This window comes from Amycolatopsis sp. NPDC049868, from assembly GCF_044461365.1.
Taxonomy (GTDB): Bacteria; Actinomycetota; Actinomycetes; order Mycobacteriales; family Pseudonocardiaceae; genus Amycolatopsis.
This window is the reverse complement of the sequence record NZ_JBITKV010000005.1, coordinates 57,672-113,870: the sequence shown is the minus strand read 5'-3', so window position 1 is coordinate 113,870 and position 56,199 is coordinate 57,672. Positions and strand designations below refer to the sequence as shown.

Annotated in this window: 49 protein-coding genes (2 of these 49 running past the window's edge); 21 read left to right on the top strand and 28 right to left on the bottom strand. The window is 68.3% G+C overall.

The genetic code is table 11. From position 1 onward, the window contains the following. Window positions 1-505, bottom strand: partial view of an ABC transporter permease gene (locus ACIBTM_RS22380; protein ID WP_395879006.1) — the 5' portion only. Its footprint begins 239 nt before the window's first position; the window shows 505 of its 744 coding nt (coding positions 1-505); the start codon lies at window positions 503-505; its stop codon lies off the left edge, out of view. Further along, complete coding sequence (locus tag ACIBTM_RS22375) at window positions 502-1,434, bottom strand: ATP-binding cassette domain-containing protein (RefSeq protein WP_395879005.1); 933 nt, start codon at window positions 1,432-1,434, stop codon at window positions 502-504. The genes ACIBTM_RS22380 and ACIBTM_RS22375 overlap by 4 nt, the downstream gene beginning before the upstream one ends. A gap of 137 nt (window positions 1,435-1,571) precedes the next feature. On the opposite strand from ACIBTM_RS22375, the gene ACIBTM_RS22370 reads away from it, so the two are divergent. Beyond that, the gene (locus ACIBTM_RS22370) at window positions 1,572-2,786 is read left to right on the top strand and encodes a cytochrome P450 (protein ID WP_395879004.1); all 1,215 of its coding nucleotides are present in this window, start codon (window positions 1,572-1,574) and stop codon (window positions 2,784-2,786) included. Window positions 2,787-2,826: 40 nt separating this feature from the next. On the opposite strand, the gene ACIBTM_RS22365 is transcribed toward ACIBTM_RS22370, so the two are convergent. Both ACIBTM_RS22365 and ACIBTM_RS22360 read right to left on the bottom strand, forming a co-directional pair. Beyond that, on the bottom strand, window positions 2,827-3,582 hold the full coding sequence (locus ACIBTM_RS22365) for an EamA family transporter (protein ID WP_395879003.1): 756 nt from the start codon (window positions 3,580-3,582) through the stop codon (window positions 2,827-2,829). Then, window positions 3,528-3,731, bottom strand: a complete 204-nt coding sequence (locus tag ACIBTM_RS22360) for a hypothetical protein (RefSeq protein ID WP_395879002.1) — start codon at window positions 3,729-3,731, stop codon at window positions 3,528-3,530. Before ACIBTM_RS22360 ends, ACIBTM_RS22365 begins: the two co-directional genes overlap by 55 nt. A 93-nt stretch (window positions 3,732-3,824) precedes the next feature. Between ACIBTM_RS22360 and ACIBTM_RS22355 the strand changes: the two genes are divergently transcribed. After that, window positions 3,825-4,331 carry a MarR family winged helix-turn-helix transcriptional regulator gene (locus ACIBTM_RS22355; protein ID WP_395879001.1) on the top strand — a complete coding sequence of 169 codons (507 nt, stop codon included), beginning with the start codon at window positions 3,825-3,827 and terminating at the stop codon, window positions 4,329-4,331. A 100-nt stretch (window positions 4,332-4,431) separates the two neighbouring features. Here ACIBTM_RS22355 and ACIBTM_RS22350 read toward each other — a convergent pair whose 3' ends face one another. Both ACIBTM_RS22350 and ACIBTM_RS22345 read right to left on the bottom strand, forming a co-directional pair. Further along, a complete protein-coding gene (locus ACIBTM_RS22350) occupies window positions 4,432-6,963 on the bottom strand; it encodes a phosphocholine-specific phospholipase C (RefSeq protein ID WP_395879000.1) in 2,532 nt (843 codons plus the stop codon). 277 nt (window positions 6,964-7,240) lie between these two features. Next, entirely contained in the window at window positions 7,241-7,654 is a 414-nt protein-coding gene (locus tag ACIBTM_RS22345) for a hypothetical protein (RefSeq protein WP_395878999.1), read from the bottom strand. 185 nt (window positions 7,655-7,839) lie between these two features. Between ACIBTM_RS22345 and ACIBTM_RS22340 the strand changes: the two genes are divergently transcribed. The 3 genes from ACIBTM_RS22340 (at window position 7,840) to ACIBTM_RS22330 (ending at window position 10,636) form a co-directional block, all read left to right on the top strand. After that, a complete protein-coding gene (locus ACIBTM_RS22340; protein ID WP_395878998.1) occupies window positions 7,840-8,553 on the top strand; it encodes a Crp/Fnr family transcriptional regulator in 714 nt (237 codons plus the stop codon). Between the two features lie 77 nt (window positions 8,554-8,630). Next, a complete protein-coding gene (locus ACIBTM_RS22335) occupies window positions 8,631-8,834 on the top strand; it encodes a hypothetical protein (protein ID WP_395878997.1) in 204 nt (67 codons plus the stop codon). Next, window positions 8,834-10,636, top strand: coding sequence for an aKG-HExxH-type peptide beta-hydroxylase (locus ACIBTM_RS22330; RefSeq protein ID WP_395878996.1), 1,803 nt, complete (start codon window positions 8,834-8,836; stop codon window positions 10,634-10,636). The genes ACIBTM_RS22335 and ACIBTM_RS22330 overlap by 1 nt, the downstream gene beginning before the upstream one ends. A 1-nt stretch (window position 10,637) precedes the next feature. Here ACIBTM_RS22330 and fxsT read toward each other — a convergent pair whose 3' ends face one another. From fxsT to ACIBTM_RS22305, 5 genes are all read right to left on the bottom strand, one after another. Next, window positions 10,638-15,023: an FxSxx-COOH system tetratricopeptide repeat protein gene (gene fxsT, locus ACIBTM_RS22325; protein ID WP_395878995.1), complete on the bottom strand. Its 4,386-nt coding sequence runs from the start codon at window positions 15,021-15,023 to the stop codon at window positions 10,638-10,640. 1 nt (window position 15,024) lies between these two features. Further along, complete coding sequence (locus ACIBTM_RS22320; RefSeq protein WP_395878994.1) at window positions 15,025-16,107, bottom strand: AAA family ATPase; 1,083 nt, start codon at window positions 16,105-16,107, stop codon at window positions 15,025-15,027. A 13-nt stretch (window positions 16,108-16,120) separates the two neighbouring features. Then, window positions 16,121-17,914: a hypothetical protein gene (locus tag ACIBTM_RS22315; protein WP_395878993.1), complete on the bottom strand. Its 1,794-nt coding sequence runs from the start codon at window positions 17,912-17,914 to the stop codon at window positions 16,121-16,123. Window positions 17,915-18,081: 167 nt separating this feature from the next. After that, window positions 18,082-18,798: a S1 family peptidase gene (locus ACIBTM_RS22310; protein ID WP_395878992.1), complete on the bottom strand. Its 717-nt coding sequence runs from the start codon at window positions 18,796-18,798 to the stop codon at window positions 18,082-18,084. A gap of 174 nt (window positions 18,799-18,972) precedes the next feature. Then, complete coding sequence (locus ACIBTM_RS22305) at window positions 18,973-20,007, bottom strand: PucR family transcriptional regulator (RefSeq protein ID WP_395878991.1); 1,035 nt, start codon at window positions 20,005-20,007, stop codon at window positions 18,973-18,975. 96 nt (window positions 20,008-20,103) lie between these two features. Between ACIBTM_RS22305 and ACIBTM_RS22300 the strand changes: the two genes are divergently transcribed. The 5 genes from ACIBTM_RS22300 to ACIBTM_RS22280 all read left to right on the top strand — a co-directional run bounded on the left by ACIBTM_RS22300 (window position 20,104) and on the right by ACIBTM_RS22280 (window position 27,064). Further along, complete coding sequence (locus tag ACIBTM_RS22300; protein WP_395878990.1) at window positions 20,104-21,006, top strand: alpha/beta hydrolase; 903 nt, start codon at window positions 20,104-20,106, stop codon at window positions 21,004-21,006. Next, window positions 21,003-22,745 (top strand): ABC transporter ATP-binding protein, encoded by a 1,743-nt coding sequence (locus ACIBTM_RS22295; protein ID WP_395878989.1) that lies wholly within the window; start codon window positions 21,003-21,005, stop codon window positions 22,743-22,745. The genes ACIBTM_RS22300 and ACIBTM_RS22295 overlap by 4 nt, the downstream gene beginning before the upstream one ends. Then, window positions 22,742-24,442 (top strand): ABC transporter ATP-binding protein, encoded by a 1,701-nt coding sequence (locus tag ACIBTM_RS22290; protein ID WP_395878988.1) that lies wholly within the window; start codon window positions 22,742-22,744, stop codon window positions 24,440-24,442. Before ACIBTM_RS22295 ends, ACIBTM_RS22290 begins: the two co-directional genes overlap by 4 nt. A gap of 31 nt (window positions 24,443-24,473) precedes the next feature. Continuing rightward, complete coding sequence (locus tag ACIBTM_RS22285) at window positions 24,474-25,670, top strand: GNAT family N-acetyltransferase (RefSeq protein ID WP_395878987.1); 1,197 nt, start codon at window positions 24,474-24,476, stop codon at window positions 25,668-25,670. A gap of 188 nt (window positions 25,671-25,858) precedes the next feature. Next, window positions 25,859-27,064 (top strand): acyl-CoA dehydrogenase family protein, encoded by a 1,206-nt coding sequence (locus ACIBTM_RS22280; protein ID WP_395878986.1) that lies wholly within the window; start codon window positions 25,859-25,861, stop codon window positions 27,062-27,064. Between the two features lie 55 nt (window positions 27,065-27,119). On the opposite strand, the gene ACIBTM_RS22275 is transcribed toward ACIBTM_RS22280, so the two are convergent. From ACIBTM_RS22275 to ACIBTM_RS22260, 4 genes are all read right to left on the bottom strand, one after another. Then, window positions 27,120-28,085 carry a sporulation protein gene (locus ACIBTM_RS22275; protein WP_395878985.1) on the bottom strand — a complete coding sequence of 322 codons (966 nt, stop codon included), beginning with the start codon at window positions 28,083-28,085 and terminating at the stop codon, window positions 27,120-27,122. A 120-nt stretch (window positions 28,086-28,205) separates the two neighbouring features. Continuing rightward, window positions 28,206-29,546, bottom strand: a complete 1,341-nt coding sequence (locus ACIBTM_RS22270) for an erythromycin esterase family protein (protein ID WP_395878984.1) — start codon at window positions 29,544-29,546, stop codon at window positions 28,206-28,208. 191 nt (window positions 29,547-29,737) lie between these two features. Continuing rightward, window positions 29,738-30,580: a carbohydrate-binding protein gene (locus ACIBTM_RS22265; RefSeq protein ID WP_395878983.1), complete on the bottom strand. Its 843-nt coding sequence runs from the start codon at window positions 30,578-30,580 to the stop codon at window positions 29,738-29,740. Window positions 30,581-30,658: 78 nt separating this feature from the next. Next, window positions 30,659-31,564: an AraC family transcriptional regulator gene (locus tag ACIBTM_RS22260; RefSeq protein ID WP_395878982.1), complete on the bottom strand. Its 906-nt coding sequence runs from the start codon at window positions 31,562-31,564 to the stop codon at window positions 30,659-30,661. Between the two features lie 134 nt (window positions 31,565-31,698). Between ACIBTM_RS22260 and ACIBTM_RS22255 the strand changes: the two genes are divergently transcribed. From ACIBTM_RS22255 to ACIBTM_RS22225, 7 genes are all read left to right on the top strand, one after another. Then, window positions 31,699-32,877 carry a glycosyltransferase 87 family protein gene (locus tag ACIBTM_RS22255; protein ID WP_395878981.1) on the top strand — a complete coding sequence of 393 codons (1,179 nt, stop codon included), beginning with the start codon at window positions 31,699-31,701 and terminating at the stop codon, window positions 32,875-32,877. Between the two features lie 83 nt (window positions 32,878-32,960). Next, the gene (locus ACIBTM_RS22250; protein ID WP_395878980.1) at window positions 32,961-33,353 is read left to right on the top strand and encodes a GntR family transcriptional regulator; all 393 of its coding nucleotides are present in this window, start codon (window positions 32,961-32,963) and stop codon (window positions 33,351-33,353) included. Continuing rightward, window positions 33,350-34,237: an ABC transporter ATP-binding protein gene (locus ACIBTM_RS22245; protein ID WP_395878979.1), complete on the top strand. Its 888-nt coding sequence runs from the start codon at window positions 33,350-33,352 to the stop codon at window positions 34,235-34,237. The genes ACIBTM_RS22250 and ACIBTM_RS22245 overlap by 4 nt, the downstream gene beginning before the upstream one ends. Next, complete coding sequence (locus ACIBTM_RS22240) at window positions 34,234-35,280, top strand: ABC transporter permease (RefSeq protein WP_395878978.1); 1,047 nt, start codon at window positions 34,234-34,236, stop codon at window positions 35,278-35,280. The genes ACIBTM_RS22245 and ACIBTM_RS22240 overlap by 4 nt, the downstream gene beginning before the upstream one ends. Window positions 35,281-35,291: 11 nt before the next feature. After that, window positions 35,292-36,041 carry an SDR family NAD(P)-dependent oxidoreductase gene (locus ACIBTM_RS22235; RefSeq protein WP_395878977.1) on the top strand — a complete coding sequence of 250 codons (750 nt, stop codon included), beginning with the start codon at window positions 35,292-35,294 and terminating at the stop codon, window positions 36,039-36,041. Further along, entirely contained in the window at window positions 36,038-36,397 is a 360-nt protein-coding gene (locus ACIBTM_RS22230) for a hypothetical protein (RefSeq protein WP_395878976.1), read from the top strand. The genes ACIBTM_RS22235 and ACIBTM_RS22230 overlap by 4 nt, the downstream gene beginning before the upstream one ends. 111 nt (window positions 36,398-36,508) lie before the next feature. Then, window positions 36,509-37,765 carry a DUF222 domain-containing protein gene (locus ACIBTM_RS22225; protein WP_395878975.1) on the top strand — a complete coding sequence of 419 codons (1,257 nt, stop codon included), beginning with the start codon at window positions 36,509-36,511 and terminating at the stop codon, window positions 37,763-37,765. Between the two features lie 84 nt (window positions 37,766-37,849). On the opposite strand, the gene ACIBTM_RS22220 is transcribed toward ACIBTM_RS22225, so the two are convergent. The 3 genes from ACIBTM_RS22220 to ACIBTM_RS22210 all read right to left on the bottom strand — a co-directional run bounded on the left by ACIBTM_RS22220 (window position 37,850) and on the right by ACIBTM_RS22210 (window position 40,398). Further along, a complete protein-coding gene (locus ACIBTM_RS22220; RefSeq protein WP_395878974.1) occupies window positions 37,850-39,046 on the bottom strand; it encodes an FAD-dependent monooxygenase in 1,197 nt (398 codons plus the stop codon). Between the two features lie 18 nt (window positions 39,047-39,064). Further along, on the bottom strand, window positions 39,065-39,634 hold the full coding sequence (locus ACIBTM_RS22215; RefSeq protein WP_395878973.1) for a TetR/AcrR family transcriptional regulator: 570 nt from the start codon (window positions 39,632-39,634) through the stop codon (window positions 39,065-39,067). 65 nt (window positions 39,635-39,699) lie between these two features. Beyond that, window positions 39,700-40,398 (bottom strand): type 1 glutamine amidotransferase domain-containing protein, encoded by a 699-nt coding sequence (locus ACIBTM_RS22210; RefSeq protein WP_395878972.1) that lies wholly within the window; start codon window positions 40,396-40,398, stop codon window positions 39,700-39,702. 120 nt (window positions 40,399-40,518) lie between these two features. On the opposite strand from ACIBTM_RS22210, the gene ACIBTM_RS22205 reads away from it, so the two are divergent. Continuing rightward, window positions 40,519-41,421 (top strand): LysR family transcriptional regulator, encoded by a 903-nt coding sequence (locus ACIBTM_RS22205; protein ID WP_395878971.1) that lies wholly within the window; start codon window positions 40,519-40,521, stop codon window positions 41,419-41,421. Between the two features lie 85 nt (window positions 41,422-41,506). Beyond that, window positions 41,507-41,695, top strand: a complete 189-nt coding sequence (locus tag ACIBTM_RS22200) for a hypothetical protein (protein ID WP_395878970.1) — start codon at window positions 41,507-41,509, stop codon at window positions 41,693-41,695. Between the two features lie 9 nt (window positions 41,696-41,704). Here ACIBTM_RS22200 and ACIBTM_RS22195 read toward each other — a convergent pair whose 3' ends face one another. Then, on the bottom strand, window positions 41,705-42,661 hold the full coding sequence (locus ACIBTM_RS22195; protein WP_395878969.1) for a GlxA family transcriptional regulator: 957 nt from the start codon (window positions 42,659-42,661) through the stop codon (window positions 41,705-41,707). An 86-nt stretch (window positions 42,662-42,747) separates the two neighbouring features. Between ACIBTM_RS22195 and ACIBTM_RS22190 the strand changes: the two genes are divergently transcribed. Then, on the top strand, window positions 42,748-42,891 hold the full coding sequence (locus tag ACIBTM_RS22190) for a hypothetical protein (RefSeq protein WP_395878968.1): 144 nt from the start codon (window positions 42,748-42,750) through the stop codon (window positions 42,889-42,891). 293 nt (window positions 42,892-43,184) lie between these two features. Then, window positions 43,185-44,930 (top strand): BCCT family transporter, encoded by a 1,746-nt coding sequence (locus ACIBTM_RS22185; RefSeq protein WP_395878967.1) that lies wholly within the window; start codon window positions 43,185-43,187, stop codon window positions 44,928-44,930. A 64-nt stretch (window positions 44,931-44,994) separates the two neighbouring features. Here ACIBTM_RS22185 and ACIBTM_RS22180 read toward each other — a convergent pair whose 3' ends face one another. The 9 genes from ACIBTM_RS22180 to ACIBTM_RS22140 form a co-directional block, all read right to left on the bottom strand. Further along, window positions 44,995-45,360 carry a DoxX family protein gene (locus ACIBTM_RS22180; protein WP_395878966.1) on the bottom strand — a complete coding sequence of 122 codons (366 nt, stop codon included), beginning with the start codon at window positions 45,358-45,360 and terminating at the stop codon, window positions 44,995-44,997. Beyond that, the gene (locus ACIBTM_RS22175) at window positions 45,360-45,836 is read right to left on the bottom strand and encodes a carboxymuconolactone decarboxylase family protein (protein ID WP_395878965.1); all 477 of its coding nucleotides are present in this window, start codon (window positions 45,834-45,836) and stop codon (window positions 45,360-45,362) included. Before ACIBTM_RS22175 ends, ACIBTM_RS22180 begins: the two co-directional genes overlap by 1 nt. Before the next feature lie 28 nt (window positions 45,837-45,864). Then, window positions 45,865-46,728, bottom strand: a complete 864-nt coding sequence (locus ACIBTM_RS22170) for a sigma-70 family RNA polymerase sigma factor (RefSeq protein ID WP_395878964.1) — start codon at window positions 46,726-46,728, stop codon at window positions 45,865-45,867. A gap of 72 nt (window positions 46,729-46,800) precedes the next feature. Further along, window positions 46,801-48,684, bottom strand: coding sequence for an OmpL47-type beta-barrel domain-containing protein (locus ACIBTM_RS22165; protein WP_395878963.1), 1,884 nt, complete (start codon window positions 48,682-48,684; stop codon window positions 46,801-46,803). 69 nt (window positions 48,685-48,753) lie between these two features. Beyond that, entirely contained in the window at window positions 48,754-52,719 is a 3,966-nt protein-coding gene (locus tag ACIBTM_RS22160) for a ThuA domain-containing protein (protein ID WP_395878962.1), read from the bottom strand. 13 nt (window positions 52,720-52,732) lie between these two features. Further along, complete coding sequence (locus ACIBTM_RS22155; RefSeq protein WP_395878961.1) at window positions 52,733-53,755, bottom strand: multicopper oxidase domain-containing protein; 1,023 nt, start codon at window positions 53,753-53,755, stop codon at window positions 52,733-52,735. Between the two features lie 14 nt (window positions 53,756-53,769). After that, complete coding sequence (locus ACIBTM_RS22150; RefSeq protein ID WP_395878960.1) at window positions 53,770-54,654, bottom strand: sugar phosphate isomerase/epimerase family protein; 885 nt, start codon at window positions 54,652-54,654, stop codon at window positions 53,770-53,772. A 10-nt stretch (window positions 54,655-54,664) separates the two neighbouring features. Further along, complete coding sequence (locus ACIBTM_RS22145) at window positions 54,665-55,669, bottom strand: sugar phosphate isomerase/epimerase family protein (RefSeq protein ID WP_395878959.1); 1,005 nt, start codon at window positions 55,667-55,669, stop codon at window positions 54,665-54,667. Then, window positions 55,666-56,199, bottom strand: the 3' end of a protein-coding gene (locus tag ACIBTM_RS22140; RefSeq protein WP_395879396.1) for a ThuA domain-containing protein. The gene runs 2,559 nt beyond the window's last position; 534 of the gene's 3,093 nt are visible here — the last part of the coding sequence; its start codon lies beyond the right edge, outside the window — the gene reads right to left on this strand; it ends in the stop codon at window positions 55,666-55,668. Before ACIBTM_RS22140 ends, ACIBTM_RS22145 begins: the two co-directional genes overlap by 4 nt.

Below are 56,199 nucleotides of genomic sequence, written 5' to 3'. Positions count from 1 at the left end.
AGGCCATCCCCGCGGTTTCCGGGGATTTCGCCGCCAGTCCCAGCGCGACCGTGAGCCAGGCCGCCGCGAAACCGAGCAGGACGACGATGCCCGCCACGCCGAGCCAGTCGAGGAAACCGGCCGCCGGGGAGAAGCCGAGGAGGAAGGCCACGCCGGTGAGCGCCGCGATGGCGACCAGGTTGGTCAGCACGCTGGCGATGACGTGCCCGGTCAGCACCGCGCCGCGGGAGACGTCCATGACCTTGAACCGGTTGATGATGCCCTTGGTCATGTCGGAGTTCACCGCCGTCGCGGTGGCCCCGAGGCCGTAGCAGACGGCCAGCAGCATCAATCCCGGTGTCGCGTAGTCGATGTAGTCGACGCCGACGCTGAACGCGTCCCCGAAGACGTACACGAACATCAGCATCATCACCACCGGCATCAGGATCGCGTTGAACACCGAGGTCGGGTTGCGGACGAGGTGTTTGAAGTTGCGGCGCAACATCACCGTCGAGGGGGAATTCACTTGGCTGCCTCCGTGTCGTGGCCCGTCAGGGCGAGGAAAACGTCATCGAGATCAGGGGTGTGGACGGAGAACTCTTCGGCGGCGATCGAGTACTCGTCGAGCCGGTCCAGCAGCGAGCGCAGGGATTTCGTCCCGGCGTCGCTGGGGATCCGCAGGGCGAGCGCCTCGTCGTCGCGGGCGGCTCCGGGGAAGATCCGCGCCGCCGCGTCGAGTTCGGCGACGGTGGTGAAGCGGAGCCGGACGTGCGTGCCGGGCATCCGGCGCTTGAGCTCGGCGGGGGTGCCCTGTGCGACCAGGCGGCCCTGGTCGAGGACCGCGATCCGGTCGGCGAGCTGGTCGGCTTCCTCGAGGTACTGGGTGGTGAGGAAGACGGTCACGCCGCCGGCCACCAGCTCGCGGATGATCGACCACATCGTGCGACGGCTGCGCGGGTCCAGGCCCGTGGTCGGCTCGTCGAGGAAGATGATCCGCGGGTCGCCGACGAGCGTCATCGCCAGATCGAGCTTCCGGCGCATGCCCCCGGAGTAGGTCGACGCCGGTTTGCGCGCCGATTCCACCAGGTCGAAGCGTTCCAGCAGCTCGGACACGACGTTCTTGCCCGCGGTCCCGCGGCTCAGATCCACCATCAGCTGGAGGTTCTCCTGGCCGGTCAGCAGTTCGTCCACCGCCGCGAACTGGCCGGTGACGCCGATCGCGGCGCGCACCGCCTTGGCCTCGGTCACGAGATCGTGGCCCGCGACCTTCGCGGTCCCGCCGTCGGCCTTCATCAGGGTGGTCAGCAGGTTCACCGTCGTGGTCTTCCCGGCCCCGTTCGGGCCGAGCAGGGAGAAGATGGTGCCTGCCTGGACTTCGAGGTCTATGCCGTCGAGCACGACCTTGTCGCCGAAGGTCTTTCGCAGTCCGGAGACCGCAATCGCTGTGTCGTTCATGGACACCACAGTGGGCGGCCGCGCTGACACGGCCCCGCCACGCCGCTGACACGGGTGGTGTCAGCGCCGTGTCAGCCCGATGTCAGGCGCCGCGGGGAGAGTGGCCGTCACAACCGACCACCACGAAAGGCGACGTCATGACCCAGACGGTTCCCGTCCCGCAGGGCCTCCCGATGGAACGCGACGCGGGTCCCTTCGACCCGCCCCGTGAGATCACCCGGCTGCGCGAGGCCCGCCCGGTGAGTCCCATGGTCTTCCCCGACGGTCACGAGGGCTGGCTCGTCACCGGCTACGACGAGGTCCGGCAGATGATGGCCGACACCCGGTTCAGCTCGCGCCAGGACATCGGCATCCTGCACGTGCCGTACGAGACGGGGATGCCCGCCCAGACCGAACCCTCGCCGCCGATGCCGGGCATGTTCGTCGCCATGGACCCGCCGGATCACGGCCGGCTGCGGAAGCGGCTCACCGGCGCCTTCACCGTGAAGCGGATGAAGCAGCTCGAAGAGCACATCGTCGAGATCACCGAGCGGCAGCTGGACGCGATGGCGAATCTGGTCCCGCCGATCGATCTGGTCAAGGAGTTCGCGCTGCCGGTGCCGTCGCTGGTGATCTGCGAACTGCTCGGCGTCCCCTACGAGGACCGGGAGAGCTTCCAGGCCAACTCCGCGCAGCTCATGGTCAGGGACCAGACGCTGGAGGAGAAGATGGCCGCGTTCATCGGGATGAACACGTTCCTCACCGAACTGGTCACCCGCAAACGCGAGACGCCCGGCGACGACATCCTGTCCGACCTCGGCCGCCACGAAGACCTCACCATCGAAGAGCTGGCGGGTGCCGCCTTCCTGCTGCTGCTGGCGGGACACGAGACCACCGCGAACATGCTGGCGCTGGGCACCTTCGCCCTCCTTGAGCACCCTGACCAGCTGGCTGAACTGCGTGCCGACCCGGCGCTGCTCCCCGGCGCCGTCGAAGAGCTGCTTCGCTACCTGTCCGTCGCCGACATCTTCTTCCGTTACGCCACGGAGGACCTGGAGCTCGGCGGCGAAACGATCCGCGCGGGGTCGACGGTCGTCGTCTCGCTGCTGGCCGCCAACCGTGATCCGCGGCGGTTCGAGCACCCCGACGCCTTGGACCTGCACCGCAACGCCCGCGGCCTGCTGTCCTTCGGGCACGGCATCCACCAGTGCCTCGGCCAGCAGCTGGCGCGGATCGAGATGCGCGCGGGTTTCGAGGGACTGCTGCGCCGATTCCCGGCACTCGCGCTCGCCGTCCCGGCCGGCGAGGTCAAACTCAAGACCGACATGAACATCTACGGCGTCCACGAGCTTCCGGTCACCTGGACGGAATAGCGCCTGAGGATCTTCAGCTCGGTCATGGTCGGTTCCTCCGTCAGTTCTTGGGCCGGGCGAGGGTTTGGCTGAGCGTCAACGCGGTGAGCGCGACGGCGAATCCGGCGAGCTGCCAGCCGGTGAGGGTCTGGCCGAGCACCAGGAATCCCGCCGCGGTGGCGACCAGGGGGTTGGTCAGCGTCAGCAGGGAGACCGACGCCGGGGCGAGCCGGTCGATACCGCGGAACCACAGCGGGTAGGCCAGCGCGGTGGTGACGATGCCGATGTAGCCGTAGCCGATCAGGTTCGCCGTCGTCAGCGAGCTCGGGAGGCCTTCGAACAGGAGCGTCGCCGGGGCGAGGACGATACCGCCGAGGGTCAGCTGCCAGCCGGTCATCGCCAGCGGATGCCCGGGGCGGCCCCATTTCTTGGTCAGGATCAGGGAAACGGCCATGAGCCCGACGGCGACGAGCATGGCGGCCAGACCGAGCGGGTCGAGGCGGGCTTCCGAGGAAAGGGTCAGCAGGGCGACCCCGCCGGCGCCGGCGATCGCGGCGAGCAGGATCGGCGCCGGTGTCCGGACGCGGAGCATCGGGAGCGCGAGCAGCGCCACCAGCAGGGGTTGCAGGGCACCCAGGGTCGCGGCGACCCCGCCGGGGAGGCGGTACGCGGCGAAGAAGATCAACGGCAGGAAGGCGCCGAAATTGAGCATCCCGAGCACCGTCGTCTTCCACCACCACGACCCGTGCGGGAGCCGCCGGGTCAGTGCCAGCAGGAGCAGTCCGGCCGGAAGCGCCCGCAGCGCGGCGGCCAGCAACGGCCGATCCGGGGCAACAGGGTCGCGGTGACCACGTAGACGGTGCCCCAGCTGGCCGGGGCCAGCGCGGCGAGCCCGGCGTCACGGAGCGTCGGTTTCGCGGCCGCCGGTTCCACCGGGACGACGGGCCGCTCGGCGATGATCGCCATGATGTCTCCTCACTGATAATCTCAACGTTGAGATAACACCAGCGACTTCTGTCAATGTCAAGTCTCTTAATGTTGAGACGATTGGAGGATGTCATGGCCGACGCGGTGGACGCGGTGATCGCGCTTTGGCGACACGAGCGGCCGGACCTCGAGGACAAGCTCTGGCCCGCCGAGGTGATCGGGCGCGTTCAGCGGCTTTCCCGGATCCTCGACCGGAAGCTCAAGGAGTTCAACGCCAGGCACGACCTGGAGTCGTGGGAGTTCGACGTGCTCACCACGCTCCGCCGCTCCGGGGAAGCCGACGGCCTGACGCCCGGCGCGCTGCTCAAAGCCGCGATGGTCACGTCCGGGGCGATCACGAACCGCATCGACCGCATGGAGACCAAGGGCCTGGTCGAGCGGGTGCGCGACAGCGACGACCGCCGCTCGGTCAAGATCCGGTTGACCGGCAAGGGACGCCAGGTCGTGGACGAGGTCTTCGTACTCCACCTGGAGAACGAAGCCGACCTCCTGCCCGACCTGAAACCGGCACAGTGGGCCGAACTGATCGGCGGCCTGCGGCTGCTGCTCGAACACTTCGGTGACACGTCACTGGAGTGACCTCGGCGCGGGTGGCGGTGTCGCGTGACTGAATGGCCGACACGCGTGATCAGACGGACGCCACACGTGTCGTCCATCCAAGGAAATCTGCCCGTTCGGGTCAGATCCAGCCGAGCGGGGTGACCTCCGCCGCCGACGTCCACGGGCCGCGTCCGCCTGCTTCGGTGAGGGCGCGGAACCGCACATAACGCGCTCGGGTCGGCCAGAACCGCAGGGTCTTCCGGGCGGCGTCGTCGGCGAAGGTGCCCGTGGCGACGGGACTCCCCCAGGCCGACCCGTCCGTGCTCAGGTGGACTTCGTAGCCACCGACGCGCCCGTGGTCGGAACCGTCCTGGCGCGGCAAGTAGGCCAAGCCCGTCACGGTGCGGGCGGCACCCAGATCGAGCTGTAGTTCGTGGGGCAGCGGGTCTTCCCCACCGGACCACTTGGTGTGCCAGTGGGTGGCGGGATTCCCGTCGACGGCGTTCGCGGCGGCGCCGTTCTCCCCCACGGTCTCCTGGCTGTCGGCCGAGCGGACGGTGGCGGCGAGCGGCCCGGAGCCCATGACCGGGTCGCTGATGGTCTCGGCGCCCGTCTCGACATGACCAGCGAAGCGGCGAAGGAAGCCGTCCGGCCCCTGAACGGTTAGGTCGTACCAGCCGCCCATGCCGCCTTCGGTACTGAACCAGTCCTCGACCGTCGCGCCCTGGGCGACCGTGTACGTCCACGGCCCACCACCGCGGTTGCCGGTCCGCACGGTCAGCTCGCAAGCGGCGCCTGCGTTGGTCATCGTCAGGTACACGACACCGGAACCCGGCCGCAGCACGACCTCCGGATTCGGCTTGCCACCGGTGGTCGCGGTGATCCGGTTGCCCGCGAACCGGCGCAGGAAACCGTTGGGGCCGTGCGCGGTGAGGTCGTACGCGCCGGCCGGGGAACCGGCCTGCCAATAGTCGGAAAGCGTCGCGTTCCCGCCGAGGGTGTAGCGCCACGGACCGTCGGTCCGGTACGCGTTGGCGTACACGTAGAAGTGCGCGCCCGCCGTTCCGGTACTGGCGAAGTCGATCCAGAATCGCTCGGCCGTCACCCGTCCTGAAGCCGTCAGCTGATAGGGCAATGGGCGCGCGGTCCGCACCCCGGTCTCCGAAACGGGAAGCTTCTGCACGGACGGCGGCTGCGGCTGGGTGTTCCACGGCCCGCTCGTCGGCACCGGTTTGGTCAGCGCCGGGTAGGTCGCGCTCGGCGACGTGGTGTCCAGCGCCGAAGTCAGGTCACCGCAGACGGCGCGCCGCCACGGCGAGATGTTCGGCTCGGCGACGCCGCTCCACTGTTCGAGGAAGCGCAGCACGGAAGTGTGGTCGAAGACCTCCGAACACACCTTGCCGCCCCGGCTCCACGGCGAGATCACGAACATGGGCACCCGTACGCCCAGCCCGATCGGCTCACCGGAGACGAATTCGTCGGTCGTGGCGACGGAACTCTTGCCTTCGCCGTCGGAGGCCGGAGGCGCGGGCGGCGGCATGTGGTCGAAGAAGCCGCCGTCCTCGTCGTAGGTCAGCAGGAACAGCGTCTTGTTCCACACCTCGGGTTTGGACGCGATCGTGTCGAGGATCGACTTCACCAGATCGGCCCCGGTGTTCGGGCCCCACGCGGGATGTTCGGTCTGGGATTCCGGCGCGACGATCCACGACACCGACGGCAGCCTGCCGGCGTCGACATCGCCCTTGAAGGCACTCGACAATTGCTTCGGCGCGACCCGGGCCAGCCCGCGGTCGTACAAGGCGCGTTCGGACGCGGTCAGCGTCGCCACGCCCGCCGCCAGTCCGTCGAGCAGCCGGGTTCGCTCGGCGGCCGAAGCCGAATCCAGGGCGTAGTAGAAGTACTCCAGCTTCGGGAAGGCTTTGCCCGCGGAGTCCTTCACCTTCGACAGCGCCTTGGTGCCGACGGCGAGGAAGCTGCTGAAATAGTCCAGCGAGTTGTCGCCGTAATTGTCCCATTCCTGATAGACGCGCCAGCTCCGGCCCGCGGTCTGGAGACGCTCGGCGTAGGTTTTCCAGGTGTAGCCGGTGTGCCCGGGGTTCTGCCACGCGTCGTTGCCGATCGCCCGGGTCGTGCCGTCCGGTTCGTAGCCGAGTTTGCCGGTGAACAGGTACATCCGATTCGGGTTCGTGGGCCCCATTTCCGAGCAGTGGTAGGCATCGCAGATGGTGAACGCGTCGGCCAGCTCGTGGTAGAACCGCAGCGCCGAACGGGTGTGATAGGTCAGCGACCGGACGCCCTTGGCCGCGCGCCACGCGTCGTGACGGCCCTTGTTCCACGCCCGGTGCCCGCCGGACCAGCTGTGGTCGACGTCGGCCATGAACTGATCGTCGATCGCGTACGGGAGCAGGGTGCCCGTACCGTCGGGTTGCTGGAAGACCGACGCTCCGGACGGTAGCTTGATCGCGGCCGGATCGTTGAAACCCCGTACGCCGCGCAACGTCCCGAGATAGTGGTCGAACGACCGGTTCTCCTGCATGAACACCACGACGTGCTCGATGACGTCGAGTCCGCCCGTCGGCGCTTCGGCGGCGAGTGCCTGCCGGACGCTCGCCGGGAGCAAGGTGAAGGCGGAAGCCGCACCAGCGGCCTTCAGCAGGGTACGACGGCGCACGAAGCCCTCCAGGAATTGCGTTGAACCCGTTCGATCCATGTTCGAAACTGCACCTTTGCCGCGTCTATCGAGCAGATAGAAACATAGGCGCCTGATCGGTTCAAGGGTTCGGCCCGCGGGCTGCATGATCGGAGCAAGATGACGCGACTTTCGGAGGGTCACGACCCTCGTGAGCGCTCATAACCGTCCTCACCACTCACGAGGCGGAAACCGTGGTGGGGGCCGCCCCCCTTGAGCGTCCCCCACCCGGTTCACCCGGCCGGAATCCGGCCGGACGTCAGCTCCCGTCGTCGTCCGGCCGCCCGGACAAGGCCGCCAGCGAAAGCACCATGACGACCGGCCAGATCACGGCCACCAGCGCGGCACCGCCGAAGGTGATCGCCGTGACCGAGGCCGCCGTCGCGATCAGCCCACCGACGGGTGACACGTAACAAAGGCCCAACGGGCCCAAGAAGAGTGCCCACAGCAACGCGGCCTTCGCCGATTTGGCGGGCGGACGGGGAACCGGATACCGCCCAGGGCCGACGACCTCGTGGTCGTCACCCTGATACCACCCGCCGGACATCAGCGGCGGGTGCGGCGCGAACAACGCCGGTCTTCGGCCGAACGCCTTGGGCGTCCGCGGGTTCTGCTCGACCGGCACGTGGCGGTGATCCTTCGGCCGTCCCATGACACTTTCCGCACTGCGCATGACACCCTCCCCCGTCGCCGGCCCGAGACCTGGTGAAGTCACCCCGTGCCTGGCACAATTACCGGTCGCGGTTCGAAACTTCCGGGTCGTTCTGCCCACTGACCATGCTGACGAGTCGGGGGAGTGGCTGATGCGTCAAATGGAACACAGCACCGATCCGGTTCCCGGGGAACCGGAGGGCCAGGATGACCGGTACCTCCGCGGCTGAAAACGGGAGTCTGGGGACCTGGCGGCGGCTGACAGCGGCGGAACAGTCCGCTCTCCGGCGCGCCGGCCACCTGAAAGTGTGGCGACCCGGCCAGATTCTCGCCCTCCAGGGCAGTCCGCCCACCAGCATGTTCGTCGTCCTGCACGGCTGGGTGAAGATCAGCGCCACCAACTATCGCGGCGAGGACGCCCCGCTCGCCGCCCGTGGTCCCGCGGAAATCGTGGGCGAGCTGGCCCCGATCAGCGGACTCCCCCGTTCCGCCACGATGTCGGCGATCGACGAGGTGCACACCCTCGTCGTGCCGAGGGACAAATTCCTCGGCGTATTACGCGACCAACCGCGTATCGCCGAGGAGATCTTCCGTACCGCGGCGATCCGGCTACAGCAATCCGACCGGCTGCGGCTCGAATCCGGCGGCCCGGATTTCCCGCAACGCCTCGCCGCCGTTCTCCTGGAACTGGCCCTGCAGCACGCCGTCGACTGGACGGCCGGGAAACAGATCGATCTCCGTTTCAACCAAGGGGAATTGGCGGGCTTCGCGCGGGTCTCGCGCAGCACCTTGATCCGGGGCCTCGACGAACTCCGGCGACTGGGGGTGGTACGCACCGCACGCCAGCGCGTCACCATCACCAGCCCTCGCGCACTGCGGGAATTGGCGGCCGGACGGCCACCACCGGCCGTCGAGGCCTGATCCGGCGGGAAATCTCGGCTATCCTTGTCGAGGTTCAACTCTCGCAACCGTTTCACGGCGTGGAGGGAATCGGCACGATGAGTTCTTTCTCGGCAGACACGGAACCGGACATCGAATCGGCGTTGCTCGATCTCGACGCGGTCTCCTTCACCGCGTTACGAGAGCTGGACGGCGAAGCCTTCCGCCATTCGGCGCGTCAGGTCGTCGAACGCACCACCCTCGTCCGCGCACGCTACAGAAGCGGAACCGAAGGCGCCGGAGGCGGCGAACGGATCGACTGATGCCGCCATCATCTGGGTCGCGTCCCGCGTTCCACCGGTTGTCATGGCGGGACTTCGACGCGCTCGCGCGCCTCGACGGCGACGAGGACATGGCTCGACGGCTACGACGGGCTGAACGAAGCCGTCGCAAACTGTTGATTCACGCATTGCTGACCGAGGCCGCGAAGGCACCAGATCATTCGGGTCCGTTGCCGCCGCTGGATTCCGCCTGGGAACTCCTCGCCCGTGCCGAAGCACGAGCACCCAGGGCGGTGAACAGGATGCTCACCAATCCGTATACTGGCAGCTGGGCAGGCTATACGACCCGCTTGCTCCGCAACGGAATCGACGGCGTAGGTCCTTTGTGGATGCATCTGGGGCACGCGCACGCGATCGCGGCGGCCGCGGCGATCCGGGCGGAGCTGGACTTCGAGACCGCCATCCCGGCGTGGCACGGCAACGCCATACTCCCTTCCCTCGGGATGGCCGGATTTCCGGACACCGAAACGTTTTCCTCGGTCGTCGTGCGGGGCGTGAACGGCCGGTACTCGGTGTCGAACGCCGCCACGACGGTTCACCTGCCGGACGCACCCGACTCCGACGCCGCGGGCTGGCGGGGAATCCGGCGGGTGCGAAGTCAGGTCGGTGCGCACCGGTTCTCGTTGTGGCTCGACGACCTCGATCCCTACCGTGGACTCTACGAACCGATCCCGCCGGAACGGCTGCCGGGCGAGGATCTGGCGGATTGGCAACGGCTGATCGACGAGGCGTGCCGCCTGGTCGCCACCCAGCTGCCCGGCTTGGCCCGCATCATGCCGGTGGGATTGGCGTCCTTGGTTCCGAAACCCCAGGTGCTCTTCCGGAATCCGAGCGCGTCGACCGGGGAGGCGTTCGGCAGTGCGGTCGTCGGACTGCCCGCCGACGGCGCGTCGCTCGCCGAAACGCTGATCCACGAATTCCAGCACATCGTGCTCGGCGGTCTGCTGCACCTCGTCGAGTTGTACGAGCCGGACCCCCGAGAACGGATCTATGTGGCCTGGCGGGATGATCCACGCCCCCTCAGTGGCGCTCTGCAAGGGGTCTACGCCTTCTTCGGCGTCACCGCCTTCTGGCGTGCCTTGGCCAGGGCCGGGACGAATCCCCGGCGCTCAAGCTTCGAATTCGCCTACTGGCGTGAGCAGACGTGGCACACGCTGCAAGTGCTGCGCGCGGACTCGACCCTGACCGATGCCGGCCGACGCTTTCTCGACGGCGTCGCCGAACGCCTCGGGCCGTGGCAGAGTGAGCCCGTACCGGCGGAGGCGGGCGAGCTGGCCGCCTCCGCCCGCCACGATCATCTCGCGGGATGGCGCACCCGGCACCTGCGTCCGGACCCGTCCGTCGTCGCCGAACTGGCGGCGGCGTGGCTCATGGGAAAAGCGAGACCTCCCGCGAGTCTCGACGCGACAAGCCTTCCCCCGACGCCGATACCGGACGGAGGCTGGTCCCAGGCCAGAACGGACCTCATCCGGCTCTCCCTCGGCGGCGCGGGGCGACCCCTGACGGTACCCGGCGCCACCGAAGCTGATTTCGCTTACACCGCAGGCGATCATCTCGAAGCCGTGGAGGGCTACCGTCGGGAACTCGCCGCGGATCCGGACCGGCCGAACTCCTTGGTCGGGCTGGGCCTCGCGCTCTCCGCCCGAGGCCTCCACCCTGCCGCCCGTGCCCTGCTGCACTGTCCCGAGCTGGTCCGCGCGGTACATCGGCCCTTGCGCTCCGGCCCCCGGCCGCCGACCGTGGAGGAGATCGCCTCCTGGATCGGGCAACTCGTGCCGGGTTGAGTCACATCAGGATCGGGTCGATGTCGCAGTTGGCACGGGCGCCTCGACCGGCCGCCTGCGTTCCGGGATGGGCCTCGCCCAGGATCCGACGGTACCGCGCCAGGATCGGGTCGCGGAACGGTGCGGCCTCCTCCGCCCGGCCGAGCGTGGCCAGGTCCAATCCGAGGTTGAAGGATGCCGCCAGGACCGTGGGATGCTCCTCGCCGAGCACCTGCGTGCCGCGCTCGATCGCGTCTCGCCCCAACTCGACCACCCGGTCGAGTTCACCCACTGCCGCCAGGTCACTCGCCAGGTTGATCGCGGCGATGATGGCATAGGGATGGTCCGGGCCGATGGTGGCACGGAACTGCTCGAGGGCACGCTCGTCGAGGACCCGCGCGGCGGCGGGGTCACCCATCAGTCGCAAGGTCACGGCGAGGTCGACGTTGGCCGCGAGGGTGTGCGGATGGTACTCGCCGAGACCACTCCGGTACCGCTCGAAGGTCTCCTCACCGAGCTTCTTCGCCGCGGCCAGATCGCCCGAGTGACGAAGATCGATCGAATGAGCCAGTGCGGCGGCCATCGTCGTGCCGTGGTCATCACCATAGGCGAGCCGGAACCGCTTGAGGACCTCCGTGGACACGCTGAGCGCCCCCGGGTGGTCGCCGTCCTTCCTCCTCGCCACCGCGAGCAGGAGCGAGTTACCCGCCGAGTCCAGCTGGTCCGCGCCGAAGCGGGCGATGAAGTTCTCCGTGAGCCTCTCCTGCTGAATCCGGGCTTGGCCGTATTCGCCCGCCTCGCGCAGGTCCACGTTCCTCGCGCTGTTGGCGCTGAAGGTGCGGACGTGATCGCGGCCGAGGACCTCGATCCGCCGCCGGAGAGTGTCCTGATCCAGTTCCAAGGCCTCCCGGTAGGCGCCGGCCAACCGCAGGCTGATCGCGTGCTGATACGCGGCGTAGAGCGTCTCCGGGTCGTCGTCACCGAACATCCGCTTGGCCTTGTGCAGGATCTCTTCGCTCAGTTTGGTCGCTCCCGCGAAATCGCCCTGCGCCCGGAGGTCGATCGTGATGTTCCGCTGAAGCGCGAAGGTCTCCTCGTTCTCTTCAGTGGATATCTGCAAACGCAGTGCGAGAGTGCGCTGGTTGAGTTCCGCGGCTTCGGTGTACCGGCCGATCGCCCACAGATAGAGCCCGAGCCTCGACGAGACTTCGAGGGTCTGCGGATGGGTGGGGCCGAGGACGTCGGTGAAGCGCTTGCGCGCTTCGAGGCCGAGCCGCGCCGCCTCCTCGTGATCCCCGTACTCGAACAGGTAGCGCATCAGGTTGATGTAGAGCTGACGCGGCCAGTCGTCGTCGCAGTCCAGGACGTTCGCCGCGTAGGCGTGCGGCAGCAGTTCGCGGTAGCGCGACCAGTGCCTGCTGGATTCGGGGTCGTTGGGGTCCAGCGCGGCGAGCAGCTGGTGGGCACCATGCTGCATGCGCGCGTGCACCTGCCGGGCCATGACCCGGTTGCGCAGCACCAGCTGCACCAGCCGGTGCAGCTGGAGGGTGTTGTTCCCGTGGTCGATCTTGGCGAGGCCATAACGGTTGATGTCCCGGATGGCGCGCGCCAGCTTGATCGGGTCACGGAGTGCCGCGTCGAGCTCGGGCGAGATCGACACCCGGTTGACCCCGGTGAGCAGGTCACGCGAGATCGGTTCCGGGGAGAAGAAAGCGCAAATGTGCAGGATCTGGTGAGCCGCCGGGTTGCGGGTCTTCAGTTCCTCGAACGAGACGTTCCAAGCGGCGGCGACGGACACCTCGTTGTCGGGTGCAGAAGCGGTATCGAGGATTTCCTCGACAGACTCGTCGAACAGGCGCAGATACTCCTGCACCGGCATCCCGGTCACCGCACGCCAGGCCGCCGCCTGTTCGACGGCCAAGGGCAGATCGCCGAGCTTCTCGGCGAGTTCGTCGGCGTCGGCCGGGTCGATCTCCGGACCGCGGCGGCCGAGCAGCTCGACGCTTTCCTCACGTTTGAACACCGCGAGTTCGAGCGGGCGCGCGATCCCCGCCCAGTCGGAGTTGCGCGAGGTGATCAGGATTTCACCGGGACCGTTGCGCGGGAAGAACGGCAGCACGGTCTCCGGGCTCTCCGCGGCGTCGAAGACCAGAAGCCAGCGGCGGAACGGCCGCCCGGTCCGGAGCGCCTCGATGACCGCGGGGACCGCGACACTGGCCTCGGCCGCGCCTTGAAGGCCCAGGACACTGGCGAGTTCGGTGAGACCGGCGCGGATCTGGGTGGTGTGCGCGGCGTCGATCCACCAGACGAGGTCGTAATCCTGAAGATGCCGGTAGATGTACTCCGCGGCCATCTGGGTCTTGCCGATACCACCGAGACCGTGCAGCGCCGAAGGAAGCACGGCGGTGGTACCACTGCTCAACCGCTTCGTGAGCTGGTCGAGCAATTCGTCGCGACCGGTGAAGTTGGGGTTCCGCGGAGGGACGTTGCCGAAGATCAGTGGCGGGTCGTCGGGCTGACGGGTGGGGAAGTTCCGGGAGGTCTCCGACGCCGACGGGTGCACGATCCGGGTCGTCGGCTCGTTCGCTTCGGGCTCACTGAGATAAGACGAGCGCCCCTGTGTCACAGGTGTCGAGGCAGGTGGACGTTCGGCCGTCTCACGCATCATTGAGCTCACAGTCTTCTGTTCAGATCGGTGTACTTGGAGGACTTGGTTTGCCGCCGCGTTCCGCAGCCGGTCCGCCCTGGACAGGTACGGCCCGGAAAGGGCGCGCATGAGCGCGGTTTCCAGCTCCACATCGGCCGGGGACTCGCGGGTGAGGTCTGGGTCCGGTGTGTTGTTCGGGTCGGCGATGGCGTCTCGGAGGTGGCCGATCAACCGGATCCGGTCACCGAAATGGGTGGCGGCCACTCGGACGACATTGGCCGTTTCCGACCGCCGCGCGCCGCTGAGCAGCAATTCCCGGACTGCCTCGGGAAAAGCGAAGACCCCGTCTGTGTCCCAAGTGGACTCGCCCTCCCTGAGTGCGGGAGCGTACATCATCCCCGAAAGCAAAAGCTCGAGGAGGTGTTCCGGGCCCGCTTCCGGCACGAATCGTTGTCCCACCAGCTTCGCCACGTCGAGACGGACCGGTACCGCCGCGAGTAACTGTGCCAAGCGTAGCGCTGGCGGCGACGCAACACTGCGGAATCGCTGTACTCGTTCGGCGGGTGACAAAGTTACTGACGGGTCATCGAAATCGGACTGGGAAATCCGTTCCGTGGCGAGTACGACGGTTCCTTCTACGGTGTCGTCGTTTTCGCCGGTCATCAGTCCGGCCCACCAGCCCAGCGACCTCGGCCGCAGTTCGAGGACCGGCACCGGGACGAGATGGGCGGGCACTTTCGAGCCGGGTTCGAGCCAGGCGTCCGCGAGCTCGCATTTCCATCGGACGTTGGGCGCCATCGCGTTCGGCACTCTCAACCGGGCCTTGTGCGGGCTCATACCGCACCGGCCCCACAGCCATTGCGGGAGCAGGTGCACGATGCTCACCGGCATCTTCCTGCCCCACCGCGCCAGCATCGGGTACAGCGCGTCCTTCTTCTGCCAGGCGTCACCCACACCGTCGGTCAGCAGCAACACCACGCGCCGTCCCGACGAATCCACGATCTCGTCCGGGTCTCGCGCGGGCGCGCCGGGCGTGCCACCACGAAGAACGAGATCCTCTTCAGTGTCTTTCGCGGTTTCCAACAGGCGGACCTGGATGGTACGGAAAGCACCCACTTGCCGGAGTAATTCGACAAACGCCGACACCCTGGGGCGCCACAAGGCCATTGACGGACCGTTGTCGAGGACGAGCGTCAGGTCGAGCCAGCGCTCTTTTCTCGATCGGGTGACCGGCCACCACCGTCCGGTCTCCGCGACCCGGACGGCGGTCGCCACTTCGTCCAGGACCACGTTGTTGTGTCGCCGCGAGGCCATCTCTCGTTTCAGTGTTCTCAGCGCACGGAAGTACTCCAGCGATTCGAGGAGTACCACGCCACCCGGCCCGGCGCCGTCCACCGCGGGTTCCGGCAGCTCACCGGGAACGGCCTCGATCGCGACGACCTGGTCGTCGTCTTCCACCGCCGCCGGGGCGTCGATGAGCCGGGACAGCCCCGGTTCGGGAAGTTCCGGGATTTCCCCGCGTTCGGCGGGCGCGTTACGGATCCGCACGTCCTCGGGCGTCCGCTCGGGCTCCTCGGCCGGGGCCGGGCCGCCATCGGCCCGCCGCGGCGAGATGGCCGCGGCCAGCCACACGATGTCGGCGACGTCGGTCCAGTTCAGGTCCTCGAATCCGAACCGCCTGCCCCCTTGCGGAAAACCGGTGTCCCGCCGGTCCGCCGCCGGGGCGGAACGCGAGTCGGACACACCGCCCGGCCGGTCCATGTCACCGCACCGTCAGTCGTTGCCACAGAGCGTCCACCAGCCTCGGCCATGCCTCCTGATCCGGCTGGTACGCACCCGACGTCGCGAGATAGACGGCGTCGAGCAGCCTGTCGGTGGGAAGCCCGCCTTCCGCCTTGCTCCGTTCGGCGAATTCCCGGATGAGCCTGTCCCGGTGTTCGCCGTTCTCGCCGACCAGATGAGCGGCCACGATCGCCGCGAGCTGCTCCTCGTCCGGATTCTCGATCCGCAACTGCAGGCAGCGGCGCAGGAAGGCGGGCGGGAATTCCCGCTCCCCGTTGCTGCTCATGATGACGATCGGGAAGGCGTGGCAGGCGATCCGGCCGTCGCGGACCACGGCGGTGCGCTGCGGGTCGGCGGTGTGCACGGTGACTTCCGGATGCCGGTTGCGCACGCGGGCCAATTCCTCGATGGTGAATTCGCCGTCCTCGAAGATCGACAGCAGATCGTTCGGCAGATCCGCCTCGGATTTGTCGAGTTCGTCGATCAGCAGGACACGCGGCAGCCTGCTGGGGAGAAAGGCGGTGCCCAGCGGGCCGAGCCGGACGAAATCGCCGATCGGTGGCTCTTCCGCCTCGCCGCCACGCTGGGCCTGACTGGTCGCGGCCGCTTGGACCCGGCCGATCGCGTCGTAGCCGTACAGCCCGGAACTCAGCGCGGTGTGACTGGTGATCGCCCAGCGCAGCACCCTGCCCAGCCCCAGTTCCCTGGCGATCCGGTACGCGAGGCTCGACTTCCCCGTTCCCGGGTTCCCCGTGACCAGCAACGGACGCCGCAGGTACAGGGCGGCGTTGACCATGTTCAGTTCGCCGGCGTCGGCGTCCTGCTCCGAAAGCGTGAACGCGGTACCGAGACGACGTTCCGCCTCGCCGTCGTCCGGCGGCGGTACGTCGTTCTCCGGTGGCGGGTCACCGCGATACGAACGCCACGGCGGCGGCGCGGGCAGCAGCTGCGCGAGGTCGATGTCGTGAATCGGCATACCGGTACCCCGGTAGATCCACCAATCGGGTGTGTCGAGCCGAGGAGTCCGGCCGTCCAGGGCCGCGTCCTGATCGTTCCCGCTCATCCGCGGCATCCCCTTACAGTCGAGTCGGGATCAACGGCTGGTCCAGAACGATCACGCGTTTGGGATCGTCCCACATTACCACCAGATCGTGAGCCAGAGAATTCTTGAACGGTACCGCCATACCGGAATTCGCCAGTTTGCGGCGAGCAGGAAGTTCGATGAAACCGCTCTCCGCGGCCAATACCCAGTCGAGCAACTCGCGCAGGGTCTCCGGCTCGGCGTCCGGATGCCACAGCACGACCGGGAGACCACTGCGGAGCGCGCTCGTCAGTTCGTCCGGCACACCACCCGGTTTCGCTTGGGGCGGCGGGGGTTTCGCCAATACCAGGCCGACCCAGTGCTCGTCGCTCAGTATGGCGTCGATCGGGTGATCCTCGACCTTCGCGCAACCGGAATAGTGCAGCCGGTCGGCGGCCGGGTCCTTCACCATCGAATCCCAGCGAACGTGCCATGCGCGATGCCAATGCCTCGCCCGCATCCTCTCCAAAGACCGTATTCCGAGACGGTACCCGTAGCGCAACGGCTGGGGCTGACCGGTCTCATGCTCCTTCGCCCACCGCTGCACCGGCAAATTGATCAACGTCCGCGGCAGGAGGAACTCCACCGACGCGGACATGCTCTGGCCGGACCAGACACCTTCGGTCTCCAGGATGACGTCATCGACCCTGAGCTCGACTTCTTCGATTCCGATTTCGCGCACTCCGCCGAGCGGCGGCGGCCAAACGTCGGGATCGTCCTGTCTCCAGAATGCGAGCGTGCACCGCGTCGGATCCGCGGAAACCGGTTCGAGCATGATCATCAAATGCAGATGCGGGTGGTCCGGAATCGGCGACCTGGTCAGCCGCTGATGCCCGAAAGCGGCGGCGATCCGCAGCGAGCGAGCCTGATTCGCCAGCCAGCCCTCGATCATCGCGTCCGGCTTGCCTCCCGCGTTTTCGGCCAGCAGCCCGAGAAACGTCAACGCGGGCGGGATCCCGTCCACACCCGCGTTGAAGTCCGTGAGCAGCTGAAAGGCATCCCACGCGTCGGTGACGCCGTCCAGCCGGGGCGGCGGGACCGCGGGACCGAGCGCGCGGCTCACCATGACCGCCTGATTCGGGACTCTCATTCCGGTCAAATGACGGCGCAGGCCCACCAGATCCTTGCGGGGGATCAACTCCAGAACGGGGCCTGCCGGGGCGGCCGGGAAGAGATCCTCGGCGCGCACCACCACCGAATCCACGACGACTTCCCCGTGCAGGCGTAAATAAGCCATTCCGGTGAAAGTCTTCACTGAAACAGGTAGCGGACGGTACAACTCGGGCAACAAACCCGGGTCCTTCTCGATGACGTCCGTGAAGAAACGCTCCGATGAGATGAAGGCGATCATCCGATCGGATTCGGCGAAGACCTCCTTCACCGGTTGCGCGTCGAGAATGCGGAAAGCGATATCGACCGCGTCCCCGACCCAGCCGTTGTCGTCGCCGATCACCTCGCCGGAGTTGAGGCTCACCCGCAGCCGCATCTGTGCCTGCGGTGTCCGCGTGTGGTTGTACCGGCGGAGGGCGACCCCGAGGCGATCCGGCAGCAGGTCGGCGACCAGGCTTTTGGTCGTCCCAGGCGGAAGCAGGATCAAGACACCGTCGCCCCGGTCCTCGTGCGCGCACGAATCGAAGTCGATACCGCTTTCGGCGAACGCGATCTTCAAGACCTCGTACATGCCCTGGTGCACGGCCAGCCGGTCGAGCCGGTTGCGGTCCGGCGCGGTGAACCCCACGACGTCCACTACGACGATCGTGCGGTCGAGAGCCCGCGTCGGTACCGCCATTGGCCCCCTCCCAAGGTCCACGGCGCCGGCCCACCGGCGCCGACCCACATTATCGCGTCGACCCGGGCCGAGTTGAGTATCAATTGACAAATAGGGGGCGGCGGATCGGTGTTAACGCTCGTGAGTGGTAAGGAAGGTTCCAACCGTCCCTACCACTCACGAGGCGATCAGACGCCGGCGATCTGCTGGATCCAGCTGCGGTAGCGGGTGATGTTGGTGTACGCGGTGTTGTTCGACCGGTCGCTGGTCGAGGCGACGCCGACCTGACGGTCACCGGAGAACATCGGGCCGCCCGAGTCACCGCCGGCGGTGATGCCGTCGACGCGGTTCGCGCAGACCGCGACCCCGCCGTTGTAGTCGCTGCAGCTGACCGAGTTGACCCGGACGGTGGCGACCTTCAGGTAACGGGACTGGCAGTTGATCTCGGAACCGCACTGGCTGGTCGCGCCCCAGCCGTAGACCTGGACGTTCTGCCCGACCGCGACGTTGCTCGTGGTGCCGAGCGGCGCGTAGGTGGCGTTGACCGAACTGGTCAGCCGGACGATGGCGAGGTCCGCGCCAGAGTGGCGGGTGATGCTCGCCGCGGTGGCCATGGTGCCGCCGCTCTGCTGGTCGAGGCTGCCGATGCGGAACGTGTAGCTGCCGCTGCTCGCGACACAGTGTTTGGCGGTGAGGATGTACTGCGGCGCGATGATCGTGGCGGTGCAGTTCTGCTGCCCGTTCACGAACAGCCGGGCCGCCCAGGGACCGCTCTGCGCGTACTGGCCGCCGATGATCATCGGCTGCACGCCGGAGGGTTCGGCGGCGGTCGCGGCGGGGGCGGTCGAGCCGAGCAGCGCCATGAAGGCGGTACCGGCCAGCAGGACGAGGGAGCGCAGTCGCATGTTCCGACTCATTTCCGCGGCCGGGTCCCGGCCGCTTGAAAGTGGGGACGAACGCGCTGATTCTGTGTCGTGCCAAGGGAAGCCGGAAACCGACGAAAGTTCGCGCGGGCTACCTATTTATTTCCATGACGGCCGGACGTGGTTTTTGAGTACTCGGCGAAGATCATTAGGTAGTCACTCGCCGAGCAGGCGCCACGCGGTGAGGGCGAGCCGCACCCGCGTCAGGCCGAGCGGATCGGTCAGGTCGACGGACAGGCTTTTGCCGATCTGGGTCAGCCGTCGCGCCACGCTGCTGTGGTGCAGGTGCAGGGAATCGGCGGCCTGGCGCACGGAACCCGTGGCACAGTAGGCGTCCAGCGTCCGCAGGTCCTCCGGATCCGCGGCCAGCTTCGTGATCGCGACGACGTCGGCGTTGGCCCGCGTGTCCTCCTCCGGGATCCGCGCGAGCAGCGCCAGTGCGCCGAGGTCGCGATAGTGGATCACCGGACGGCGCGCGGTCGTGAACCGCAGCGCGGTCGTCGCGTCCTGCCAGGACCGATGCGGGCATTCGGCGTCGCCGATCCCCGCCCGGACGTCTTCGGGGAACCGGGCCGGATCCACCGCGGCGGCCAGGATGATGCCGACGTCGCCGAGTGACGCGGCCTTGACCGGGCGCCCGTGGCAGATCAGGCCCCCGATCTTCTCGAGTGGGAGCCCGGACCGGACGGCGACCACGCGGATCGGCGCGTCGCCGGGGAAACCCAGCAGCCGCAAGGCCCGGTTCCTGGCGGCGTCGTCGCTGGCGGAGCTGATCACGAGTTCCACCAGCGCCGGATCGGCCATGGTGGTGCGGGCGGGCCCGTAGCGCTCGACGACCGTCGCGACGGCGATCGCGAGGCGGTCCAGCACCGCTTCGTCGAGGGCACCCGGCTCGCCCTCGCGTTCCAGCCAGACCGTGCCGATCTCTTCGTCGTCGAGGGTGACCGCCGTCGTCATGGACACGGGCACGGAGGCCGGAGCGGCTTCGCGTCCGTCGGGGGCCATGCGGATGGTGCGCCCGGTGCTGTGCAGCCGGATGCCCGCCGCGCATTCCGCCAGCCCCGCGGTGGCGCGGGCGAGCGCTGGGAGGTCGACCCGCCGCCGCATCAAGGTGTCGTAGAACATCACGACGCGGATCACGCCCTCGACGTCGGGATCCAGATGCGACAACCGCGCGGCCAGTGCCTCCATGCCGGCGAGCCTACGCGGCGATCGTCGCGCGAAGGGGCGATCACACGCGACGGATGGCGGCCGCCCTCCGGACCGGAAACCGGAAGGATCATCGTCATGGATCCCGAACTCGAAGCCTTCATCGCCCTGTTCCCCGCGGCGAACCTCGACGACCCGATCGCCGATCGCGAGAAGCTCGCAAAGCTGGCCACGTCGGTTCCGCGGCCCGACACGTCGGCCATGGAGGTCGAGGACCGGACGGTGCCCGGCGACCCCGGCGTCCCGATCCGGATCTACCGGCCCCGGGAGGCGCAGGGCGCCATTATCTGGCTGCACGGCGGCGGCTGGGTCATGGGCAACCTGGAGACCGAGCACCCTTGGGCGGCCCGGCTCGCCGAAGCGTCCCAAGCGGTGGTGATCTCGGTGGAGTACCGGCTGGCGCCGGAGAACCCGTTCCCCGCAGCGTTCGACGACACCTACGCCGTGCTGAACTGGACGGCGGACCACGCGGCCGAGCTCGGCGTCTCTCCCGACCGGATCGCGGTCGGCGGGCACAGCGCGGGCGGCGGGCTCGCGGCGGCGACGGCCTTGCGGGTCCGCGACGAAGGCGGCCCGCGGATCTGCTTCCAGCTGCTCAACCAGCCGGGGCTCGACGACCGGCAGGAGTCGTGGTCGGCGCGCAACTTCACCGACACGCCGTGGATGAACCGCGCCAAGATCACCGCCTCGTGGGGGCACTACTTGGCCGGGAAGCCCGCGCCTTCGCCGTATGCCGCCCCTTCGCGGGCCACCGATCTCTCCGGGCTGCCGCCCGCGTACGTCGCCTCCGCCGAGTTCTGCCCCAACCGCGACGAGAACATCGAGTACGCGCTCCGTCTGCTGCAGGCGGGGGTTTCGGTCGAACTGCACCACTGGCCGGGCACCTTCCACGGGTCGCAGGCGATCCTGTCCGCCGAGGTGTCCCGCCGCCAGATCGACGAACTGGGCGGCGTCCTGCGCCGCGCGCTGGCCGAGTCATGACGGCACCCACCACGGCCAGGCTGCTGCGCCCGTTCGCCGGCGGTTTCGCCGCCGTCGTCGTCCTGCAGATCGTCGGCGCCGTCTCGGGGTTGGCGCCGCTGCTCGCGGTCGTCGAGCTGGGCAGGGCGCTGCTGACGCCCGGACCGGTCGACGAAGGCCGCGTCTGGACCGCGGTGATCGTGGGCGCGGCCGGATTGTTCGTCCGGCTGGTGTTCACGGCCGCGTCGTCCGGGATCGGGCATCTGCTCGACGGCCGGGTCCAGCTCACCTTCCGCCGTCTGCTCGCCGAACGCCTGGGCCGCGTGCCGATCGGCTGGTTCTCCGGGCGCCGCACCGGCGAGCTGGCCAAGGTCGTCGGCGAGGACGTCGGCGCCGTGCACCCGTTCATCGCCCACACGCCCGGCGAGCTCGTCTCCGCCTTCGTCGTCCCGCTGGTGTCGCTGGGCTACCTGCTCACCATCGACTGGCGGCTCACCCTGATCACCCTGATCCCGGTGGTGCTGGCGGTGGCGCTGGTCCCGTTGATGATGACGCCCTCCCGGCTGCGCGAGCAGGAGGAGTTCGACCGGGGCATGGCGGGGATCTCGGATTCGGTCGTCGAATTCGTCCAGGGCATCGCCGTGGTCAAGGCGTTCGGCGGAGCGGGCCGCGCCCATCGCAGGTTCCGCACCGCCGCGGACGCCTTCGTCGCCACCTTCACCAAGTGGGTGCGAGGGATGGCCGGGCCGGCGGCGGGGATGCAACTCGCGCTGTCGCCGCCGTTCGTCCTGCTGGTGGTCCTGATCGGCGGCACGCTGCTGATCACCGGCGGCGGCCTCGCCCCGGTCGATCTCCTGCCGTTCCTGGTGCTGGGCCTGGGCTTGACCGCCCCCGTGGCCGCGCTCGGCCACGGTTTCGACGAACTGCAGGCCGCCCGGCGCGCGACCGGCCGGATCCGCGACGTGCTCGGCGTGCCGCCGTTGTCGGAACCGGAGAACCCCCTTGTGCCGCAAGGACATCGGGTGGAACTGCGAGGCGTCCGGTTCGGCTACGAGGCCGATCGCGAAGTCCTGCGCGGCATCGACCTGGTGCTCGAACCGGGCACCGTCACCGCCCTCGTCGGCCCGTCCGGCAGCGGGAAGTCCACTTTGGTCACTCTGTTGCCGCGGTTCTTCGACCCCACGGAAGGAAAAGTTCTGCTGGGCGGCGTCGATCTGCGCGAGATCGGCAGCCAGGAGCTGTACCGCAAGGTCTCCTTCGTGTTCCAGGATGTCCGCCTGCTCCGCGCGTCGGTCGCGGACAACATCGCGCTGGCCGTGCCGCACGCCGAGCTCGACGACGTCGTACGCGCCGCCCGGCTGGCGAACATCCACGACCGGATCCTCGAACTGCCACGCGGCTACGAAACGGTGCTGCACGAGGAAACCGGCCTGTCGGGCGGGGAAGCCCAGCGGATCTCGCTGGCCCGCGCGCTGCTCGCCGACACCCCCGTCCTGGTGCTCGACGAGGCCACCGCGTTCGCCGACCCGCAGACCGAACTGGCCGTGCGCCGGGCGCTGGCGACGTCACGGGCCGACCGGACGATCCTGGTCATCGCCCATCGCCTGGAGACGGTCGTCGACGCCGACACCGTCGTACTGCTGGAGAACGGCACCATCACCGAACGCGGCAAGCCCGCGAATCTGCTGACCCAGAACGGGAAATTCGCCGCCTTCTGGCGTTCCCGGCACGCCGCCGAACCACAGGGGGAACCTCGATGATCCGGATGTTGCTGAGCGTCCTCGGCCCCGAGCACGCCCCGCCGGTGCGGCGGACCGTGGCGCTGATGACGGTGACCGGGATCGTCGAAGGACTGTCCTACGCCTTGCTGGTTCCCTTGTTGCGGGCGCTGCTCGGGAGCACTCCCGGCGACGCCGTCCCGTGGCTGATCGCGTTCGGCGCGGCCTTCTCGGTGTTCGCGATCCTGCGCTACCGCGCCGATCTCTCCGGCTTCCGCGCCGGGACGACGTTGCTGCGCGGGATGTACCACCGCCTCGGCGACCATCTCGCCCGGCTGCCGATGGGCTGGTACGGCGGGAACCGCGTCGGTGAGGTGTCGGCACTGGCCGGACCCGGTGTGCTGCAGGCGATGGGCGTGATCGCGCATCTGCTGGCCCCGTTCGTGGCCGCGTGCGTCACCCCGCTGACGATCGTGTTCGTGATCTTCGCCTTCGATTGGCGGCTGGGGCTGGCCGCGCTGATCGCCGTCCCGGTCGTGGTCGCGATCCAGGTGTGGACGGGCCGTTCGACGGCCGCCGCCGACGAAGAGTCCTCCCGGCGCGACATCGAGGCGACCGGCCGGGTCATCGAGTATCTACAGGCCCAGCCGGTGCTGCGGGCAGGCGGGCGGGCCGCGGAACGATTCCGGCTGCTCGACGACTCGCTACAGGACCTCCAGCGGGCGAACCGCCGGTCCACCCTGTCGGCATTGCCCGGGGTCGTCGGGCTGACGTTCACGGTGCAGGCGATGTTCACCGTCCTGCTGACGCTGGGCGCCTTCCTCGCGCTCGGCGGGGAGATCGGCGCCGCCGAGGTCGTGGCGATCCTCGTCCTGGCCACGCGCTGCGCCGATCCGCTCCTCTCGCTGACGGACATCGGTGGCAAACTCCGCGGCGCGCGTTCGGTGCTGGTGCGGCTCGACGCGCTGCTGCGGACCGAACCGCTGCCGGAACCGCCGGAGCCGGTCCGGCCGGAGCGGCACGATCTGGAGTTCGAGTCGGCGGCCTTCACCCGCGGCGGCCGCGCGGTGCTCGACGGCCTTTCGCTGACCGTCCACGAAGGACAGAAGCTCGCCCTCGTCGGGCCTTCGGGCGCCGGGAAGAGCACGGTGCTGCAGCTGCTCGCCCGGTTCCACGACGTGGATTCGGGCGCGGTGCGCGTAGGCGGCGTGGACGTCCGCGCGATGAGCACCGACGACCTGATGTCCCGGATCGCGATCGTGTTCCAGGACGTCTACCTCTTCGACGGCACGATCGAGGAGAACATCAGGCTGGGCCGTCCGGACGCCGACGACGCCGATGTACGCGCCGCCGCGACGGCGGCCAGGCTGGACGAGGTGATCGAACGGCTGCCCGGCGGCTGGTCCGCGAACGTCGGCGAAGGCGGCGCACTGCTGTCCGGCGGGGAACGCCAGCGGGTGTCGATCGCGCGCGCACTGCTGAAGGACGCGCCCATCGTGCTGCTCGACGAGGTGACCTCCGCGCTGGATCCGGTCAACGAAGCGGCCGTCCACGAGGGGATCGAACGGCTCATGGCGGGCCGGACCGTGGTGATGGTGGCGCACCGGCTGCGGACCGTCGAGCGCGCGGACCACGTGGTCTTCCTGGACGGCGGCCGGATCGCGGAAGAAGGGAGTCACGGCGAGCTGGCCCGGCTCGGCGGCCGGTACGCCGGGTTCCTCGAGCCGCAAATCGCTTGACGCCGCCGGGGAACGGCAATGCACTGTGCCCATGAAGATCCGTTCCACGACCGCCGACGACCGCGCCGTCTTCGTCGACACGATGTTCACCGCGTTCGCCCGGTTCCCGGACACCGCGGGCGAGACCTGGTCCGCGCTCGAAATGGACCGCGGCCTGCTCGCGGTGACCGAGGACGGGCGGCCCGTCGGCACGGCCTCCGCGTACTCCTTCGAGCTCACCCTGCCCGGTGAGGTCGTCGTCCCGGCCGCCGGGGTGACCGCCGTCGGCGTGCTTCCCTCGCACCGCCGTCAAGGCGTGCTCAGCGCCATGATGCGGCACCAGCTCGCGGAATTCCGGGCCAGGGGTGAGTTCCTCTCCGTCCTGCTGGCGTCGGAGGCCCTGATCTACCGCCGGTTCGGCTACGGACCGGCGACCTACACCCGGCGCATGACGGTGCGGCGCCACCAGGCCGCCTTCGCCGTCCCCCGGGCGGCCGAGGTGGCCACCGGCACGATCGAACTGCTGCGCCGGGCCGATTGCGGCGAAATCCTGGAAGCGGTCTACGACCGGTATCGCCGCGCCCGGCCCGGCGCGCTGTCGCGCCCGCACGGCTGGTGGGAGGCGGGGGCCGGGCAACCCCCGATCTCCCGGGCACAGCGTCACGTCGCCGTGCATCGCGATGCCGACGGTGTCCCGGACGGATACGCCTCGTACTCGCTCACCGAACCCGGCACCCTGACCGTCGACGAGACCATCGCCACCGACGACGCGGTGTCCACGGCGCTGGCCAGATTCCTGCTCGGACACGACCTCGTCACCGAAGTCGTGTTCAAGCACTGCCCGCTCGACGATCCACTGCGATGGCAGCTCGAAGACTTCCGCGCCGGCGAACTCGGCGGCGACACCGACTGGCTGTGGGTGCGGCTGCTCGACGTCCCCCGCGCGCTCACCGCCCGCGGCTGGCAGGCCGACGGTGAGCTCGTCCTCGACGTCGGCGACCCGGCGCTCGGCGAGCACGGCCGCTATCTGCTCACCGTCCGGGACGGCGAGGCGGCCTGCGTCCCGACGGAGCGGGAACCCGACCTGTCCCTCGACGTGAGCGATCTGGGCTCGATCTATCTCGGCGGTACCACCCCGAGCACGCTCGTGCGGGCGGGCCATATCCGCGCTCACCATGCGGAGGCTGCCGCAGTCGCCGACGCTCTGTTCCGTACCGGGCGTTCTCCGCACTGCCTGCACTGGTTCTGATCACGCGAAGGGCGCGGTCTCAGAGCGCGGACGTTCGTTGACACCCCAAAGTGCCACTGCTCTACTCGGACGCATGCTCTGTACGGCCTGAATCAGTGTCGCTCACCTTCGAGAAACACCCGGGAATTCCGGGCGCTCCGCCCTGCCCGGAATTCCCGTTCGCCCTCGCACAGAACGGAATTCACCCCATGACCACGACCGAGCCCCGGATCCGATCCGCCAGTGAATGGCTGTCCGCCGCGAAGGAGGTCGCCGCGGAACTCGCGGTGAACGCGGCCGAGCGCGACCGGAACAACGAAACGCCCTACGCGGAAGTCCGGCTGCTCAAGGAATCCGGCCTGGTGACGCTGCTCGGCCCGGTCGAGCACGGCGGAGGCGGCCAGAGCTGGGAGACCGCCTATCGCGTGATCCGCGAGGTCGCACGCGGAGACGGCTCGATCGGCCAGCTGCTCGGCTACCACTATCTCTGGGCATGGGCCGCTCGCCTCGTGGCGACCGACGACCAGATCGCCGCCGTCGAAGAACTGTATACGCGGAACGATTTCGTCTTCGGCGGCGCGGTCAACCCCCGCGACTCCGATCTGAAGATCACCGAGGACGGCGACGAGATCGTCTACAACGGACACAAATCGTTCTCCACCGGTAGCAAGGTTTCGGATCTGACCGTGCTGGAAGGCGTCCTCGAAGGCACCGAGGACCACATCTTCGCGATCGTCCCGTCCGAACAGGACGGAATCGTCTTCCACGACGATTGGGACAACATCGGCCAGCGGCTCACCGAATCGGGCAGCGTGACCATCACCGACGTGCGCGTCCCGTGGGCGAGCGCGGCGGGCTACGTCGACAAGAAGTTCCGCCCGCTGACCTACAACACGCTCAACGTCCCGGCGATCCAGCTGGTGTTCGCCAACTTCTATCTCGGCATCGCGCAAGGCGCGCTCGAAACCGCGCTGGCGTACACGCGCGAGCACACCCGGGCGTGGCCGTACGGCGGCGACAACAAGCCCTCCGCCGGCGAGGAGTGGTACATCCTCGACGGCTACGGTGATCTCCAGTCGAAGCTGTGGGCCGCCGAGGCGCTGGTGGACAAGGCCGGGACCGCGATCTCCGCCGTGCTGCACGCTCCGCGCGAGGAACTGACCCCCGAGGCACGCGGCGAGATCGCGGTTCTCGTCGCCGCCGCCAAACAGCGCGTGATCGATACCGGCCTCGAAATCGGCACGAAGATCTTCGAGCTGACCGGCGCCCGCGCGAGCGCCACGAAATACGGCCTGGACCGGTTCTGGCGGAATCTGCGGACGCACTCACTGCACGATCCGGTGGCGTACAAACGCCGTGAAGTCGGTGCTTACGCGCTGCTGAACGAACTTCCGGAGCCCACCTGGTACACCTGAGTCCTGGCGAAGTGACTTCTGGGCACACCGGAGCCGGTGTGCCCAGAAAGCCGGATCACTCCTCGAAGCCCTCGTCGCCACCGTCGAAGATGTCCTCCATGACCTCGCCGAGGATCATGCCGCCGACCACACCGGCCGCGGCACCGGCGACCACACCGCCCATCCCCGGACCACGCCTGCCGTGGTGACCGTGGTGGTCGTAGTCGTGGCCGTAGTGCTCTTGATGCCCGCCGAACATGGCGTGCCCGCCGCCGGATTCGGCGACCTTGGCCAGCCAGCCGTCGATGGCCGCGGCCCAGTCGGTGCGCAGCGCCTCCTCGTGCGAAACGTGGAAGCGGCCGAAGGAGTCGCCGCCGGAGCGGAACATGCCGCCGCGCCTGTCCGCCTCCAGCACCACCACAAGGTCGTCCGGGCTCGCGACGAAGGTCAGCTCCACCTGGCCGACCCGGCCGGCGTAGCGCGACGGCGGGAAGAACTCGATCTCCTGGAAGAACCCGAGCTCCTGCCGGACACCGTGCAGTTGCCCAGCCTCGACGTCGGCGCTGCGGAAGGAGAAGCCCAGCTCGCCGAACGCCTCCAGCACCCGGTCCTGCGATTCCAGCGGCCCGACGAGCACCGGGTCGAGGTCGCCCTTGTCCGGCGCGCCGGCGATGACGAGTTCGGTGCGCACGCCGACGACCATGCCCGGCAGCTCACGCCCGCCCACCGCGCTGATCGGCGTTTCCCACGGCAGGGCGATCCGGAACGGGACGGTCGTCAGCTGCCCCGCCGTCACCTGGACCTTGCGGCCCGCGCTGACCCGCAGGAATTCCGCGGTCCCGGCACGCTCGTGGTCGCCGCGCTCGACCTCGACCCGGGTGACCAGCGAGAGCAGGATCTCCTCGATCTGGGCGTCGCTCGAACCGCCCTGGATGCGGACCTGGCCGGTGATCACCTCGCCGGGAACGGCGTGCGGTGAGTCGAGCACGGTGTCGACGGACGGGCCGCCGACCCCGAAGGCGCTGAGCATCCGTTTGAACATCAGGGATTTCCTCCGCTGGGTACTGGAACAGGGGGTACCGGAACACTTCGACTACTACCGAGATCCGTCGCGGCACGCCAGGTAAACCGGGTTAAAAACCCCTAAACGGGCGTGACGTCACTACCTTCTCAGATCGGCCTGACGGACGTCGTGCAGGTGGATGACGACGTCGTACGAGCGGCCGAGCGAGATGTCCGCCGGGTCGACGGGGAAGAGCGTGCCGATGGTGCGGGTGGGCCGGGCGGTGTCCAGCCAGGCGCGGGCGGCGGGCGGCGCGGTGCGCAGGTCCAGGTAGAAGTCCTCGAACCGGACCCGGTCGAGGGTGTCCTCGTTCGTCCCGGACGGCGCGGCCGGGACGGAGAACGGCTTCCACTCGCCGCCCACCGCGGTGTCCTTGGACAGGAAGGAACCCCGGTCGAAGCTGAACCCGATCGGCAGGTAGCCGCGGCCCAGCGTCTCGCGCAGGAAGGCGCCTTGGGTCTTCGGGTAGATCGCCGGCATGTCGGGGATGTACGCGACATGGGCGTTGTGCGCGGAGAGCAGGATCCTGTGGCCGGTCCGCCGCTGCCACCAGGCGACGTTCTGGGCCATCGCCTGGTCGCGCAGGATCTGTGCCGCGGGCAGCCCCTTCGGATCCGCGAGGTCGACGGCGAGGAAGCGGGCGGTCTGCGCGACGAACCGGGCGTGCTGCTCGGTCCAGCCGTAGGCGTCCGCCCCGGTCAGCCCCTTGACCAGTTCGAAGGCCTGCTCCGCCTGCGTGGCGAGCCGCCGTCGCTCGTCGACGGGTTTACGCACGTAGGCGAACGCGTCGTCGATCGGGCGCAGTCCCGTGTACAGCTCATTGAGCCGGGGCAGCGCCTCCGGATGGTGCCGGCCGATGTGGTCGGTGATCCGCGCGAAGAAGGCGTCGTTCACCGAAGGCGCGCCGAGGTCGTCACCGACGAAGTGCACCGTGCGATCGGGGTGCGCGCGGTTGTGATCGCGCATCCACCGGATCAGGCTCACGAACTCCTCACGATCCCACGGGGATCCGGCCAGCGTGCGCTTCGCGATCTCACGGGCGTCGCCGCGCCCGGTCTGGACGTACTCGTCGATCTCCAGGCCGGCGGACCAGCTGAGCTCCAGCGCGAAGGCCCGGAACCCCTTTTCCTCGACGAGGTAGCGGAACACCCGCTCCTTCATGGTGAAGAATTCGTGGGAACCGTGGGTCGCCTCGCCGAGGCCGACCACCTTCGCGTCGGCGATCATCCCGCCCAGCGCCCGTAGATCGGCGTTGTTCCGGCCGGGCTCGGTCGTCCGCAGCGGATGCGCCGCCCGGTCCAGCGACCGCACCGGATCCTGCCGGGCCGCCGCCTCGTCCGCGACCGCCGGGCTTACGAGCGGAGCGAGAACCGCACCCGTCACCACCACCGCGGCGGCCACCAATCCCCGTCTTCCCCACCGTTTCCGGCCGTCCGTCATACCGCTCACCCCTTCGTTCCGCTGTCGAAATCGATCATCGTCGACGGAACGGTGGCGGCGCATTGAAGCAAAGCTCCTACTTGGGGTGGGGTTTTCCTCACCCCACGAGAAGCGGGTGGACCCCGCCGCCGGGTGTGGGACCCGAAGGCGGGAATCCACCCGCGTTTATCTCCCTCCGCAGCGGCTGTCCGTCACTCCGCGCGCCACAACGCGGGTGTGGACGGCGGCTCCCAGCCGGGCTGGGCGGTGTGCGCCTGCAAGCACACGTAACCGCGACCGCTGTAGGTGACCCGGGCGCCCGCGGAATAGCCGGTTCCCGCCGCCCAGGTCGTCCCGCCGGGCGGGTTGGAGGTCGAAGTCGACGTCGTCGGCGTCGTACTGGTCGGCCGCGAGGTCGACGTCGGCGTCTGCGGCACGTTCAACACGAAGTCGAACGCGGCCTCCTTGGCCGTGCCCGCGTCCCGGACGGTCATCAGCAGCCGCGGGTCGAAGATCGTGTCGGTGTTGTTGCGCGGCTCGTTGGGGAAGTAGAGCTGCGTGGTCAGCACCGGCCTGCCGGGGGCCTGGACCTTGACGTGGATATGCCGCGTACGCCCGGGGTAGAGGCCGGGCACGATGGTGCTCAGCGAGAACGCGCCCTTGTCGTTCGTGAACTGGTGACCGCGGAAGGTGTACCCCACGTTGTCGTAGGCGCCGTTGACGTCCGCCTGCCAGAAGTCCAGCAGCGCCCGCGCGATCGGCAGGCAGCCGAGCCCGAACACGTAGCCGGACACGGTGAGCCGCGTTCCCGGCGTGCCCGCCGTGACGAGCGAGGTGCGCTGCGGGGAATTCGGCTTGAAATAAGGACCTTCGGTCTGCGGAATGGTCGGGTCGTCCCCGTCGTCGCAGTACGGGGTCAGCTCGGGTGCCTGGCCGCTCGCGACGGTGGTGCGTGCGAGAGCGGGGCCGCCGATCAACGCGACCGGAGCCGCCACACCCGCGGCGATCGCGGCCTTCAGCACAGTCTTCCGGCTGAGCTTGTTTTCTTCGTCCATACCTGCTCCTCGTGGGGGCTTCGGGAATCACCCTCGACGGTATGGAGAAGATCAGCTGCGGACGATGGACTGACCTGGTCAGTCGTGGTGAATCTCCGGGGGCGCGTCACCGGTCCTGCGGTAATCACCGGGGCTCAACCCCGTTTCCCGCCGGAAGAACCGGCAGAAATAGGCGGGATCCGCGAAACCGACCCGGCTGGCGACCTGCCGCACGGTGAGATCCGTGCCGCGCAGGAACCGTTTCGCCTCCCGGGTCCTCGCCTCGCGCATCAGTTGTGCCGCCGTCCGGCCGGTCGCCGTTTTCACCGCGTCGGTGAGATATCCCGGCGTGACACCGATCCGTTCCGCGAGCGCGCCGACCGACCAGAGCCCGAGGTCGGGTCTGCCGAGCAACCGCGCGAATTCCGTGCCCACCGCCTGTGCTCTGGCGGGCGGACGCGGATCCGCCAGCCCCGGAAGCCGTCCCGCCCGCACGATCAGCACGTGCATCAGGGCCCGCAGCACCGAATCGGTACCCTGTCCGCCACAACGGAATTCCTCGTCGAGTTCGGCGACCATCCGCGCCGTCTCCTCGGCCGCGCGCTCGTCGAGCCGCCACGGCTGCTGGCTGAGCCTTCGCAGGGTTTCGCGATCCGACGGATGTTCGAGCAGGAAATCGTCGGTGAACAGCACGACGAATCCGCTGAGATCGCGGGCATCCCAATGATGTACCTGCCCCGGTGTTATGACCGCGAGTTGCGGCGGTCCCAATTCCCAGCGGGTGAAATCGATGACGTGGTCGCCGGTGCCGCCGGTGACGTGGACGATTTCGTAGAAGGTGTGCCGATGCGGGAACGCCGCCCGCGACATCGGCCCGATCGTGTCGAATGTGCCGACCGTGAACGGCAGGGCGTCCGGCGCGCGGACCTCCAGCCGATGCAGTGGCAATTCCCCCGCCTTCGGTTTCAGGCAAGGCGTCCTCGGCAACACCGTCGTTCCGCGCATGGACCGGTCCCTTTCACCACACTGGGAATGAAAAGTCTAGACCAATGTTCGCGCCGTGACTGCCGACGGAAGTCGCTTCTCACCCGCCCGGTACAGTCGGGATCATCGACGCACGTCCGAAGGGTCACCACGCGATGTCTCCCACCAAGTCGCGCGGTCGGGCCCGGTGGTCGCTCGGCGCGTTCGCCGCCTTGGCGCTGGCGTGCGCCGTGGCCTTGGCGACGGCGGGCACTTCCCACAGCGACCTCGAGATCTATCGTTTCGGCGTCGACGCGCTGTGGAGCGGCGGCGATCTCTACGGCGCGTTGCCGCTTTCCGAAGCCGGCATCCCCCTGCTGTTCATCTATCCGCCGTTCGCCGCGTTGGTGCTCACCCCGCTGGCGCTGGTGCCGTGGACGGGCGCGGTGCTCCTGCTTTTCGCGCTCAGCCTGGCCGCGCTGGGCATCACCTTCTACGCGATCGCCCGCACGCTGTGGCCGTCCGGGGACCGGCGGAAGGCACTGCTCGTCGCGTCGCTGGCGATCACCCCGGCGCTCTTCCTCGAACCGGTCCGCCAGACGCTCGGGTTCGGGCAGATCAACCTGTTGCTCATGGGCCTCGTCGCGGCCGACTGCCTGCTGGCGCGGGGCCGCTACCGGGGCATCGGAGTCGGTCTCGCCGCGGCCATCAAGCTGACACCGATGGCGTTCCTGCTGTTCTTCCTGGTACGCAAGGACTTCCGCGGGGCACTGACGGCGTTGGGCACGTTCGTGGCCGCCTCGGCCGTCGCGTTCGCGGTCGCGCCGGAGGCCTCCTCGCGCTACTGGTTCGGCGGCCTCGCCGGGGCGTCCGGGATCAGCGGAACTTCCTTTCACACCAACCAGACCCTGCAGGCCGTGCTGGCCCGGTTCGGCGTCGAGTCCGCCGCGAAGCCGCTCTGGATCGTCCTCACCGGCGTGCTGCTGGTGCTGGTGACGGTGACCATGTACCGCTCGGCGCCGGTACAGGCACTGCTGCTGAACGCGACGTTCGCCCTACTCATCTCGCCGACATCGTGGTCGCATCACTGGGTGTGGATCGCCCCGGCGCTGTTCACCACCGCCGCCTGCGCGGTACTCAAGCGTCAGGATCGCCGCAGGGCGGCGGCCTGGCTCGCCGTCACCGGCGTCGTCGCCACGATCTTCGTCGCGGCTCCGTTCCGGTACTTCCCGGCCTTCGACCGCCCGGGCCAGACCTGGACGACCACCCAGCAGTGGCTGGGGAACTGCTACATCCTGGCCGGTTTGGTCTTCCTCGCCGTCGCAGGTGCCCGCTCCCTGCGGAAACGCGTTTAGCCCGCTAAACGCGATCTCTCCGTCTTGACACCGCGATCCTCCATGCCTCTATAGTACTAGGTAACTAGATAAATGGAGTTACCATGATCGAGTTCCACCTCGAGGATCACTCCGGCCTGTCGCCGTACTTGCAGCTCGTCCGCCAGGTGCGACAGGCGCTGCGGCTGGGCCTGCTCGACGAAGGCGACCAGCTGCCGACGGTCAAGGAAGTGGTCGCCCGGCTGGCGATCAACCCCAACACCGTGCTCAAGGCGTATCGCGAGCTCGAACACGAAGGCCTCGTCGCCGCGAGGCCGGGCGTCGGCACCTTCGTGACGGCGACGCTCACCGACGGATCACTCGCCGCGCACGGTCCCCTGCGGATGGAGCTGCAGCGGTGGCTGGGCAAGGCCCGCAAGGCCGGGCTCGACGACGAGAGCATCGAGGCGCTGTTCATGACGACCTTTCGGACCGTCGCCGAGGAGGAAATAGCATGACCGCCGTCCTGCGGACCGAGGGTCTCGGCAAGAGATACGGCAAGAACTGGGCGCTCTCCGAATGCACGCTGGACATCCCGGCCGGGCACGTGGTCGGGCTGGTCGGCCCCAACGGAGCGGGCAAGACCACCCTGCTGAACATGGCCGCCGGCCAGCTGCCGCCGACCACCGGCCGGATCACCGTGCTGGGCGGGCGTCCCGGCGCCAGCCCGGCCCAGCTCGCCAAGGTCGGCTTCGTCGCACAGGACACCCCGACCTACGCCGGTCTCACCGTCGAAGACCATCTGCGACTCGGCGCGCGGCTCAACCCCGGCTGGGACGACGCGCTGGCCAGGGACCGCGTCGCCCGCCTCGGTCTCGATCCCGCGCGCAAGGCCGGAAAACTCTCCGGCGGCCAGCGTGCCCAGCTCGCCCTCACCCTCGGCGTGGCGAAACGGCCGGAACTGCTCATCCTCGACGAACCCGTCGCCGCGCTCGATCCCTTGGCGCGCCGCGAATTCCTGCAGGGGCTGCTCGAAGCCACCGTCGAGCAGGAGCTGAACGTGGTGCTGTCGTCCCATCTGGTCTCGGATCTGGAACGCGCCTGCGACTTCCTGATCGTGCTCATCGATTCCCGCGTGCAGGTGTCCGGCGAGGTCGAGACCCTGCTTGCCACCCACCACCGCCTGACCGGCCCGCGCCGCGACGCCGCCAGGCTCCCGTCGAGCCAGCACGTGGTCTCGGAAAGCCATACGGACGTCCAAAGCACCTTCGTCGTCCGCACCGGGGAACCGATCCACGATCCGGTCTGGACGGTGAGCAAGCTGAGCCTCGAAGACCTCGTCCTGGCCTATCTGACCAAAACCACCACGAACCACCGGCGGATCCTGGAGGTCCGGAGATGATCTGGCTGACCTGGCGTCAATTCCGGCTCCCGGCGGCGGCCGTGTTCGGAGCGCTGGCGGTGCTCGCGCTCGTCCTGGCCGTCACCGGGCCGGCCATCTCCGGCGAGTACGCCACCGGGATCGCGACCTGCGCGGGCGACACCTCCGCCTGCGACGACTTCGTCGAGCGATTCCTCAACGACCACCAGAACACCTTTCTGGCCGTCACCGCGCTCGTGCTCCTGCTGCCCGCGCTCATCGGCCTTTTCTGGGGCGCGCCGTTGTTCACCCGCGAACTCGAGACCGGGACACACCGGCTGATCTGGAACCAGAGCGTCACCAGGACGCGGTGGCTGGCGGTGAAACTCGGGATCACCGGCGCGGCCGCGATGCTCGCCGGTGGCGTGAGCAGCCTGGCGGTGACCTGGTGGGCGCGCACCTTCGAACAGGCCGCCGTGAAGGATTTCCCGCGGCTTTCGGCGATGGTGTTCGACGCGCGCGGTGTCGTCCCCATCGCGTACTCGGCGTTCGCCTTCGCACTCGGTGTCACCATCGGCATGCTGGTGCGCCGCAGCCTGCCCGCGATGGCCGTCACGCTGGCCGCGTTCGCGGTGATCCAGGTCGCCGTGCCGATCGTCGTCCGGCCCCATCTGCTGCCCTCGATCGACGCGACCGTCGAACTCTCTCCGTCCACTGTGGATGGAATCGGCCGGAACCCGAACACCGGGGTGCTGCGTTTCGAAGCGAAGGCACCGGATCCGGGCGGCTGGCTGCTGGCAGGCGAAACCGTCGACCCTTCAGGAAAACCCGTCGAAAACGTCACCATGCCGACCTCCAGTGGCCCGTGTTCGCCGTCCGCGCCGCCCGGCGGCCGGGGCACCGGAGCCGATCCGATGGACCTGTGCCTGGCCGAAATCAACCGGCTCGGCTATCGACAGCATCTGATCTACCACCCGCCGACGCGATTCTGGCCGTTCCAATGGATCGAGAGCGCGATATATCTGGCGCTCGCCCTCGGTCTCGCGGGATTCTGTTTCTGGTGGATCCGCCGCCGTCTCGCCTGAAAGGGTTCTCGATGCTCGACCTGACCGGTACCACCACCCTCGTCACCGGGGCCAGCGGCGGGATCGGCCGCGGCATCGCCTTGCGCTTCGCCGAGGCGGGCAGTGCCGTCGCCGTGCACTACCACCGTGACGAGGCCTCGGCGCTAGCCGTCGTCGAGCGGATCCAGGAGGCAGGCGGCACCGCGGAGACGTTCGCCGCCGACCTCACCGACGACGGCGAATGCCGACGGCTCGTGGCCGCCGCCGCGGGCTGGACCGGACGGTTGGACACCCTGGTCAACAACGCCGGCGTGCAGCCGATCGAACCTCTGCCCGAGATGTCGGCGGAGAGCTGGCGCGCCATCCTCGACGCGAACCTCACCAGCGCGTTCTCATGCACCCAGGCCGCGGCCGAAGTGATGAACGGCGGCAGTGTCATCCACATCGCCTCGATCGAAGCGGCCCAGCCCGCACCGGGACACGCGCACTACAGCAGCGCGAAGGCCGCCCTGGTCATGCACGCCCGCGCCGCCGCGCTCGAATACGGGTCGCGAGGACTGCGCGTCAACGCCGTCTCCCCCGGCCTGATCGACCGGCCCGGCCTCGGCGACGCTTGGCCGGAGGGCGTCCGCCGGTGGCGCCAGGCCGCGCCCTTGGGCAGGCTCGGCACCCCCGGCGACGTCGCGAACGCCTGCCTGTTCCTCGCCTCGCCGCTCGCGGCGTGGATCACCGGGCACAACCTCACCGTGGACGGAGGCGTCTCCGCGCACCCCACCTGGTGATCGCGGCCGATTACCGAGGCGATGCGGCCGGCAGGCATGATGTACTGGTGGGACATCTTCCTGTCGACGTGCGTGCTTCGCTTCGGTTCTTCGCCTTCTACTTGGCCAACGGCACCATCGACGTTGACTTGCTTGACGGTTTCGACTACCGACCGGCTCTCTTCCAGTTCGGTTCGTCCTTGGAGCAGGTCTTCGCGATCTATGGCAATGTGCTGGAAGTCGACGAAGAGGGCAAGGTGCTGAACGACGGGGACGCGCAGTACCGTGCCGCCCAATGGATTCGCCGCTTGTGCGATCCGACTTACGAGGTCGAGCCGCCATTCCAGCCCTGGGAGACCGAACTCCACGGCCCGTGAATGAGCGGACACCACTCAAGAAGAGTTGACGACGGACCACCGTTTTATTGGGCGCGATATAGTCTGAATATGCTATAGCACGGGTGTTCGATTCGGCGTAGCGTTGATCTTGTGTCCAGCGACGATGCCTCTCCGAAGACGTCCACCGAGTGGTGGCGCGTCGACACGGCGACGCTGCACGCCCGCAAACAAGAACTCGAAGTGTTGAAACGTCAGTTGGATGCCGAGCAGAACGCGATCCTCGCGGAAATCAATTCCCGCGGGATACGCGGCTGTTCGGGTCATTCGACGTTGGCGGGGCTGATCTACGAGGATTTCCTGGTGTCGGAGAAGGAAGCCGACGCCCGTGCCGATCGGGTGCTCGCCCTGCACCCCAGCCCGACGATCGGTGGCGACCCCGAGCCACCCTTGGCGCCGTTGACGGCTGAGGCGGCGGCGGAGGGTGCGATCGGCGGGTCGCAGATCGACGCCATCATCAAGACCCTCGCCCGGATTCCCTCCACCGTGCCTGAGGAAGACGTCCGGAACGGGGAGAAGATCCTGGTCGAGCTGGCCCGGTGTGCCGGGCCACGGCAGATCGCCAGCGCCGGACGCCGCCTGCTCGACAAACTCGACCCCGACGGCAAAGAACCCCGCAACGAGGACCCGAAGGAGACCCGGCCGGAGCTACGGTTCGTCAAGCACCGCGACGGCACCTTGGGCCTCAAAGCACGGCTAGATCTGGAAACCTACGCCCGGTTGAAGTCGGACCTGGATCCGATGGCCAAGCCGCACAAGGCCGTCGACGGGGTGCGGGACTCCCGGACTCAGGACGAACGCTACGGGGATGCCTTCACCGACTACGTGCGGTTGAAGACCACCAGCCGGAATCTTCCCGGCCAAGCCGGCGAAGCCACCCACATCCTCATCACCATGTCCTACGACGAGCTGATCCGCGATATTGGTGAAGCCCATCTGGATCTGGTGGGGCCGATCAGCGCCACCGACGCGAGAATCCTCGCCTGTGACTCCCGCGTCCGGCCCGGGGTTCTCGGGACGGCGGGCGAACCGCTGGACATCGGCCGCTCCAAACGCACCGTCTCCCTGGCCCAGAAATACGCGCTCACCATTCGTGACGGCGGCTGCGCTTTCCCCGGCTGCGACATGCCCGTACCCCGCTGCACCGCCCACCACATCGTGTTCTGGCGACACCACGGCGAAACCAAAATCGACAACCTCGTCCTACTCTGCACCAAACACCACCGGCTGATCCACCGCAATGAATGGAAAGTCCAGATCGCCCAAGACGGACTCCCCGAATTCACCCCACCCACCTACCTCGACCCCACCAGCACACCACGACGCAACACCATGCACCTCAGGACATAGGCCGATCCCGACAAGCTTCCGGAACCGAGTCGCCAGGCGACGTCGCCAGGCGACGTCGGGCCTCCATCGAGCCGTGCCGAAAAGTCACCGGCTCCGGATCTCGGCCCCGCGCTTCAGGTTCGTCACCAGCGCCGTCGACTTGCCGGTGACGGCGGCCGCGAGCGGTCGTTCGAGTCCCGGGAGCCGGGCCACGCGAAGGAACACCCGGCGAGCCAGGAGGAGGAATCGGTTGGCGGGCAGGAACCATCGCGCGCCCCGGCGGGCGACCTGCTGTTTCTCGGTCACCACCGGGCGGACCAGGCGCTCGTACTCCGAGAGCGCGGTCTCGATCGAGGGCGCCCGGGTGAGCTGTTCGGCCAGTACGAACGCGCCCGCGATACCCAGTGAAGCGCCCTGACCGGCGAGAAGGGAGACGGCATAACAAGAATCGCCGACGAGCACGACCCGCCCGCGGCTCCAGGAAGGCATCTCGATCTGCGCGACCTGGTCGTAGTACACCTCGCCGGAAGGCGGGCACAGGTCGAGTGCCTTCGGCACCGCCCAGCCGAGCGAACCGTAGGTCGCGCGCAGCGCCGCTCGCGCGTCGGCCGGCAGGGCCGGATCCGTCGTGCGGTGCACGGCGAACGCCGCGAGCTTGCCGTCACGGAGACCGTAGAAACCCATCTGCATCCCGACGGTGTCGGTCAGGCAGAACCGCTCCCCCACCCGCGCGCGAATCTCCTCGTCCTCGAAAACGAAGGCCGCCGTATGAAACCCGAGATGACGCAAGAACCGGCTCTCTTCACCGAAGACCAGCCGCCGCACGGTCGAATGGATCCCGTCGGCCCCGACGAGCAGATCGGCATCGAGCGTCTCGCCGTCCGCCAGGGCGATCCGAACCCGGTCGCCGAGGTCCTCGACGCCGGTGACCCCGGCGCCGAACCGGACGTCCACTGTGGACGGAAGGCCGGTACGCAGGACCCGCTCCAGATCCGGTCGCATGATGCTGCAGAGCCGCCCCCGCACCGATTTGGCGAACTGGACGTAGTCGATCGCCGCGCGGCGGTGGCCACGCTCGTCCAGCAAACTCGCCTCGTCCACCCGATACGCCGCGTCTTCGACCTGAGGCAGCAGACCCATCTCCTCGACGGCGTCGAAGCCGGGACCGAAGAAGTCGATCATGTAGCCCTGTTCCCGCGGGCCCGCGGCCCGTTCCAGCACCACGACCTCGACGTCCAGCGTCGCGAGCCGGTGCGCCAGCGCCAGACCGGTGATCCCGGCACCGCAGATCGCCACCTTCATGGGGTCCCTCCCTTTCGTTCAGCCGACCAGCCTGCGCAGGACGGCCGGAGAGACGATCCGGCCGGACTCCGGTCCGAGCGCCCGATGCAACAGAAGTCCGTCCACCGCGGCGAGGAGCACCGCCGCCGTGTCCTCGGCGTCGGCCACTCCCCGCTGCGCCAGCCACCCGCCGAACCTGGCGCGCAGGTCGGCGAGCAGCTCACGGATGCCTTGGCGCAAGGTGTCATCGCGGGTCGCGGCGAGGTAGGCCTCGGCGAACAGCAACGACATCGGGTCGGTGCCGGAGTATTCGCCGACCGACGCCAGCAGCGCGTCCACCGCGTCCGCGGGTGTCTCGACGGCCTCCAGCGCCGGTTCGAAAGCGACCGCGACTTCGCGCATCGCGCCGAGCACGGCCTCGGTCATCAAGGCCTGCAGCGACGGGAAGTGGTAGTGCACGACGCTCGGCGTGACACCCGCGCGCTCGGCCAAGATCCGGGTACTGACCGCGGACCACCCGAGTTCGGGCACGAGTGCGACAGCCGCTTCGAGCAACCGCTGCCGAACGAGCCTGCCGCGGGCCGCGGCCGGGGATCCTGCCACCGTCATCTCCTAGGGCGTTCGTCCTGTACGACTGCCCTGATCGTATGCTCGGATCCGGCCGCGACGCAAACTCACGCCGTCTTCAGCCGCGCCACCACCCGTTCCGCGGTCGCGGCACTGGACTGCGGGTTCTGGCCGGTGACAAGGTTTCCGTCGACGACGACCTCGCTCGACCAGGCGGCCGCCGGGGTGACGATCGCGCCCTGCTGCCGAAGCCGCGTCTCGACGAAGAAGGGGGTCTTCTCGCCCAGCCCGCCTTGACGTTCCTCCTCGTCACTGAACGACGTCATCGAGCGGCCGGCGAAGGTGAACGAGCCGTCCTCGCGGCGCGCACTGAGCAAGGCGGCGAGTCCGTGGCAGAGCGCGGCGATGGTCTTGCCCCGCGCGTCGGCCTCGTTCAGCAGGGCGCCGAGGTCGGCGTCGTCCACCAGGTCGGTCATCGGGCCGTGTCCGCCGGGCAGGTAGAAGGCGTCGTAGGCGTCGGCCGAGGCGTCGGAGAGCTTGAGCGGTGCCGACAGGTCGAGCCCGTTGAGGTACTCGGCGAACTTCGCGCCTTCCGCGGGGTCGACACCGCCGCGTTCGTCGAGGCTGATCGGGTCGACGGTCGGCCGGAGCCCGGACGGCGTCGCGATGTCCACCCGGTGGCCCGCCGCGGCGAGCACCCGATGCGACTCGGCGACCTCTTCGGCCCAGAACCCGGTCGGGTGGTCGACGCCGTCCGTGAGCCGCACGTGGTCCGCGGCCGAGACGATCATGAGGATCCGCGACATGACTGTTCCTTTCGTTGTCCGGGGCGTTGTGCCCCACTGCCCGCTTCAACGGGGACTTCGCGGCCGATACTCCGTGCCGGCGGCTACTATCCATAAGATTTCTTATGGAAGGCGGCTTGTATGCCTAGCTTGGACCGGCTAGCGACCTTTCTGTCGATCTACCGCCTCGGCTCGCTCTCCGCGGCCGCCACGGAGCTCGGCCTGACCCAGCCCGCGGTCACCGGGCAGCTGCTCAAGCTCGAAGAGGAACTCGGCGAGCAGCTCTTCGTCCGGTCACGGCAGGGTGCGGCGCCGACCGCTCGCGCGGCCGAACTCGCCGCCAGGATCGGCACCAGGATCGACGAGCTGCGGGGCGCCCTGACGGCGGGCGACGACGAGGTCCAGTACCGCGAACAAGTGGCACTGGGCGGCGCGAGCGACGGCATGGCGACACGGTTCCTGCCCGCGCTCGCCCCGCTGACCGAACGCGGGCTGCGGCTCACCGTCACCCTCGGGCTCGCCGACGAACTCCTGTCCGCCCTCGAAGCCGCGCGTCTGGACCTCGTCATCTCGTCGGTCCGGCCGCGGCAGCGCGGCGTCACCGCGGTTCCGCTGATCGACGAGGAATTCGTGCTCGTCGCCGCCCCCGCGCTCGCCCGGAGCGTCGATCCCGCGCTGCTCGCCACCGATCCGGTGGCGGCACTGGCCCATCTGCCGCTGATCGCCTACGCCGGCGATCTGCCGATCATCCGCCGCTACTGGCGCAGTGAATTCGGGCGGCGGCCACCGAACCGCGTCGCGATGGTCGTGCCCGATCTCCGCGCGATCCTCTCCGTGGTCGTCGCGGGTGCCGGGGCGAGCGTGCTGCCGCGCTACATCGCCGCGGCCGCGCTCGAAGCGGGCTCGGTCTCGATCGTGCACACCCCGGAAGTGCCGCCGCTGAACACCATCTATCTCGCGCACCGATCGGGCACGGCGCGGCCGGTCGTGACCCTCATCCGCGACAGGCTGCTGGAACGCGCTCGCGCCTGGGGCTCACTCTGAACTCCCGGGCGCGGCAAAAATGACCTCTTTCCCCGTCGAGACCCTCGCGAGGCTTGCTCTTCCGAACCCGTTTCCTGGAGGACACATGGTCTCGAAACCCCGCCTCGCCCTCGGAATGCTCGTCTTGACCGCCTTGGCGGGCGGGCTGCTCGCATTGCTCATCTCGCTCGACGTCGGCGCGTTCTGGGCCAAGACGCTGCCGCTTGTCTTCCTGGCGGGCGGTGCGGCGTTCGCGCAATCCCTCGGCCTGTTCAACAAGGCACCGAAGGACTAGCGGCGAGCGTCAAACGCGCTGTGGCGCGAAAGTTCGCCGGTAGTCCTGCGGGGAAACGCCGATGACCTTGTGGAAATGGTGACGCAGCAAGGCTCCTGAGCCGAAGCCGCAGCGGCGCGCGACCTCGTCGATGCTCATCGTCGTCCCCTCCAGCAGGGACCTCGCGTGCAGAACCCGTTGCGTCGAAAGCCATCGGTGCGGTGTGGTGCCCGTCTCCGCGACGAACTTGCGGGCGAAGGTGCGCTCGGACATCCGGGCCCGGCGGGCCAGCTCGGCGACGGGATGTTCGTGGTCGATGGTGTCGAGCATCCAGGTCAGCACCGGCTGGAGGCTGTCCCCGGTGCACTCCGGGATCGGCACCTCGACGAACTGGCGTTGCCCGCCTTCCCGTTGCGGCGGCACCACCATGCGCCGGGCGATCGCGGTGGCCGCGGCGGAGCCGAGTTCGCGCCGGACCAGATGCAGGCACGCGTCGATGCCGGCGGCCGTTCCGGCGCTGGTGATGATGTCGCCGTCGTCGACGAAGAGGACATCCGGATCCAGCTGCGCCTGGGGGAACCGCTTCCGGAATCTCGCGCTGTGCCGCCAGTGGTTGGTGCACCGCCGCCCGTCGAGCAGACCCGCGGCGCCCAGCACGAACGCGCCGGTGCAGACCGAAAGCAGCGTGGCTCCCCGCGCCGAAACCGCACGGAGCGCCTCAAGCACCGCGGGCGGGTACTCGTCGCGCACGTCGCAGGCGGGGACGACCACGAGGTCCGCGTCTTCGGTCGCTTCGAGACCGTGTTCCGGGGTGACCTTGACGCCGTGCCCGAGGCTCAGCGGCTCTCCGGCCCGCTCCCCGCACACGCGGAAGTCGAGTAGTGGCACTCCGTCATCGGTGCGGTCGTAGCCGAACACCTCGCAGACGACGCCGAACTCGAAGGCGGCGAAGTCGTCCAGCAGCACCACGGCGACGCTCTTCAGCATGCCCGGAGCATAGCTGGCAGGATTTTGTCGCACAACGACAGAACTGCCACTTCTGGCAGGATGTCGAGCAGCGCAAACTTACTGCCATGACCGCAATCATCGTCACCCTCGCCCTGATCGCCCTCGTCACCTACCTGCTGGAGCGCAATCACACGCGGCAAGGCCGCCCGGACGCCGCGGGTGGCGATCCGCTCGGCCGCCCCTTCTGGAGCGGAGGCGCCACGGTCTGAAATCCCTCAAAGCCGAGGGGTGCGGGGAAATCCTCGCCAAGTAACCCCAGTTCAGCAGGGCTCTCCACGAGAAATTCGCCCGATCTCCTGACCGCCGGTGTCACGAGCGACACGTTCCCCGCCGAGAATCGTCGGCGCGGCTCGCATCCACCGAGGTCAGGCCCACAATCACCGGTTTAAACCTCTGCGCCCGCATTTTCTGCCGGTTACCAGTTTTCTGGTTAGGGTGCAGTGGTGCAAACGGGTTAACTCGGGCGGAAGGAGATCGCGCCGTCATCGGCGCGTGTCTGAACATGAGTTCGCAGGACGGTAAACAAGCGGAAGAAGAGGTCGTCGCGGAGACCGCGACAGACCTCGCCCACGCACCGGACACGACAGGTCCGGGGCACCCGCCCGATGAGCACGTCCCGCTCGACCTCGCCGCCGAACGCCCCGCCGAGACCGACCGGACCGTTTTCGGTGTGGCGGCGGTGCTCGCGCTCGCGATCATCGTCTGGGGTGTCCTGTCCCCGGAGAGCCTCGCGAGTGTCGCGTCGACCCTCCTCAACGACGCCGTGATCCCTTACGGCGGCTGGGCTTTCGTGTTGACCGCGAGCGGATTCGTGCTCTTCGCGGTCTGTCTGGCCATAAGCCGCTACGGCCGGATCCCGCTGGGCGGGGACAAGGAACTGCCGGAATTCCGGACGTCGTCGTGGATCGCGATGATGTTCAGTGCCGGCATGGGCATCGGCCTGATGTTCTTCGGTGTGTACGAACCGGTCTCCCACCTCGCGAGCCCGCCCCCGGGCACCGCGGCACCGAATTCCGACGAAGCCGTCCACACCGCGATGGCGACGACGCTGTTCCACTGGACCGTGCACCCGTGGGCGATCTACGCCGTCGTCGGCCTCGCGATCGCCTACAGCACCTTCCGGAAGGGCCGCACCCAGCTGATCAGTTCGGTGTTCGCGCCGCTGATCGGCAAGCGGCGCACCGAAGGCCCGCTGGGCAAGGCGATCGACATCATGGCGATCTTCGCGACCCTGTTCGGTTCCGCCGCTTCGCTCGGCCTCGGCGCGCTCCAGGTCGGTGGCGGTATGGGTGCCGTCGGCTGGATCGACGATCCCGGCAAGGGGCTGCTGGTCGCGATCATCGCGATCCTCACCATCGCGTTCATCGCTTCGGCGGTATCCGGGGTGGCCAAGGGAATCCAGTGGCTGTCCAACATCAACATGGTGCTCGCCGCGGTGCTCGCGGTGTTCGTGCTGGTGGTCGGGCCGACCGTGCTGATCCTCAACATCGTGCCCGGCGCGATCGGCGACTATTTCCGCGAGCTGGCGGAAATGTCCGGCCGTACCGGGATGACCGGTGGCGACGAGATGCAGACGTGGCTCGGCGGCTGGACGGTCTTCTACTGGGCGTGGTGGATCTCGTGGACGCCCTTCGTCGGCATGTTCATCGCGCGGATCTCGCGCGGCCGCACCATCCGGCAGTTCATCTTCGGTGTCATCGCGATCCCGAGCATCGTGAGCCTGATCTGGTTCGCGATCTTCGGTGGCGCGGCGATCAGCAGGCAGCGGGCAGGCACGGATATCGCGGGCGCGGGCAGTGCCCAGTCGGCGACGTTCGAACTGCTCGAAACCCTGCCGTGGTTCGTCCCGATCGCGATCCTGGTGATGATCCTGGTGTCCATCTTCTTCGTCTCCGGCGCGGACGCGGCGTCGGTGGTGATGGGAACCCTGTCCCAGCGCGGGAGCGTGCACCCGAAGAAGGGTGTCGTCATTTTCTGGGGCGTGCTGATGGGCGCCGTCGCGGCGGTGATGCTGCTGGTCGGCGGGAACAAGGCGCTGACCGGGTTGCAGAATCTCACCATCCTGATCGCGGTGCCGTTCGTGTTCGTGATGGTCGGGTTGTGCGTGTCGGTCTGGAAGGATCTGCGCAACGACCCGCTGATGAAGCAGGAAGACGCGATGATGTTGTCGCTGAAGGAACTGCACGAGGAACGCACGAACGGCCACGGCCGCCGTCGCATCCTCGGACGGTCGAAACAGCGCACCTGATCCCGTAAGTACATGAAGGCCCCCATCCTGCACTTAGGCGCAAGGATGGGGGCCTTCATGTACTTCAGGCGCGCCCGATGGCGACGAAAGCGCACAACGCGAGATAACCCAGGTCCAGCAACGCGATCAGGGGCTCGCGGCGACGCAGCCGCACGACCAGCGCGCCCGCCATGACCAGCGCCAACCCCAGTGCCGCGAGCGGCACCAGCCCCGGGGCGATGTCGAGCAGCGCGGGAACCACGAGGCCGACCGCGCCCAGGATCTCGACCACCCCGATGAACTTCACCGTGCCGGGGCTGAAATCCAGCACCCATCCCGCACCCGAAGCCACCCCGGCGATCGTTTCCCTTCGCAGGAACAGTTTCCCGACGCCGGACACGAGATACATCACGGCCAGCAGGCCGGCGACGATCCACAGCGCGGTCTCCATCAGTGCGCCGCGAACTGGCCGGGCGTGTAGTCCCCGGCGGGCTGCCGGGTGATGACGTTCAGCCGGTTGAAGGCGTTGATGAGCGCGATCTGGGTCACCAGCGCCACGAGCTGCTCGTCGTCGTAGTGCTTGGCGGCGGCCGCCCACGCCTCGTCGGTGACACCGCTGCCGTCGGCGAGACGGCAGCCCTGCTCGGTGAGTTCCAGCGCGGCGCGTTCGGCCTCGGTGAAAACCGTCGCCTCACGCCAGCACGCGACCAGGTTCAGCCGGGTCGTGGTCTCCCCCGCGTGCGCCGCGTCCTTGGTGTGCATGTCGAGGCAGCCCGAGCAGCCGTTGATCTGGCTGGCCCGGATATTCACCAGTTCCCTTGTCACCAAAGGAAGTTCGCTGCCGTCGAGGACTTTCGCGGCCGAGACGAGGTGCTTCACCAGCTTCGGCGCGAGAGCGGTCTTGAGGAATTCGAGCCTTGCCTGCATGGGATTTCTCCTTCTCGTCGGTCTTCACTTACTTCGACGAGGAGGACTCCCGAGAGGTAACACCCATGGCCGCGAGGCGACGTGGATCACTGACGGAGTCGATTTCGACGATACGGCCGTCGACGATGGTGCAGGTCATCACGCCCAGCAGCTTGCCCGTCCGGCTCCACGACACGATCCCCGGTTTGCCGTTGACCAGTGCGGGCCGGGTGGTGCCGGCGGCGCGCGCTCCGCGCTGGACCCGCGTGGCCACCTCGGCCGCGCCGAGCCGCACGACCTCGCCGTGACGGCTCCGCGAGCGCCAGGTGACGTCGGGGTCGAGCATCTCCAGCAGTCCCTCGAAGTCCCCTTCGCGCGCGGCCGCGAGGAACGCGTCGACGACGGCGCGTTGCCGCGGCTCGTCGGCCGGACGCTGGCCCCGCACCTTCCGGCGGGCCCGGCTGGCGAGCATCTTGGCCGCGTCCGCGGACTTTCCGAGGATCTCGCCGATCTCGGCGAACGAGACCGCGAACAGGTCGTGCAGTACGAACGCCAGCCGCTCGGCCGGGCCGAGGGTGTCGAGCACCACGACCAGCGCCACCCCGACCGATTCGGCGAGCAGCGCGTCTTCTTCCGGCGAGTCTTCGAGCACCAGCAGCTCGGGCGGCTCGTCGTAGGAGTCCTCGGGACGGGTCTTGCGGGAGCGCAGGACGTCGATGCAGACGCGGCCGACGACGGTGGTCAGCCAGCCGGACAGGTTGTCGATCGTGTCGGCGTCCTGGCGGGCGAGCCGCAGCCAGGCCTCCTGGACCGCGTCCTCGGCGTCCGTGCGGGACCCGAGCATCCGCTGGGCCACGGCCACCAAACGCCCGCGCTGCTCCTCGAACGCGCTGGCCAGCGCCTCACCGGTCATGTCGATACCTTTCTCGCGCCGAACCCGTCATGGACATGACGAGCGCGACGCGAGAAAGGTAACCGACTTCGGTCAGACGTCCCGGATCGGCGTCTTCACCGTCTTCTTCATGCCGGGGTTCTTCGTCTCCGGCTTCTCCTGGGGTTCGGGCTCGGCGGTCGAGCCGCCGATGCCGGACTCGATCGCCGCCGTGACGATCAGGTTCCGCTCGTCCGACGAGAGGACCTCGCGGTCGAGGAGTTCCTGCGTCACGGCCCGCACGTAGGTCACGAACTGGTCGTTCGACGAGTAGTCCGACTCGTCGTCGATCACGTCGTTGATCGTGCAGCCGTTCCCGGTGTCCCGGTTCTCGACCTGGCTGTCCGCCGTGCCGAGGATCACGGTGTCCCGGAGGTCGGAGTCCGGGCAGGCGTCCGGCCCCGGTGGCGCGGCGACGATGGTGAACGCGCCGCCCTGTTCCGCCGAGACGTTGCCCGCCTTGTCCGACGCGCGGTAGGTCAGCGTGTGCGTGCCGAGCGCGGTCACCTTCACCGGCGCGGTGTAGACCGTCCAGGCCCCGCCGTCCAGTTTGTACTCGATCTTGTCCACGCCGGACCCGGTGTCCGTCGCGGTCAGGTTGATGGTCGCGTCCTCGATGTACGACCAGTTTCCGTCCAGATCACCGCTCACCACCGCGGAGACGACCGGTGCGGTGCTGTCGTCGCCTTCGACGATGGTGAACGTCGACGTGCCTTCCGCCGAGACGTTGCCCGCCTTGTCGGTGGCGCGGTACTTCACCGTGTGCGCGCCGACGACGGTCAGCGCGAGCGGCGCCGAGTACGTGAGCCACGGGCCGCCGTCCAGGTTGTACTCGACCTTGCCGACCCCCGAGCCGGCGTCGGTGGCCGTGAGCGTCACGGTCGCCTTGCCGACGTAGTTCCCGGCGGTGTCCTTGGTCCCGGTCACCTCGGCGGTCACGGTCGGCGCGGTGGTGTCACTGCTGACGATCGTGAAATGCGCCATGCCCTCCGGCGAGACGTTGCCCGCCTTGTCCGATGCACGGTAGGACACCATGTGCATCCCGGGCGCGGTGACCGCGACCGGAGCCGTGTACGCGGTCCACGCGCCTTCGTCCACTTTGTACTCGACCTTGTCGACGCCCGAGCCAGCGTCGGCGGCGGTGAGCTTCACGGTGGCGGTGTCGAGGTAGTTCCCCGAACCGTCCTTGGTCCCCGTCACCTCGGCCGTCACGGTCGGCGGTGTCGTGTCGCCGGGCTGCCCGGTGACGACGGTGAACGACGACATCCCTTCCGGTGAGACGTTGCCCGCCTTGTCGGAAGCGCGATAGTGGACCATGTGCGAACCGGCGGCGGAAACCGCCACGGGTGCGGTGTACGCGGTCCAGGCGCCGCCGTCGAGCTGGTACTCGACCTTGTCCACTCCGGACTGGCTGTCCGACGCGGTCAGGTTCACCGTCGCGGAACCGACGTAGTTCCCGGCGGTGTCCTTGGTGCCGGTCACGTTCGCGGTCACGGTCGGCGGGGTGGTGTCGGCGCCGCCGCCGTCGGTGACGACGAACTCGCCCATCATCTTGGTGTGGCCCTGGATCGTGCAGTAGTACCGGTACTTGCCCGGGGTCAGCGTCACCGTGGCCTGGTGCACGCCGTTCTTGTCGTCGTAGGGGTTGGCGAGGATGTTGAGGTTGACGTCGTGGTTGTAGCCCGGTGTCGAGGTGTCGAACGTCAGCGTGTGCGACATCGTCGAGCCGAGCTCTTCGGTGTTCTTGAAGACGATCGTGGTCTCACCGGCCACCGCGGTGGACGGCGCGCTGAGGTAGTGGTCGGTGCTGTCGCCCGCGGTCCATTCCAGGGTCTGGACGGGCGCGGCGGAGGCGGGAGCGGACGAGCCCGGTAACACCAGGCCTGCCAGCGCGAGTGCCGCGGCCACCAGGGCCACGACGAGGGTTCTTGGGGACATCGCAGGGAAACCTTCCGTACAAGGGAGACCGGCCGGGCGCGAGGGAGGCGCGCCCGGCCGGTTTTCGCGCTACAGCTGCCGCACCCGGATGTTGCGGAACTCCATCAGGTCGTTGTCACCGTGGTTCTGCAGACCGATGAACCCGCTGACGAACTGCCGGAAGTCGGTGGACGGATCGCCCGCCCGCGACGACTGGATCCCCGGCGCGTTCTCGAACTCGTTGATCACCACGCCGTTGCGGATGATCGTGTACTTCTGCCCGACGACCTTGATCTCGTACTCGTTCCAGGTCCCCTTCGGCTTCACGCCCGCCTGGTCCAGCGGCCGCGGGTCGAAGTTGTAGATCGACCCGGTCTTCTGCGGCTCACCGGTGGCCCCGTCGTACAGCTGCACCTCGTGGCCGCAGTAGATCGCGACCCAGGCCTGCGACGTCCTCGCCGAACCGACTGTGCCGCAGCTGCCCGGCGGACGCTGCTCCAGCGGAGTGCGCGGATCCGGGAAGCGGACGAACACACCGCTGTTGGCGCTGCCGGTCGGCGCGATGTCCTTGAACTGCAGCTTCACCGAGAAGTTGCCGAACTGCTTCGCCGAGTACCACAGCATCCCCAGCCCACCGGACGGTCGCAGTGACCCGTCCGGCTGGATGGCGAACTGCCCGGACGGCGCCTGCGACCAGTTGCGGAACGACGCGGCGGTGCCGTCGTAGATCGCGTCGTAGCCGGTGACGCCCGGGTTGCCGATGGGCGACGCGGCGGCCGCGGCGTTGATCTTGTCCGATTCGGCCGCGTTCAGCACGCCGAGGTCGCCCAGCCGGTCCACGGCCTGGGTGACGTGGTTGACGAAACCGGCGTGGGAGGTCCACGTGCTCTCGTCGTCGATCATGTCGTCGACCGTGCAGCCACCACCGGCGTTCCGGTTGGTCACCCCGGTGTCGGTGTCCCCGATGGTCACCGTGGCGCTGGAATCCGCCACGAGACAGCCGACGCTCACCGAGTTCCGCGTGGTCACCGTCTCGCCGTCCGCGTAGGTCACGGTCAGCTTCGCGGTGTACAGACCCGTGCGCGGGTACGTGTGCCGCGGGTCGGGCTGGGTCGAGATCGTGCCGTCGCCGAACTCCCACTTGTAGGAGACGCCGCCGGACTTCGACCCGGTGAAGGCCGCGGTGAGCGGTTTGTTCTGCACCATGGTCGACGCCGCCGCCGCGGACGGCGTGGCCTCGCCGCCGGTGTAGCTGATCTTCAGCAGCTTCTGGTTGTTGGTCAGGGTGAAGAAGCCGCCGCCGTAGTCGAGCACGTACAGCGCGCCGTCCGGCCCGAACTTGGCGTCCATCCACTGGTTCAGCTTGGTGTCGCCGCCGCCGGTCGGGATGATCTGCCGCACGGTCTCGGCGAACACCGGCGGATCCTGCTTCGCGACACCGCTCGGGTCGAGGGTGACCGCGATCCGGTTCTGCCCGTTGCTCTGGTCACCGATGAACCACTTGTCGTTCCAGTACGACGGCCACGCGACGCCGCTGTTGGTGTTGACCAGTTCGCGGTGGTACGTCGGGCCGGTCATGACCGCCTGGCCGCCGCCCTTGAGGTAGGGCTGCGTGTAGGTGGCTTCGGCCGCGTTGTACGACGGGACGGAGCTGTTGGGGCGGTTGGGGAACACCGGCCCGCCGCCGTCCGGCGCGTACCAGATCATGTTCTTCTTGATCGGCGGCAGGTTCACCAGGCCGGTGTTGCGCGGCGAGGTGTTGACCGGGTTGTCGCAGTCGTACCAGCCGGTGAGCACCGCGGCGTCGGTGCTGCTGCGGTCGCGGTACGGCTGCTTGTTGCCCATGCAGTACGGCCAGCCGTGGTTACCCGCCTCGGTGATCACCGTGGCGGTCTCGTACTTGGCCGGGCCGAGTTCCGGGCTCGGCGAGGTCGCGTCCGGGCCGACCCAGGCGGCGGTCAGCCAGTTGGTCTTCTTGTCGACTTGCAGACGCGAGATGTTCCGCACGCCCATCACGTAGATCTCGGGCCTGGTCTTGTTCCCGGGGTCGTTCGCCTCGGGGAACAGGTTGCCGGCCGGGTTGGTGTAGGTACCGTCGGCCTCGGGGTGGATCCGCAGGATCTTGCCGTTGAGGTCGTTGGTGTTACCGGCGGTGCGGCGCGCGTCCTGGAACGAAACGCCCTTGTAGTCCTGGGTCCAGTTGTTGCCGGAGTACCCGTTGGAACCCTGCGACGAGTTGCTGTCACCGGAACCTATGTAGAGGTTCCCGTCCTTGTCGAAGTCCATGCCGCCACCGGCGTGGCAGCAGCTGTGGACCTGGACGTCCCACGACAGCAGGTCCTTGCGGGTCGCCTGGTCCAGCGTCTGGTTCTTCAGGTCGTAGGTGAACCGCGAGACCGTGCGCTTCCCGATCCGCTTGTCGATGTCGACCGACGAGTGCGGCATCCAGTAGGCGTACATCCAGCCGTTCTCGCTGAACTTCGGGTCCAGCACGAGACCGAGGAGGCCTTCCTCGTTCTTGACCAGTTCGTCGCCGCTGCCGCGGTTGCCCATCACCTTCAGCGTGGTGAGCAGCTTCGGCTTCTTGGTGACCGGGTCCCACTGGTGGATCGTGCCGCAGCCGGCGCCGATCTCGGGGTTGGTCCAGTCGTTCGGCGCGGGCACCACGTTGCCGGCGCAGGCCGCGCGGCCGATGTAGAAGACCCGGCCGTTCGGCGCGATGGTGAGGCCGTGCGGCTCGCCGATCTGGTCCATCTGGCCAGGCTGGTTGACCGCGGTCAGGCGTTCGACCTTGTAGTTGGCCGCGATACCCGCCTTGCAGTCACCGCGCACCATGCCGGTGGTCCACTTCAGCGCGCCGAGGATGTGGCTGCGGAACTGGGCCTCACCGTAGCTCGCCTCGGTCCGGCCCATGCCGCTGTAGAAGGAGCGGCCGCCGTCGTAGTCACGGCACCACGAGATCGGGTGGAAGGCGCCGTTCGCGCCGACTCCCGGCTTGTAGGTCGATTCCTCGACCTGCGCGACCGTGTGCACGGTGCCGACCGGGTTGACCTCCCAGTTCAGCCACCGGTCGGTGCGCACCCACTTCTGCGGCAGGCCCGCGGTGGCCGGGTTCGCCTTGTCGAGGACGTCGACCGTGGCCTGGGCCGGGTCGGGCTCGGGCGGCGGCGGGGTGGTCGAGTTGTCCTTGTACAGCTTCCAATCGGCCAGCTGGATGATCGGGTCACCCGCGTTGGCGGTGATGTTCAGCCGGTAGTTCGCGTACGCCGTGGTGTTGGCGAAGGTGAACTTGCGGCTCACGAACCGGTCGGCGAACGTCTCGTTGGTGCGAGTGTCCAGATCGGTCCACGTGGTCCCGTCGTTGGAGCCCTGCAGGGTCCAGCTCTTGGGATCACGGCCGGGGAAGTCGTTCGCCGAAACGAGGTCGTAGCTGCTCACGGCGACCGGGGCGGCCAGCTTGTAGGCGACCCAGCCGGTCGGCTGGAAGGCCAGCCACTTGGTGTTCTCGTTGTTGTCGGCGAGCTTTTCCTTGGTCTCGTTGGGCGGGTTCTCCGCGCTCGCGGTGATGGAGGCGACCGCCTCCGGCGTGGGACGCGCCCCCACCGGACGGGCCCCGATCAGCCCGGAGAACCACTGCGAACCGTCCTGGGCCCGCGCGGCGTCGGACAGACCGAGGAAGCCGCCGCCCGCCTTCATGTAGTTCTGCAGCGAGGTTTCCTGGTCACGGTTGAGCGTGATGCCCTGTGCGGAAAGGAAAACGACGCCGCGGTACTTCGCGAGGTTGGCCGCGGTGAACACCGCGGGGTCCGAAGAGGACGAAACGGAGATGCCGTTGGCCTGGCCCAGGCTCGCGATCGCGTCCGTGGCGCGCAAGACGGGGTCCTTCTGGTCCGCGGCGGCGCCATGGAAGACCAGGACGTTCACCGGGACGTTCGTCGCGGCTTCGGCGGTCACCGGTGCGATGGCCAGCGGAAGCCCGGAGGTGACGACGGCGCCGACCGCCAGCGCGGCCAGTGACCGTCTGCGGAGCCGACGTTGCGAAAACACTCGTCTCAAGTTCTCGCTCCTTTCAAGACTGGTGGTGGTGGGCCGAAGCCCCGGTGGCGTCCGGAGTGGACGTGGTGGTGTGCTGATGTCCCTTGAAGCGGTCGATCGCCTCCTGCGCGCCCGCGGGCATCCCGCCGTCGGCGTTGCGGACCAGGAACACCCCGGACATGCCGTCGTCCGAGTGCTGCTGGACATGGCAGTGGTACATCCACGCGCCCGGCCCGACACCGTCACCGGCGATCACCTGGAACCCGAAGGAGTTGCCGGGGTCCAGGGTCTTGTTGTCGAGGATCGGGGCGTTGTCGGTCGCGCTGGTGAGCATGCCGGTGCGGGTGTCCGCCCAGCGGTGCGCGTGCAGGTGGAAGGTGTGCATCAGGTTGCCGTGCCCGATGCAGATGAACTCGACGCGTTCGCCGAGGTTCGCCTCGAAGATCGGCGTGTTCGGGGCGACCTGGTGGTTGATCCACATCTCGGTGAACACCACGGTGAACTGCTTGCTGGGCAGCAGATCCCCGCGCCTGCGCACGATCAGGCCGCCGTAGAGGCCCTTCATCAGGCCCGCGGTGCCGTGGTCGCCGCCGAACGCGTGGTCGTGGTAGTGCCAGTACCCCGCGCTGCCGGGCATCCAGAAACCGTTGGCCGCCTGGTAGGTCGTCCGGGTCTTCCAGGTGTAGGTCTTGGTCTCGTACGGCTTGTTGAAGGAGTCGTTGAACGGCGAGCCGTCGGATTTGGTGTCGTAGTTGACGCCGTGCGGGTGGATCGAGAGGCGCTGGTCGGTGTTGTTGACCAGCTCGATCACCAGCGTGTCACCCTCGTAGCACTCCAGGAGCGGCCCGGGGATCGTCGGTTTGCCGGGCTCGAGCCCGTAACCGACCCGGGTCGTGCCGGGAACGTAGTCGGCGTAGACGGTGATGTTGCGGGTCATCCCCGCGGCGGCGGCCGGCGCCGAGCCGGCGCTCGCCGACACCACGACCGGGGCGATCACCCCGGCCGCGGTGCCCGCGAGCATCGATCTGCGGGACAGCCCGCGTTTCTTGTTGTCCATTGTGGATTCCCCAGTTAGAAGCGGACGTTACGGAGATAGGTGAATCCGGTCTGGGCGGTGCTCAGGGGATCCGTGGGGTTGTCGTGCTCGACGATGTACTCGGCGAGGTGGGGACGGGTGTGGCGGAAGATGCGGGGGAAGTCGATGACGCCCTTTCCGGGGTCGACCATCTTGCCGTCCGCCGTCCGGTCCTTGACGTGGTACTGCACCACGCGCGGGCAGTGCTGCCGGTACAGCGAAACCGGGTCCATCCCGCCTTCCACCGCCCAGAACAGGTCGATCTCCAGATGCACGTACCGCGGGTTCGTGTTCCTGGTGAGCACGTCGTACGGGCGCACGCCGTCGATGGCCGCGAATTCGTGCGCGTGGTTGTGGTAGCCGAGCGGGATACCGGCCTGGCGGAACTTCCGTGCCGCCGTGTCCAGCCGTCCGGCGAACTGCTTCCAGCCGTCGATGGTGTCGAAGTTCGCCCACGGCACGTTGGCGCGGGTGTTCCCGAGGACCTTCGCGTCCGCGATGGTCTTGTCGAGGTCGCCGTCGATGCCGACGTGGGTGGACGTCGCCTTGATGTGGTTCTTGTCCAGCAGACCGCGGAACTCCTCGGCCGAGCGGCCGTAGGTGCCCGCCAGTTCGACCTTCCGGTAGCCGATGTCCGCCAGCGCGGACAGGGTTCCCGGCAGATCGGCCTGCAACGCGGTGCGCAGGGAGTAGAGCTGGATGCTGATCTTCTCCACCGGGACCCGGCCCCGACCGTGGTGGCCGGCTCCCGCTGTGGGCGCAGTGGCCGCACTGGCCACGCTCGGCAGGGCTACCGCCGCGCCGACCGCGACCGCCGCCGTCGCCGCGCCTCGGAGGAGCGTCCGCCGAGAGTGGAACCGCTCAGCTTCTTCACCGCACATGAAACCGCCCTCACTTCTGGTTGCTGAAAGCCGCGTCGAAGGCCGCCGACGGCTTGTCGAACAGGAGCCCCCGCAGAAAGGTCACGGCCTCCGCCGCGCCCCGGAGCCGGTCCATGCCGGCGTCCTCCCACTCCACCGAGATCGGACCGGCGTAGCCGATCGAATTCAGTGCGCGGAAACAGTCCTCCCAGGGCACGTCACCGTGCCCGGTCGAAACGAAGTCCCAGCCGCGTCGGGGATCTCCCCAGGGGAGATGCGAGCCGAGCCGTCCGTTCCGTCCGTCGAACCGCTTCCTGGTGTCCTTGCAGTCCACGTGGTAGATCCGGTCGGCGAAGTCGAGGATGAAGCCGACCGGGTCGAGGTCCTGCCAGATGAAATGCGAAGGATCCCAATTCAGCCCGAATGCCGGACGGTCGCCGACAGCTTCGAGCGCACGTTTCGTGGTCCAGTAGTCGTAAGCGATCTCCGACGGGTGGACCTCGTGGGCGAACCGCACGCCCACCTCGTCGAAGACGTCGAGGATCGGGTTCCACCGGTCGGCGAAGTCCTGGTAGCCGTCGTCGATGACCGCCTGCGACACCGGCGGGAACATCGCGACGTACTTCCAGGTCTTCGAACCGGTGAAACCGATCACCGTGTCCACGCCGAGTTTCGCCGCCGCGCGGGCGGTGTCGGCCATCTCCTTCGCCGCCCGCTGCCGGACGCCTTCGGGCTCGCCGTCCCCCCACACCCGGGCGGGGATGATGGCCTGGTGACGTTCGTCGATCGGGTCGTCACAGACGGCCTGCCCGACGAGGTGGTTGGAGATGGCCCACACCTTGAGGCCGTGCTCGGCGAGGAGCTTGAGACGGCCGGGCACGTAGTCCTCTTCGGACAGTGCGCGGTCGACCTCGAAGTGGTCGCCGGAACACGCGATTTCGAGGCCGTCGTAGCCCCATTCACTGGCCAGCCTGCACACCTCGGTGAACGGGAGATCCGCCCACTGGCCGGTGAACAGGGTGATCGGACGGCTCATGCTTGCTCCTCGAAAGTGATCGCGTCGACGTCGAACAAGCCGCCGGAACCGCCCTTGAACACGAGGAACAACGGGCCGGTGCCGCCGGGGTCGGTGATGGCGGAAGCCGGGATGTCGGCATAGGTGTCCCAGCCGCCGGTGTTGGCGACGGTGACCGTCTGGACCAGCGGTCCGTCCACCGCGCCCGAGCGGACCTCGATCGTGCCGCCCGCGCCGCCGGACGAGACCCGGTAGCCGATGCCGCTGACCCCGACGAGGTTCACCGGGTCGAATTTGATCCAGTCACCGGATTCGATGTGGCCGACGCGTTTGCCGCCACTGGCGCCGGCGTGCGCGACGACCTCGATACCGCTGGACTGGGTGTAGAACTCGGCCTGCTTCAGCTTGGGCTGCAGGATGGATTCCGCCTCGCCGGTGAGCGCGGGCACGCCGTTGCCGCCATTGTCGGTGTAGCTGGCGTTGATGACACCGAAGACGTTGGCGTCCGCGCCGTGTCCTTCGTCGGCGGGCGTCGCGATGGTGCCCTCACA

Bases quoted from the DNA above. Each gene is read 5' to 3' on its own strand.
- ACIBTM_RS22340 (WP_395878998.1), top strand. From the start codon at position 7,840: ATGACCGGTACCTCCGCGGCTGAAAACGGGAGTCTGGGGACCTGGCGG.
- ACIBTM_RS22260 (WP_395878982.1), bottom strand. From the start codon at position 31,564: ATGCGCGGAACGACGGTGTTGCCGAGGACGCCTTGCCTGAAACCGAAG.
- ACIBTM_RS22305 (WP_395878991.1), bottom strand. From the start codon at position 20,007: ATGGAGGCACTGGCCGCGCGGTTGTCGCATCTGGATCCCGACGTCGAG.
- ACIBTM_RS22185 (WP_395878967.1), top strand. From the start codon at position 43,185: ATGAGTTCGCAGGACGGTAAACAAGCGGAAGAAGAGGTCGTCGCGGAG.
- ACIBTM_RS22210 (WP_395878972.1), bottom strand. From the start codon at position 40,398: ATGTCGCGGATCCTCATGATCGTCTCGGCCGCGGACCACGTGCGGCTC.
- fxsT (WP_395878995.1), bottom strand. From the start codon at position 15,023: ATGGACCGGCCGGGCGGTGTGTCCGACTCGCGTTCCGCCCCGGCGGCG.
- ACIBTM_RS22255 (WP_395878981.1), top strand. From the start codon at position 31,699: ATGTCTCCCACCAAGTCGCGCGGTCGGGCCCGGTGGTCGCTCGGCGCG.
- ACIBTM_RS22150 (WP_395878960.1), bottom strand. From the start codon at position 54,654: ATGTGCGGTGAAGAAGCTGAGCGGTTCCACTCTCGGCGGACGCTCCTC.
- ACIBTM_RS22285 (WP_395878987.1), top strand. From the start codon at position 24,474: ATGAAGATCCGTTCCACGACCGCCGACGACCGCGCCGTCTTCGTCGAC.
- ACIBTM_RS22195 (WP_395878969.1), bottom strand. From the start codon at position 42,661: ATGCTGAAGAGCGTCGCCGTGGTGCTGCTGGACGACTTCGCCGCCTTC.
- ACIBTM_RS22320 (WP_395878994.1), bottom strand. From the start codon at position 16,107: ATGAGCGGGAACGATCAGGACGCGGCCCTGGACGGCCGGACTCCTCGG.
- ACIBTM_RS22250 (WP_395878980.1), top strand. From the start codon at position 32,961: ATGATCGAGTTCCACCTCGAGGATCACTCCGGCCTGTCGCCGTACTTG.
- ACIBTM_RS22170 (WP_395878964.1), bottom strand. From the start codon at position 46,728: ATGACCGGTGAGGCGCTGGCCAGCGCGTTCGAGGAGCAGCGCGGGCGT.
- ACIBTM_RS22145 (WP_395878959.1), bottom strand. From the start codon at position 55,669: ATGAGCCGTCCGATCACCCTGTTCACCGGCCAGTGGGCGGATCTCCCG.
- ACIBTM_RS22220 (WP_395878974.1), bottom strand. From the start codon at position 39,046: ATGAAGGTGGCGATCTGCGGTGCCGGGATCACCGGTCTGGCGCTGGCG.
- ACIBTM_RS22165 (WP_395878963.1), bottom strand. From the start codon at position 48,684: ATGTCCCCAAGAACCCTCGTCGTGGCCCTGGTGGCCGCGGCACTCGCG.
- ACIBTM_RS22360 (WP_395879002.1), bottom strand. From the start codon at position 3,731: ATGGCGATCATCGCCGAGCGGCCCGTCGTCCCGGTGGAACCGGCGGCC.
- ACIBTM_RS22200 (WP_395878970.1), top strand. From the start codon at position 41,507: ATGGTCTCGAAACCCCGCCTCGCCCTCGGAATGCTCGTCTTGACCGCC.
- ACIBTM_RS22315 (WP_395878993.1), bottom strand. From the start codon at position 17,914: ATGGCGGTACCGACGCGGGCTCTCGACCGCACGATCGTCGTAGTGGAC.
- ACIBTM_RS22330 (WP_395878996.1), top strand. From the start codon at position 8,834: ATGCCGCCATCATCTGGGTCGCGTCCCGCGTTCCACCGGTTGTCATGG.
- ACIBTM_RS22205 (WP_395878971.1), top strand. From the start codon at position 40,519: ATGCCTAGCTTGGACCGGCTAGCGACCTTTCTGTCGATCTACCGCCTC.
- ACIBTM_RS22245 (WP_395878979.1), top strand. From the start codon at position 33,350: ATGACCGCCGTCCTGCGGACCGAGGGTCTCGGCAAGAGATACGGCAAG.
- ACIBTM_RS22370 (WP_395879004.1), top strand. From the start codon at position 1,572: ATGACCCAGACGGTTCCCGTCCCGCAGGGCCTCCCGATGGAACGCGAC.
- ACIBTM_RS22295 (WP_395878989.1), top strand. From the start codon at position 21,003: ATGACGGCACCCACCACGGCCAGGCTGCTGCGCCCGTTCGCCGGCGGT.
- ACIBTM_RS22375 (WP_395879005.1), bottom strand. From the start codon at position 1,434: ATGAACGACACAGCGATTGCGGTCTCCGGACTGCGAAAGACCTTCGGC.
- ACIBTM_RS22270 (WP_395878984.1), bottom strand. From the start codon at position 29,546: ATGACGGACGGCCGGAAACGGTGGGGAAGACGGGGATTGGTGGCCGCC.
- ACIBTM_RS22310 (WP_395878992.1), bottom strand. From the start codon at position 18,798: ATGCGACTGCGCTCCCTCGTCCTGCTGGCCGGTACCGCCTTCATGGCG.
- ACIBTM_RS22235 (WP_395878977.1), top strand. From the start codon at position 35,292: ATGCTCGACCTGACCGGTACCACCACCCTCGTCACCGGGGCCAGCGGC.
- ACIBTM_RS22180 (WP_395878966.1), bottom strand. From the start codon at position 45,360: ATGGAGACCGCGCTGTGGATCGTCGCCGGCCTGCTGGCCGTGATGTAT.
- ACIBTM_RS22280 (WP_395878986.1), top strand. From the start codon at position 25,859: ATGACCACGACCGAGCCCCGGATCCGATCCGCCAGTGAATGGCTGTCC.
- ACIBTM_RS22175 (WP_395878965.1), bottom strand. From the start codon at position 45,836: ATGCAGGCAAGGCTCGAATTCCTCAAGACCGCTCTCGCGCCGAAGCTG.
- ACIBTM_RS22265 (WP_395878983.1), bottom strand. From the start codon at position 30,580: ATGGACGAAGAAAACAAGCTCAGCCGGAAGACTGTGCTGAAGGCCGCG.
- ACIBTM_RS22355 (WP_395879001.1), top strand. From the start codon at position 3,825: ATGGCCGACGCGGTGGACGCGGTGATCGCGCTTTGGCGACACGAGCGG.
- ACIBTM_RS22240 (WP_395878978.1), top strand. From the start codon at position 34,234: ATGATCTGGCTGACCTGGCGTCAATTCCGGCTCCCGGCGGCGGCCGTG.
- ACIBTM_RS22215 (WP_395878973.1), bottom strand. From the start codon at position 39,634: ATGACGGTGGCAGGATCCCCGGCCGCGGCCCGCGGCAGGCTCGTTCGG.
- ACIBTM_RS22335 (WP_395878997.1), top strand. From the start codon at position 8,631: ATGAGTTCTTTCTCGGCAGACACGGAACCGGACATCGAATCGGCGTTG.
- ACIBTM_RS22190 (WP_395878968.1), top strand. From the start codon at position 42,748: ATGACCGCAATCATCGTCACCCTCGCCCTGATCGCCCTCGTCACCTAC.
- ACIBTM_RS22155 (WP_395878961.1), bottom strand. From the start codon at position 53,755: ATGGACAACAAGAAACGCGGGCTGTCCCGCAGATCGATGCTCGCGGGC.
- ACIBTM_RS22345 (WP_395878999.1), bottom strand. From the start codon at position 7,654: ATGCGCAGTGCGGAAAGTGTCATGGGACGGCCGAAGGATCACCGCCAC.
- ACIBTM_RS22275 (WP_395878985.1), bottom strand. From the start codon at position 28,085: ATGTTCAAACGGATGCTCAGCGCCTTCGGGGTCGGCGGCCCGTCCGTC.
- ACIBTM_RS22300 (WP_395878990.1), top strand. From the start codon at position 20,104: ATGGATCCCGAACTCGAAGCCTTCATCGCCCTGTTCCCCGCGGCGAAC.
- ACIBTM_RS22290 (WP_395878988.1), top strand. From the start codon at position 22,742: ATGATCCGGATGTTGCTGAGCGTCCTCGGCCCCGAGCACGCCCCGCCG.